Annotated in this window: 54 protein-coding genes, 2 tRNA genes, 1 pseudogene and 1 riboswitch (2 of these 58 cut by a window edge); of the genes and pseudogenes, 31 read left to right on the top strand and 26 right to left on the bottom strand. The window is 72.3% G+C overall.

From position 1 onward, the window contains the following. Positions 1-387, bottom strand: the start of a protein-coding gene (locus CD790_RS12710; protein WP_144383269.1) for a SpoIIE family protein phosphatase/ATP-binding protein. It extends 2,334 nt beyond the left edge of the window; only the first 387 of its 2,721 coding nucleotides appear in the window; its start codon is at positions 385-387; its stop codon lies off the left edge, out of view. A 994-nt stretch (positions 388-1,381) separates the two neighbouring features. On the opposite strand from CD790_RS12710, the gene CD790_RS12705 reads away from it, so the two are divergent. Then, positions 1,382-2,350: a Yip1 family protein gene (locus CD790_RS12705; protein WP_260867516.1), complete on the top strand. Its 969-nt coding sequence runs from the start codon at positions 1,382-1,384 to the stop codon at positions 2,348-2,350. A 156-nt stretch (positions 2,351-2,506) separates the two neighbouring features. Here CD790_RS12705 and CD790_RS12700 read toward each other — a convergent pair whose 3' ends face one another. Both CD790_RS12700 and dcd read right to left on the bottom strand, forming a co-directional pair. After that, a complete protein-coding gene (locus CD790_RS12700; RefSeq protein WP_144383268.1) occupies positions 2,507-3,004 on the bottom strand; it encodes a phosphoribosyltransferase in 498 nt (165 codons plus the stop codon). A 35-nt stretch (positions 3,005-3,039) separates the two neighbouring features. Beyond that, positions 3,040-3,615, bottom strand: coding sequence for a dCTP deaminase (dcd, locus tag CD790_RS12695; protein WP_144383267.1), 576 nt, complete (start codon positions 3,613-3,615; stop codon positions 3,040-3,042). 482 nt (positions 3,616-4,097) lie between these two features. On the opposite strand from dcd, the gene CD790_RS12685 reads away from it, so the two are divergent. Further along, positions 4,098-4,171 (top strand) — tRNA-Gly (locus CD790_RS12685). Positions 4,172-4,513: 342 nt separating this feature from the next. Then, positions 4,514-5,839 (top strand): Na+/H+ antiporter NhaA, encoded by a 1,326-nt coding sequence (gene nhaA / locus CD790_RS12680; protein WP_144383266.1) that lies wholly within the window; start codon positions 4,514-4,516, stop codon positions 5,837-5,839. 78 nt (positions 5,840-5,917) lie between these two features. Here nhaA and CD790_RS12675 read toward each other — a convergent pair whose 3' ends face one another. After that, positions 5,918-6,442 (bottom strand): DUF5994 family protein, encoded by a 525-nt coding sequence (locus CD790_RS12675; RefSeq protein ID WP_144383265.1) that lies wholly within the window; start codon positions 6,440-6,442, stop codon positions 5,918-5,920. Between the two features lie 302 nt (positions 6,443-6,744). Here CD790_RS12675 and CD790_RS12670 point away from each other — a divergent pair, with 302 nt between their 5' ends. The 9 genes from CD790_RS12670 to CD790_RS12625 all read left to right on the top strand — a co-directional run bounded on the left by CD790_RS12670 (position 6,745) and on the right by CD790_RS12625 (position 14,645). Then, positions 6,745-7,308: a DUF5994 family protein gene (locus CD790_RS12670; protein WP_144383264.1), complete on the top strand. Its 564-nt coding sequence runs from the start codon at positions 6,745-6,747 to the stop codon at positions 7,306-7,308. Positions 7,309-7,313: 5 nt separating this feature from the next. After that, positions 7,314-7,514, top strand: a complete 201-nt coding sequence (locus tag CD790_RS12665; RefSeq protein ID WP_186318987.1) for a hypothetical protein — start codon at positions 7,314-7,316, stop codon at positions 7,512-7,514. A 95-nt stretch (positions 7,515-7,609) separates the two neighbouring features. Beyond that, positions 7,610-7,873: a hypothetical protein gene (locus tag CD790_RS12660; RefSeq protein WP_144383263.1), complete on the top strand. Its 264-nt coding sequence runs from the start codon at positions 7,610-7,612 to the stop codon at positions 7,871-7,873. A gap of 106 nt (positions 7,874-7,979) precedes the next feature. Continuing rightward, positions 7,980-8,252, top strand: a complete 273-nt coding sequence (locus tag CD790_RS12655; RefSeq protein ID WP_144383262.1) for a hypothetical protein — start codon at positions 7,980-7,982, stop codon at positions 8,250-8,252. A 317-nt stretch (positions 8,253-8,569) separates the two neighbouring features. After that, entirely contained in the window at positions 8,570-9,811 is a 1,242-nt protein-coding gene (locus CD790_RS12650) for a PP2C family protein-serine/threonine phosphatase (protein WP_144383261.1), read from the top strand. A 1,092-nt stretch (positions 9,812-10,903) separates the two neighbouring features. Continuing rightward, entirely contained in the window at positions 10,904-11,107 is a 204-nt protein-coding gene (locus CD790_RS12645) for a cold-shock protein (RefSeq protein WP_030648194.1), read from the top strand. 231 nt (positions 11,108-11,338) lie between these two features. Then, the gene (locus CD790_RS12640) at positions 11,339-12,829 is read left to right on the top strand and encodes a DEAD/DEAH box helicase (RefSeq protein ID WP_144383260.1); all 1,491 of its coding nucleotides are present in this window, start codon (positions 11,339-11,341) and stop codon (positions 12,827-12,829) included. Positions 12,830-13,193: 364 nt separating this feature from the next. Next, complete coding sequence (locus CD790_RS12630; RefSeq protein WP_144383259.1) at positions 13,194-13,511, top strand: SCO5918 family protein; 318 nt, start codon at positions 13,194-13,196, stop codon at positions 13,509-13,511. Positions 13,512-14,294: 783 nt separating this feature from the next. Next, complete coding sequence (locus CD790_RS12625) at positions 14,295-14,645, top strand: helix-turn-helix domain-containing protein (protein ID WP_144383258.1); 351 nt, start codon at positions 14,295-14,297, stop codon at positions 14,643-14,645. 58 nt (positions 14,646-14,703) lie between these two features. Here the strand turns inward: CD790_RS12625 and CD790_RS12620 are convergent. Then, positions 14,704-15,036, bottom strand: a pseudogene (locus tag CD790_RS12620) (DUF5994 family protein); the annotation flags it as partial. A 315-nt stretch (positions 15,037-15,351) separates the two neighbouring features. After that, positions 15,352-15,427, bottom strand: a tRNA-Trp gene (locus CD790_RS12615). Positions 15,428-15,833: 406 nt separating this feature from the next. Between CD790_RS12615 and CD790_RS12610 the strand changes: the two genes are divergently transcribed. Beyond that, on the top strand, positions 15,834-17,063 hold the full coding sequence (locus CD790_RS12610; RefSeq protein ID WP_144383256.1) for a M6 family metalloprotease domain-containing protein: 1,230 nt from the start codon (positions 15,834-15,836) through the stop codon (positions 17,061-17,063). A gap of 262 nt (positions 17,064-17,325) precedes the next feature. Beyond that, a complete protein-coding gene (locus CD790_RS12605) occupies positions 17,326-17,703 on the top strand; it encodes a helix-turn-helix transcriptional regulator (RefSeq protein WP_144383255.1) in 378 nt (125 codons plus the stop codon). A gap of 12 nt (positions 17,704-17,715) precedes the next feature. Here CD790_RS12605 and CD790_RS12600 read toward each other — a convergent pair whose 3' ends face one another. After that, entirely contained in the window at positions 17,716-18,654 is a 939-nt protein-coding gene (locus CD790_RS12600; protein WP_144383254.1) for an NADP-dependent oxidoreductase, read from the bottom strand. Positions 18,655-18,782: 128 nt separating this feature from the next. On the opposite strand from CD790_RS12600, the gene CD790_RS12595 reads away from it, so the two are divergent. After that, positions 18,783-19,748 carry a GlxA family transcriptional regulator gene (locus tag CD790_RS12595; RefSeq protein ID WP_144383253.1) on the top strand — a complete coding sequence of 322 codons (966 nt, stop codon included), beginning with the start codon at positions 18,783-18,785 and terminating at the stop codon, positions 19,746-19,748. A 22-nt stretch (positions 19,749-19,770) separates the two neighbouring features. Here CD790_RS12595 and CD790_RS12590 read toward each other — a convergent pair whose 3' ends face one another. Continuing rightward, complete coding sequence (locus tag CD790_RS12590; protein ID WP_144383252.1) at positions 19,771-20,829, bottom strand: aldo/keto reductase; 1,059 nt, start codon at positions 20,827-20,829, stop codon at positions 19,771-19,773. Between the two features lie 96 nt (positions 20,830-20,925). On the opposite strand from CD790_RS12590, the gene CD790_RS12585 reads away from it, so the two are divergent. Both CD790_RS12585 and CD790_RS12580 read left to right on the top strand, forming a co-directional pair. Continuing rightward, positions 20,926-21,582 (top strand): TetR/AcrR family transcriptional regulator, encoded by a 657-nt coding sequence (locus tag CD790_RS12585; protein WP_144383251.1) that lies wholly within the window; start codon positions 20,926-20,928, stop codon positions 21,580-21,582. A gap of 78 nt (positions 21,583-21,660) precedes the next feature. Continuing rightward, entirely contained in the window at positions 21,661-22,026 is a 366-nt protein-coding gene (locus CD790_RS12580) for a PH domain-containing protein (RefSeq protein ID WP_144383250.1), read from the top strand. 50 nt (positions 22,027-22,076) lie between these two features. Here CD790_RS12580 and CD790_RS12575 read toward each other — a convergent pair whose 3' ends face one another. From CD790_RS12575 to CD790_RS34560, 3 genes are all read right to left on the bottom strand, one after another. Beyond that, positions 22,077-22,664, bottom strand: a complete 588-nt coding sequence (locus CD790_RS12575; RefSeq protein ID WP_399217396.1) for a hypothetical protein — start codon at positions 22,662-22,664, stop codon at positions 22,077-22,079. A 96-nt stretch (positions 22,665-22,760) separates the two neighbouring features. Next, entirely contained in the window at positions 22,761-23,492 is a 732-nt protein-coding gene (locus CD790_RS12570; protein WP_144383249.1) for a flavodoxin family protein, read from the bottom strand. A 128-nt stretch (positions 23,493-23,620) separates the two neighbouring features. Further along, positions 23,621-23,782, bottom strand: a complete 162-nt coding sequence (locus CD790_RS34560; RefSeq protein ID WP_186318986.1) for a hypothetical protein — start codon at positions 23,780-23,782, stop codon at positions 23,621-23,623. A gap of 118 nt (positions 23,783-23,900) precedes the next feature. Between CD790_RS34560 and CD790_RS12565 the strand changes: the two genes are divergently transcribed. Both CD790_RS12565 and CD790_RS12560 read left to right on the top strand, forming a co-directional pair. Continuing rightward, entirely contained in the window at positions 23,901-25,298 is a 1,398-nt protein-coding gene (locus CD790_RS12565) for a DUF2252 domain-containing protein (protein WP_144383391.1), read from the top strand. A 107-nt stretch (positions 25,299-25,405) separates the two neighbouring features. Next, positions 25,406-26,725 (top strand): hypothetical protein, encoded by a 1,320-nt coding sequence (locus CD790_RS12560; RefSeq protein ID WP_144383248.1) that lies wholly within the window; start codon positions 25,406-25,408, stop codon positions 26,723-26,725. A gap of 77 nt (positions 26,726-26,802) precedes the next feature. Here CD790_RS12560 and CD790_RS12555 read toward each other — a convergent pair whose 3' ends face one another. Next, positions 26,803-27,231 carry an SHOCT domain-containing protein gene (locus CD790_RS12555; RefSeq protein WP_144383247.1) on the bottom strand — a complete coding sequence of 143 codons (429 nt, stop codon included), beginning with the start codon at positions 27,229-27,231 and terminating at the stop codon, positions 26,803-26,805. 361 nt (positions 27,232-27,592) lie between these two features. Here CD790_RS12555 and CD790_RS12550 point away from each other — a divergent pair, with 361 nt between their 5' ends. The 4 genes from CD790_RS12550 to CD790_RS12535 are packed head-to-tail and all read left to right on the top strand — an operon-like array spanning position 27,593 to position 31,363. Beyond that, on the top strand, positions 27,593-27,943 hold the full coding sequence (locus CD790_RS12550) for an antibiotic biosynthesis monooxygenase (RefSeq protein WP_144383246.1): 351 nt from the start codon (positions 27,593-27,595) through the stop codon (positions 27,941-27,943). Further along, positions 27,940-28,965, top strand: a complete 1,026-nt coding sequence (locus tag CD790_RS12545) for an NAD(P)-dependent oxidoreductase (RefSeq protein ID WP_144383245.1) — start codon at positions 27,940-27,942, stop codon at positions 28,963-28,965. Before CD790_RS12550 ends, CD790_RS12545 begins: the two co-directional genes overlap by 4 nt. Further along, entirely contained in the window at positions 28,962-30,050 is a 1,089-nt protein-coding gene (locus CD790_RS12540; protein ID WP_144383244.1) for an amidohydrolase family protein, read from the top strand. The genes CD790_RS12545 and CD790_RS12540 overlap by 4 nt, the downstream gene beginning before the upstream one ends. Continuing rightward, positions 30,047-31,363: a cytochrome P450 gene (locus CD790_RS12535; protein WP_260867514.1), complete on the top strand. Its 1,317-nt coding sequence runs from the start codon at positions 30,047-30,049 to the stop codon at positions 31,361-31,363. Before CD790_RS12540 ends, CD790_RS12535 begins: the two co-directional genes overlap by 4 nt. A 144-nt stretch (positions 31,364-31,507) precedes the next feature. Here the strand turns inward: CD790_RS12535 and CD790_RS12530 are convergent, their stop codons facing one another. Next, positions 31,508-31,996: a potassium channel family protein gene (locus tag CD790_RS12530; RefSeq protein ID WP_260867513.1), complete on the bottom strand. Its 489-nt coding sequence runs from the start codon at positions 31,994-31,996 to the stop codon at positions 31,508-31,510. A gap of 200 nt (positions 31,997-32,196) precedes the next feature. Between CD790_RS12530 and CD790_RS12525 the strand changes: the two genes are divergently transcribed. Then, the gene (locus CD790_RS12525; RefSeq protein ID WP_144383243.1) at positions 32,197-32,592 is read left to right on the top strand and encodes a hypothetical protein; all 396 of its coding nucleotides are present in this window, start codon (positions 32,197-32,199) and stop codon (positions 32,590-32,592) included. A 64-nt stretch (positions 32,593-32,656) separates the two neighbouring features. Next, positions 32,657-32,818, top strand: a complete 162-nt coding sequence (locus tag CD790_RS34555) for a hypothetical protein (RefSeq protein WP_186318985.1) — start codon at positions 32,657-32,659, stop codon at positions 32,816-32,818. A gap of 75 nt (positions 32,819-32,893) precedes the next feature. On the opposite strand, the gene CD790_RS12520 is transcribed toward CD790_RS34555, so the two are convergent. From CD790_RS12520 to CD790_RS12510, 3 genes are all read right to left on the bottom strand, one after another. Next, the gene (locus tag CD790_RS12520; RefSeq protein ID WP_144383242.1) at positions 32,894-33,784 is read right to left on the bottom strand and encodes a hypothetical protein; all 891 of its coding nucleotides are present in this window, start codon (positions 33,782-33,784) and stop codon (positions 32,894-32,896) included. Between the two features lie 11 nt (positions 33,785-33,795). Continuing rightward, positions 33,796-34,206: a hypothetical protein gene (locus tag CD790_RS12515; protein ID WP_186318984.1), complete on the bottom strand. Its 411-nt coding sequence runs from the start codon at positions 34,204-34,206 to the stop codon at positions 33,796-33,798. Between the two features lie 133 nt (positions 34,207-34,339). Continuing rightward, positions 34,340-35,389 (bottom strand): sigma-70 family RNA polymerase sigma factor, encoded by a 1,050-nt coding sequence (locus tag CD790_RS12510; protein WP_144383241.1) that lies wholly within the window; start codon positions 35,387-35,389, stop codon positions 34,340-34,342. A 123-nt stretch (positions 35,390-35,512) separates the two neighbouring features. Here CD790_RS12510 and CD790_RS12505 point away from each other — a divergent pair, with 123 nt between their 5' ends. Together CD790_RS12505 and CD790_RS12500 are read left to right on the top strand one after the other, a co-directional pair. Next, positions 35,513-35,740: a DUF2277 domain-containing protein gene (locus tag CD790_RS12505; RefSeq protein WP_144383240.1), complete on the top strand. Its 228-nt coding sequence runs from the start codon at positions 35,513-35,515 to the stop codon at positions 35,738-35,740. Positions 35,741-35,825: 85 nt separating this feature from the next. Further along, positions 35,826-37,517: an ATP-dependent DNA ligase gene (locus CD790_RS12500; RefSeq protein ID WP_144383239.1), complete on the top strand. Its 1,692-nt coding sequence runs from the start codon at positions 35,826-35,828 to the stop codon at positions 37,515-37,517. On the opposite strand, the gene CD790_RS12495 is transcribed toward CD790_RS12500, so the two are convergent. Both CD790_RS12495 and ribB read right to left on the bottom strand, forming a co-directional pair. Next, positions 37,471-39,045 (bottom strand): MFS transporter, encoded by a 1,575-nt coding sequence (locus CD790_RS12495; RefSeq protein WP_399217391.1) that lies wholly within the window; start codon positions 39,043-39,045, stop codon positions 37,471-37,473. The genes CD790_RS12500 and CD790_RS12495 overlap by 47 nt on opposite strands. 293 nt (positions 39,046-39,338) lie before the next feature. Then, on the bottom strand, positions 39,339-40,016 hold the full coding sequence (ribB, locus tag CD790_RS12490; RefSeq protein ID WP_144383238.1) for a 3,4-dihydroxy-2-butanone-4-phosphate synthase: 678 nt from the start codon (positions 40,014-40,016) through the stop codon (positions 39,339-39,341). A gap of 202 nt (positions 40,017-40,218) precedes the next feature. After that, a riboswitch (FMN riboswitch) is annotated at positions 40,219-40,349 on the bottom strand. Between the two features lie 625 nt (positions 40,350-40,974). On the opposite strand from ribB, the gene CD790_RS12485 reads away from it, so the two are divergent. Then, positions 40,975-41,871: an endonuclease/exonuclease/phosphatase family protein gene (locus CD790_RS12485; RefSeq protein WP_144383237.1), complete on the top strand. Its 897-nt coding sequence runs from the start codon at positions 40,975-40,977 to the stop codon at positions 41,869-41,871. Here CD790_RS12485 and CD790_RS12480 read toward each other — a convergent pair. Further along, entirely contained in the window at positions 41,839-43,344 is a 1,506-nt protein-coding gene (locus tag CD790_RS12480) for an FAD/NAD(P)-binding protein (RefSeq protein ID WP_144383236.1), read from the bottom strand. The two genes, CD790_RS12485 and CD790_RS12480, sit on opposite strands and share 33 nt — an antisense overlap. 367 nt (positions 43,345-43,711) lie before the next feature. After that, a complete protein-coding gene (locus CD790_RS12475; protein WP_144383235.1) occupies positions 43,712-45,781 on the bottom strand; it encodes a PhoX family phosphatase in 2,070 nt (689 codons plus the stop codon). A gap of 283 nt (positions 45,782-46,064) precedes the next feature. On the opposite strand from CD790_RS12475, the gene CD790_RS12470 reads away from it, so the two are divergent. Both CD790_RS12470 and metG read left to right on the top strand, forming a co-directional pair. Continuing rightward, positions 46,065-47,867 (top strand): VWA domain-containing protein, encoded by a 1,803-nt coding sequence (locus tag CD790_RS12470; RefSeq protein ID WP_144383234.1) that lies wholly within the window; start codon positions 46,065-46,067, stop codon positions 47,865-47,867. 147 nt (positions 47,868-48,014) lie between these two features. Beyond that, entirely contained in the window at positions 48,015-49,736 is a 1,722-nt protein-coding gene (metG, locus tag CD790_RS12465) for a methionine--tRNA ligase (protein ID WP_144383233.1), read from the top strand. Between the two features lie 101 nt (positions 49,737-49,837). On the opposite strand, the gene CD790_RS12460 is transcribed toward metG, so the two are convergent. The 3 genes from CD790_RS12460 to CD790_RS12450 form a co-directional block, all read right to left on the bottom strand. Then, positions 49,838-50,653 carry a L,D-transpeptidase family protein gene (locus tag CD790_RS12460; protein WP_260867512.1) on the bottom strand — a complete coding sequence of 272 codons (816 nt, stop codon included), beginning with the start codon at positions 50,651-50,653 and terminating at the stop codon, positions 49,838-49,840. A 68-nt stretch (positions 50,654-50,721) separates the two neighbouring features. Then, the gene (locus tag CD790_RS12455) at positions 50,722-51,501 is read right to left on the bottom strand and encodes a hypothetical protein (protein WP_144383232.1); all 780 of its coding nucleotides are present in this window, start codon (positions 51,499-51,501) and stop codon (positions 50,722-50,724) included. Continuing rightward, entirely contained in the window at positions 51,494-52,021 is a 528-nt protein-coding gene (locus CD790_RS12450; RefSeq protein WP_144383231.1) for a SigE family RNA polymerase sigma factor, read from the bottom strand. Before CD790_RS12450 ends, CD790_RS12455 begins: the two co-directional genes overlap by 8 nt. A gap of 206 nt (positions 52,022-52,227) precedes the next feature. Here CD790_RS12450 and CD790_RS12445 point away from each other — a divergent pair, with 206 nt between their 5' ends. After that, positions 52,228-52,659, top strand: a complete 432-nt coding sequence (locus CD790_RS12445) for a DNA-binding response regulator (RefSeq protein ID WP_260867511.1) — start codon at positions 52,228-52,230, stop codon at positions 52,657-52,659. A gap of 61 nt (positions 52,660-52,720) precedes the next feature. On the opposite strand, the gene CD790_RS12440 is transcribed toward CD790_RS12445, so the two are convergent. The 3 genes from CD790_RS12440 to aspS form a co-directional block, all read right to left on the bottom strand. Further along, the gene (locus tag CD790_RS12440; RefSeq protein ID WP_144383230.1) at positions 52,721-53,917 is read right to left on the bottom strand and encodes a globin domain-containing protein; all 1,197 of its coding nucleotides are present in this window, start codon (positions 53,915-53,917) and stop codon (positions 52,721-52,723) included. An 86-nt stretch (positions 53,918-54,003) separates the two neighbouring features. Then, positions 54,004-54,468, bottom strand: coding sequence for an Rrf2 family transcriptional regulator (locus tag CD790_RS12435; protein ID WP_144383229.1), 465 nt, complete (start codon positions 54,466-54,468; stop codon positions 54,004-54,006). Between the two features lie 154 nt (positions 54,469-54,622). Beyond that, on the bottom strand, positions 54,623-55,555 hold the 3' portion of the coding sequence (gene aspS / locus CD790_RS12430) for an aspartate--tRNA ligase (RefSeq protein ID WP_144383228.1). It continues 861 nt past the right edge of the window; only the last 933 of its 1,794 coding nucleotides appear in the window; its start codon lies off the right edge, out of view; its stop codon occupies positions 54,623-54,625.

Raw genomic sequence — 55,555 nt, 5'->3', positions numbered from 1 at the left:
GTGGGTGTAGCGGATCCCCTCGGTCGACATGACCACGACGAAGTCGACCCCGGACTCCTTCTGGACCTGCTCGGCGCGGGGCTGGAGGACCGCGCTGGGATCGGGCGAGCGCAGCGCGGCGACCATGCCGGGGGAGTTGGCGAAGGACTCGGCGACGGCGATGGAGCGGTTGCGGGCCTCGCGCGTGCTGTCGTGCCGCGCCTGGAGCAGCAGCGCCGTCGACGCCGCGACGACGATCAGCAGCACCACCGCGACCTGGAGCACGAACACCTGGCCGGCGACCGTGCGCATACCTGTGAGCGAGCGCAGGCGCCGACTGCGTGGACGCCGCCAGCCGGCCAGCGACCGGACGGAGGGCACCCCAGATCGGCCGAAGAGTCCGGCCATATCGTCATTTCTAGCACCCTGAGCGGAAGCGGGGCGAGCGGTCCGCGCCAGTCGGGGGTCACCCGTCCGCCACGAGGCGGAGTCGCCACGGCGCACGCGGCGCGGGGACGGGGGTGGGGGTGCGGGTGGGGACGGGGCGGCCGCCTCGCTCCGACGGCCAGCGGCGGGCTCGGACCGACGGCCGGCGGCTGCGGGCTCAGGCGGGCAGCTGGTAGCTGCTGGCTCGGACGGGCGGCCGGCGGCGGGCTCGGGCGCGGAACCGGACGCGGGCTCGGGCGCGGGGCCAGACATGGGGCCGGACGCCGGGCCGGTCATGGGGCCGGACCTGCCACCAGGCACGCCACCGGGCATGCCATCGGGCTCGCGGTCGGACACGCCGCCAGGCGTGGCGCCGGACACGCGATCAGGCAGACGGCCAGGCAGGCGATCGGGCATGCGATCGGGCATACGATCCGGCATGCGATCCGGCATGCGATCGGGCATCGGACTACCCCGCACCCCACCCCCACCCCCACGCCCACGCCCCGTTCCGGTCGAGCGCCCGCTTACCCTCACCCCGCGACGCGAACATGGCAGTTGTCCCCCGTTCCATGCCTGTGAACAGTGCCCTCCCGGGCCGTGCCGATGGATCTGGTGCGCCGATCCTTGCCGTGAACCGGCCCGCACCACAACACCGTTGACCATCTCGACAGCTTCATGTCTGACTTCTCGACAGGTACGAGACGATTAACCCTTTTGCACGAAACATCGTCGCCTCGACCGGGATAGTCTCGGACGGACTGTGCGCCACACTCCAAAGGCTGCACCTCGGAAGCCGTACGTCGGCCCGGGGCGGCGAGCCGGGTGGGGCGGGGGCGACGGGGCGTCGCTCCCGAGGCACAACCCCCCTGCCGGGGTGGGGAATCCCCCTAGGGGATGTCACAGCTAGGCCGCAATGCCCGTCCTGTTCCCACAGGTCGGCATGGCGCCCTCGCCGACCAGGTACGTTCGATTCGTGGCTGGATTCAGGATCGGACGTGGACGGGACCCGCAGCGGGACCCCCGCTCCGCGCAACAGGGACCGCACGGCCGGCAGGGGCCGTACCCGGGGCAGCAACCACCGCGGCAGCCGTACGGGCAGCAGCCCCGGCACGGCGGGCAGCAGCAGTGGCAGCAGCCCTCGCAGCAGGGTGAGCCGGAGTACTTCGACGGCCAGCAGGGTTACGGGGGCGGCGGCTACGGCAACGGCGGCCCGTCGGGCTACGGCAACGGCGGGGGTGGCGGCTACGGCGGCGGCCCGTCGTACGGGGCTCCGGGCGGCGACCTGGGTCACACGCAGCAGTTCAGCGTGGGCGAGGCGCCGGACTACGACCCGTACGGCGAGGGCGACGACTACCACGACAACGGCTATCGCACGGGCCAGCCCCCCGCCCCGCCGGTAGGCCCCCGCCTTCCGTGGAAGGCGCTGCTGAGCGGCATCGTGCTGCGCCCCGCGGACACCTTCTGGCAGATGCGGGACCACGCGATGTGGGTCCCCGCCCTCATCGTGACGTTCAGCTACGGACTGCTCGCCGTCTTCGGCTTCGACAAGGCACGTGAGGACGTGCTGAACGCGCCGATGTCCCAGAGCGTCCCGTGGATACTCAGCACCGGCGTCGCCGTGGTGATCAGTGGACTGATCCTGGGCGCCGTGACCCACACGCTCGCCCGCCAGCTGGGCGGCGACGGCACCTGGGCGCCGACGATCGGCCTGTCGATGCTGATCATGTCGATCACGGACGCGCCGCGGCTGGTGTTCGCGATGTTCCTGGGCGGCGACAGCACGTTCGTGCAGGTGCTGGGCTGGGCGACCTGGCTGATGGCGGGGGCCCTGTTCACCTCGATGGTGAGCAAGTCGCACGATCTGCCGTGGCCGAAGGCGCTGGGCGCCTCGGCGATCCAGTTGATAGCGCTGCTGAGCCTGATCAAGCTGGGGATGCTGTAGCGGACGGTGCCCGGCGGCCGCGGCCGCGGGGCACCGAGAGGACGGAGAGACATGAGGGCCTCGGGGTGGGAAAACCCCGAGGCCCTCGTCCGTGTGGTGCGGCCGCGTGGTGCGACCGTGTGCTCCGGCCGTGTGGTGCGGCGAACGCCGGCGACGTCAGGCGTCGAGCACCTGGCCCTCGCGGCGGACGACGGGCGGCTCGACACTCCACGGGAAGTTGATCCAGTCGTCGGTGCGCTTCCAGACGTACTCGCACTTCACGAGGGACTGCGGCTTCTCGTAGATGACGGCGCTGCGGACCTCGGCGACCGTACCGACGCAGAAGTCGTGGACGAGCTTGAGCGTCTTCCCGGTGTCGGCCACGTCGTCGGCGATCAGGACCTTCTTGTCGGAGAAGTCGATCGCGTTCGGGACGGGGGCGAGCATGACCGGCATTTCCAGCGTGGTGCCGACCCCGGTGTAGAACTCGACATTCACCAGGTGAATGTTCTTGCAGTCGAGCGCATAGGCGAGACCGCCGGCGACGAAGACCCCGCCACGGGCGATGGAGAGCACGATGTCGGGCTCGTAGCCGTCATCGGCGATCGTCTGCGCCAGCTCGCGAATGGCGAGACCGAAGCGCTCGTAGGTGAGGTTCTCCCGGGGCGTACTCATGGGGAATTCAGACACTCTCTATAGGCTCTTGCGGCTCAGACCTGGGTCCGATGGAAATTCATGTAGGAACGAGACGGCGTCGGCCCGCGCTGCCCCTGGTAACGGGAGCCGTACCGCGAGGAGCCGTAGGGGTGCTCGGCCGGCGAGGTGAGCCGGAACATGCACAGCTGCCCGATCTTCATGCCGGGCCACAGCTTGATCGGCAGCGTGGCGACGTTGCTGAGCTCCAGGGTCACATGCCCGGAGAAACCGGGGTCGATGAACCCGGCCGTGGAGTGCGTCAGCAGCCCCAGCCGCCCGAGCGAGGACTTCCCCTCCAGCCGGGAGGCGATGTCGTCGGGAAGCGAAATGACCTCGTACGTCGAGGCCAGCACGAATTCGCCGGGGTGCAGGATGAACGCCTCGTCCCCCTCCGGCTCCACCAGCCGCGTCAGGTCGGCCTGCTCGACGGCGGGGTCGATATGCGGATAACGGTGGTTCTCGAACACCCGGAAAAAGCGGTCCAGGCGCACGTCGATACTGGACGGCTGCACCATGCCGGGGTCGTAAGGATCGATCCGCACCCGTCCGGCGTCGATCTCGGTTCGGATGTCCTTGTCTGAGAGAAGCACGGGACGAGGATACGCAAACAACCCGCACGGCGCGGGCCCGCCCCAACCGGACCACCCCGCGCCGTGCTCCCCTCACGTACCGCTACCGCTTGTCCGGCACCACCGGCACCGCGTGCCGAAGCCGCGCGCACCGCGGGCAGCGCAACAGCCGCCCGGGGCCGAGCCGCGTGGCCGTGAGATTCCGCATCGGGAACGAAGAGGTGCTGAACATGTGCCCTTCGGCACAACGGACGATGGTGCGCTCCATCGAGTCCCTTCCCCAAGACGTGAACGACAAAAGCCACATTAGGGGATGAACCACCCGCCACTCCAAGCGGCACTCCGCCGCCCGCGAGACACCCCACCGTACGCCCCAACTCCCCCCGCCCACAGTCGCGTCCCGACCCTCCACGCAACAGAAAGACCCCGAGACAAGTGCGCCCGGGGTCAGGAATGAGGTACAGTGTGCGACGAATGAAGCGCTGAGCGAATCAGCGTCTTACGCGGGTGTAGTTTAATGGTAGAACATGAGCTTCCCAAGCTCAGAGCGCGAGTTCGATTCTCGTCACCCGCTCCATAGCGAAGGCCCAGGTCGGAGACCTGGGCCTTGCTTGTTGTCTAAACCTCTCGGGGGTCGGCGTGCCCTCCGCGTGCTCCATATCGGGCAAGCGCCTTGCCCGGAGAGGCATTTAGCGGGCCATTCACGCCCGCCGGGGGGCACTCATCCTCGGCCTCCCGCTGCCGCTCGTCGCCGGCACGCTGACGCGCCGGGCGGCTTGGTCAGCGGGTGCACAGGCGTGGAAGGTGCGGCGGATAGCGTGGGGGGAACGCGTCGAGAGGTGCGGGTGTGGTGGGAAAGGTCTGGTCGGCATCGAAGGGGCCCTGTGCCCGCCCGGCGATGCCCCGGAGGTGCCTCTTCATGTGTGCTGCTCCGCGTGAGCGTTCGGTCTTCCTCGGGCTGCTGCCCTGGCCGGAGCGCGTGCAGGTGGCCCGAGCCCTGCGGACGGAGACGGTCGGCGGGCTGGTGCTGCTGGGCGCCGCCGCGGTGGCGCTGGTGTGGGCGAACACCCCGTGGAGCGGAAGTTACGAGGCACTGCGCGATCTCCACTTCGGCGTACCCGCGCTCGGGCTGGACCTGTCGGTGGAGCACTGGAGTGCCGACGGGCTGCTGACCGTCTTCTTCCTGGTCGCCGGGATCGAGCTCAAGCGCGAACTGGTGGCCGGCGGGCTGAGCACCCCGGCCACGGCGGTCCTGCCGGTGGTCGCCGCGGTGTGCGGCATGGTGGTGCCCGCGGCGATCTACCTGGCCACGGTCACGGTCGGCGGCGGGCGTGCCGGAGGTTGGGCGGTGCCGATGGCCACCGACATCGCCTTCGCGCTGGCGGTGCTGGCCGTGCTCAGCACCCACATGCCCACCGCTCTGCGGGCCTTCCTGCTGACCCTTGCGGTCGTCGACGACCTGGGCGCGATCCTGGTCGTGGCGGTGTTCTTCTCCAGCGGTCTGAAGCCGGCCGCCCTCGGGGGAGCCTTCGTCGGGCTGGTGGTGTTCTACGTGTTGCAGCGGTTCCGGGTGCGCGGCTGGGGGTGGTACGTGCCGCTGGGCGTGGCCATCTGGGCGCTGACGTACAACGCCGGGGTGCACGCCACCGTGTCCGGGGTGGCAATGGGCCTGATCCTGCGCTGCGCCCGCGACGAGGAGACGGGGGAGGACGCCTCGCCCGGGGAGCGCACCGAGTACCTGCTGCGACCGGTATCCGCCGGTGTCGCCGTGCCGCTGTTCGCCCTCTTCGCCGCCGGGGTGAGCATCTCGGCACCCGTGCTGGGCGAGGTGCTCACCCGCCCGGAGGCGCTCGGCGTGGTGCTGGGCCTGGTCATCGGCAAGACCGTGGGGATCTTCGCCGGAACCTACCTCGCCGCCCGGTTCACCCGAGCCCGGCTCAACCCTGACCTGGCCTGGGCCGATGTCTTCGCACTCGCGGTGCTGGCCGGTATCGGTTTCACGGTCGCCCTGCTGATCGGCGAGGTGGCCTTCCCCAATCCAGCCGATGCCGGGCGCGTCAAGGCCGCCGTCCTTGTCGGCTCGCTGCTCGCCGCGGGAATGGCAGCGCTGCTGGTCAAACGCCGTAACCGCATCTACCGCAGACTGTGGGAGGCGGAGAACCGTGACGAGGACGCCGACGGCGTCCCCGACATCTACAAGCGCGGCACGGACGGACCCGCGCCCAGCGCCGCGGGTGAGAACTGAGCGCCGGGCGACCGTCGGCGCGAGAGCCATGTGCGAGCGCTCGTTACCGGCCGAAGGGGGGACACCGCGGGCGGAGCGTCAGGTCGAATCACGGTGTTGCTCTGTCTGTCCTGGTTCCGCGGGACCCAGGTGTGCGGGATGGGTGCCGGTGTCGATGAGGATTTGCTCGGCTGACGTGATGTTGTCGGCTCGTACGGCCTGGGCCATCGCGGCGCGTGCCGCGTCCGGCGTCGCCTGCGGAGGGACGACCAGCAGGGAGAAGAGATCCTTGTCGCCCCGGGTGATGAGGACGGTGCCGTCACCGACCGGGAAGGAGTCGAGGCGGACGACCCGGTCGTCGATGATCAGTCGCGTCGGCAACTCCTCCCAGGCACTCGCGTCCAGTCCGACGCGGGTGATCGGGCCGAGATGCCGGCTCAACGCGGTGATCAGGTTGGGTAGTTCAGCGGCGATGTCACGGGATCGCGGCCACCACGCGCCATCGAGGATTCCCTCGCGCAGCCGTGTCGTCTCCAGTCGCAGCAGCGCTGTCCCGGGCTTCACTGCCTCGTGGATCCCATCCGGCAGGAGCCTGGGGGGACGCGGGGTGTCGGAGTCGGTCATGGTGAGCCCCCTCGACGGGGATCGGCATCTTCACTGGATAGCCCGTGGCAAAACCGCCGTGGTCTCCGCAGCGAAGGGTTCCAGGGCTTCACGGTACTCCGCGTGCCGGCCCGCAGGCTTGTCCGCGAATCCAGGTACGGCTCGCGCCTGAGAAAGCGCTGGTCACGGGGGCATGAGGGTCGCGGGCCGGAGTAGTGTGAAGACACCGGGAGTACTTCGCACACCGGCTCCCGTACCGGTGCCGTTCCCGGCGAGCAACAACACCGGGCAGTCGAAGACGGGCCCGGAGGCGGGTTCGCGCCATGACCATGACCACTGAACGAACGATGACGGATGAGCGCGTCTCCTCGCCACCGGCCCGCTTGGCTCTGACGCCCGCGGGCGCGCCTCCAGGGCTTCTGGACGGCGCTTGGTGGCCCCGGTCCCGCGACCTCTTCCGCGAGTTGCCCGCTCTGACAGACAGGCTGGAAAGGTGCTGGGGCCGGATCACCCGCGTCACGGTGAACCTGACCCACTGGCCGGTGATCCCCCCTAAGGTGCCCGTCGCCGGGCACACGGTGCACGTGGGCTGGTTCACGGACGAGCAGGACCCGCACAAGCTGATTGCGCTCTCCTACAGCGCCGGACGCTGGGACCTGCTGGTGATCCCGCCGGAAACCAGCGCGGCCTCCGCCGCCCGGCTGATGTCCGCCGCAACCACCCCGGGGAGCCTCCTCACCGCCAGCATGCTGATGGACGACGAGGACGCGATCCGCGAGGCGGGGGAGGACCGCGGCCGGGAATCGGAGTGGGACACCGAGGGCGGGGCCGCGCCCCCGCCGCTCAGGCACCCGATCAGACCCCCGACCCCCGCCCCAGAGGGGTGAGGACAGTGGAGACCGTCATCACCACCGCGGTGATCCTCGCCATGATCGCCCTGTGGGTTCTGCTGATCCACCTGCTCAACGCCCAGCACGACCAAAGGATCGCGGCCTTCCGCTACAGCGACGTCCTGCCGGTGCGCGGCGGCCGGAGACGGAAGCTCCGACGGCCGGTCGACGGGGCCGCCGGACACCACGGGGACCGCGAATGACACCGACTCTTCTCCGACCGGGGGCGGTGGGTGCGACGCCAAGGCGGCGCGCCCACCGGCACGTCACCTCATGTCACCCGAGGAACGAGGACACCATGAAACCAGCGGAACCCGTGCCCTCGGCCGGACACGCCGAGGTTCGTATCGTCGCCGCGTCCCCGGAGACGGCACGCCAGGTCGCGGAGGTTCTCCGGCGCTGCTTCGCCTCCACCGAACAACGCAGCTACCCCGAAGGCCACGACGGCGGAACCCGTCTCCACCTCACCGTGGACACCACCCACGCCGCCGAGCCCGCCCGCTCCTGGCTCCTGGCCAGCAAGTCATCGGACGACGACCGAACGCAGTCAGACGAGGTCTGAGGCACCGGCCGCAAACCCGCGCGGCGGCGTGCCAGACGGCCGGGCAGGGCGCCCGCCCCGGCTCCACTTCCCGCGCGCAGACACCAAGCATGAGAGGGCGGCAGCGATGGCAACACTGCGCGAACGCAAGACGTACCGTGCGCAGGTCCTTCAGGCTCTGTACGAGGCCACCGAAGGCAACCGCCTACTGGGCGTCGCCGGGTCCCGACTGCGCGATGACCTCGGTATCCACGAGGAGGACCTGGCCGCGGCCTGCACGTATCTGGTGGGCGAGGGCCTGATCGCGGTCGACTGGGCAACCGGCAATACACCCGCGATGGTCACTCTGACACACCAGGGAATCCGGCTTATGGAGGCCGAGGAGGAGGAGCGCGGCTGACGTGGCACGGGCTCTTGCCGATCAAGGGCAGAAATGCCCCGAAAGAGCATTCTGCCGGATAAGCAACACAGGCATAACATGGTCAGTGGACCGGTGCACTCTCACGTGCAACCGGCCCGGAAGGGCGGCCCCGGTGTGTATATGCCGGGGCCGTTGCGCACCGTCGGCGGACGGCAGGGAACCAGCGGGTCCTGGCGGGTGTGGCGGCCGAGCAGCACCGAAGCCCAGCACGAGGCTGCCCAGTGACCCATTCTTTGGAGACCACCGGCTCGGGACGTGCAGGCGAAACCAGGCCGGTGAGCTGAAAGGGCACGGCGATGGCGGAGGGTGATCGGCAGCCTGGCAGGGACACGGTGGACCGGTCGGAAGGGTTCGGTGAACGGCTGCTGGGGGTGCTGCTGGACCGGGCACACGAGATGCCGCCTCAGCTCGTCGCTCCGCTGATCGCGGAAGAGGTGGCCAGGGTCGGTGGCCGGGACATCTCGATCCTCCTGCAGGACTACGCACAGCTGCTGCTGGTGCCGCTGCCGGGCAGACGGCTGACCGTAGGCGAGCCCGAGCCGATCGCTGATTCCCCCGCCGGCACTGCCTTCCTGGAGGCGACCACTGTCGAAGTACCGCAGGCCGACGGTGTCCGCATGTATCTACCGTTGTTGGACGGCAGTGACCAGGTGGGTGTGCTGGCCCTCACTCTGGATACCGTCGATGACGACGACCGGCGCTTGCTGCGCAGGCTCGCCGGTTTGATCGCCGACATGCTGGTCACCAAGCACAGCTATACCGACCAGTTCTTCCTCGCCCGGCGCCGAGAACCCATGAGTGTGGCTGCGGAAATCCAGTGGTCCTTGCTCCCGCCGCTGGCGATGTCCGTGCCGCAGGTCTCAGTGGCCGGGATCCTGGAGCCCGCCTACAGCGTCGCCGGGGACAGCTTCGACTACGCACTCAACGACGACATCCTTCACATGGCCGTGGTTGATGCCATGGGCCACGGCCTCGACGCCGCCACGATGGCCACGGTCGCCATCGGCGCCTACCGGCACTCCAGGCGTGCCCGCATCGATCTGTCCGAGATCTACGCGTTCATGGATCGGGCCATCGCCGAGCAGTTCGGCCCCGAACACTTCGTGACCGCGCAGATGATGCGCCTGAACGTCGCAACGGGTCACCTGCAGTGGGTCAACGCGGGTCACCCCCCACCGATGCTGATCCGCAACCGCCGGGTCCTCCGGCGGCTGGAGGGCCCGACCACCTTGCCGGTCGGCTTCGGAGGTGAGGAACCCCGGGTCAGCGAGCAGACACTCCATCGTGGCGATCGGGTCCTGTGCTTCACCGACGGCCTCATCGAGGAGCACGAAGCCGGCCAAGAACAGTTCGGCGAGGAACAGCTCATCCACTGGGTCAACCGCATCGAGCAGAAAGAAAGGGGGGTGCGGGCAGTGGTGCGCTCGCTCTCCCACACGCTGAAGGAGGAACGGGGCGGGAGTACCAGTGACGACGCGACCCTCTTCCTGATCGAGTGGCACGAGGGCGCCGCCGACCACCTCGCCATCCTGGAGTGAGCCGACAGCCGGCCCATTGTTGACGGAGCCCAGGCGGGCAGGCTCGCGGCTCCCGATTCCAATGCCGGAGTGGCTCACTCACCCTGTCGAAGAAGACCGCGTCATCGTCTCCCCCGCCGGCCAACGCAGAAAGCCACCGGCGTGCTCCGGACGACAGGGGTGCCGCGGTTGCGTGAGCAATCCCGGCGCCGTGACGACTTCTGATCGCGGGCTCAGCGCCCACATCTTCACACGCTGCCGCGCTTCCCGGGCCGCCCATCGGCGGCGTGCCCCAACCGTGCCCTCCAGCACGGTAAACACTGGTCAACAAGGGCGTCAAGAAGCCCACCAGAATGGTCGCCGTACCGCCGTTCTCGCAGGTCAGGTGGCTTTCCTACACAGCAGGAGCCGTTGATTCCCAAGCTTAGAGCGCGAGTTCGATTCTCGTCACCCGCTCCATAGCGAAGGCCCAGGTCAGCGACCTGGGCCTTGTTGCTTCTGCAGACCTCTGCGGGCTCGCACTCCACTTGCGCACCACTTGGCAACGAAATCGACCCGCAGGCGCCCCACCCGCCCAGCGGGCTCGCTTGCTTGTTCGACTCCATCCCGCAACTTGAGACGCCCTCACTGTGATCCGTGCTCCTCAACCCGGGGGCTCTCTCGTCGACATCCGAGACACGACGAAGCATCTCCCCGCTGTGCAATGCTCCCAACTCCCTTGTCAGCCAAGGCGTTCGGGTACCCCGATGGCCGTACAGATCTCGCCGTCGGGCGAGGGGATGCCCACTCGCCTGACGACAGGGGCAGCGGCACGTCTCCCGTCGACAGAGGCCACGGGGCTGCGGGCGGAAGTGCACGACAGAAAAGGCCACGCCCACGGAGACCAATATCTGTTCCCGTGGAATGAGAAAATAGGTGCGGGGCTCGGCGAGCATTCTTCGACCGTCGACCGGAACAGAATTATCGCCGTGCAGAGCCGGTCTCACCGTGCTACTGTCGATGTCAGTTGCAGGTGTGGTTGCCAGAAGATTCATTTCCACGGGTGATCATCACGGCGACACGGAATTCGCACAGAGTGAATTCCTGACACCGTCTATCCCAAGGAGAAATGACATGGCTACTGGCACCGTGAAGTGGTTCAACGCGGAAAAGGGCTTCGGCTTCATCGAGCAGGACGGCGGCGGCCCCGACGTCTTCGCCCACTACTCGAACATCGCCACCCAGGGCTTCCGCGAGCTGCTGGAAGGCCAGAAGGTGTCGTTCGACATCGCGCAGGGCCAGAAGGGCCCGACGGCAGAGAACATCGTTCCCGCCTGACACCGGCGCTGACGCTTACTTCGTAGATGGGGCCCGCACCTCTGGGGTGCGGGCCCCATCTCGCTGCTTTTCAGGGCGCGCGACGGAAAGGCTCCCCGCATCTCCGACCGGTGACACATTCCCCGTCGGTCCGACTCAGCCCGCTTCTCATTTGGCCCGTCTCGAGATTCTCTGCGCCGCTCATCTGCTGCGGGAATTCCTTGCTACGTGCCTCGTCAAGGAAGGTTCCGCATGAAGCGTGCCCGCACAATTCACACGGATGACCGCTTCGGAGGAGGCGCCGGCACCCACCGCTCCGGTGGTCCGCGCCGTTCAAAGGGCTACGGAAATCGACAGGCCGGACGGGCCGTACGGGGCGAGTTCGCGCCGCCGAAGACGATCACGCCCGCGCTGCCCGCCGTCGGGTCGTTCGCCGATCTCGCCATGCCTGCGCGGCTGTTGGCCACGCTCGGCCGCGAAGGCGTGACCGCGCCGTTCCCGATCCAGGCGGCGACCCTGCCGAACTCCCTGGCCGGTCGTGACGTACTCGGCCGTGGCCGCACCGGCTCGGGCAAGACCCTCGCTTTCGGCCTCGCCGTACTGGCCCGTACAGCGGGGCGGCGTGCCGAGCCACGGCAGCCGCTCGCCCTCGTCCTCGTCCCCACCCGCGAGCTCGCCCAGCAGGTCGCCGACGCGCTCACTCCGTACGCCCGCTCCGTGGGCCTGCGGCTGGCCACCGTCGTCGGTGGGATGTCCATCGGCAGGCAGGCCGGTGCGCTGCGCGCCGGGGCCGAGGTGGTCGTCGCGACGCCCGGGCGGCTCAAGGACCTCATCGACCGGGGCGACTGCCGACTGGACGATGTCGGCAGTACGGTGCTCGACGAGGCCGACCAAATGGCCGACATGGGCTTCATGCCCCAGGTCACCGCCCTGCTCGACCAGGTGCGTCCCGACGGGCAGCGGATGCTCTTCTCGGCCACTCTGGACCGCAACGTCGACCTGCTGGTCCGCCGCTACCTGACGGACCCGGTGGTCCACTCCGTCGACCCGTCGGCGGGCGCGGTCACCACGATGGAGCACCACGTACTCCACGTGCACGACGCGGACAAGCATCGGACGACCACCGAGATCGCGGCGCGAGACGGTCGAGTGATCATGTTCCTCGATACCAAGCACGCGGTGGACCGGCTGACCAAGCACCTGCTGAGCAACGGTGTCCGCGCCGCAGCCCTGCACGGTGGCAAGTCCCAGCCGCAGCGCACGCGGACCCTGGCCCAGTTCAAGAGCGGGCATGTGACGGTACTGGTGGCGACCAACGTCGCGGCGCGCGGGATCCACGTCGACAACCTCGACCTGGTCGTCAATGTAGATCCGCCCAGTGACCACAAGGACTACCTGCACCGCGGCGGCCGTACGGCCCGCGCCGGCGAGTACGGCAGCGTCGTCACCCTGGTGACCCCTGACCAGCGGCGCGGTATGAGCCGACTGATGGCTTCGGCAGGCATCACCCCCCGAGTCGCCCAGGTGCGTTCGGGCGAGGCGGAGCTGAGCCGCATCACAGGCGCCCAGGCTCCTTCCGGTGTCCCGGTCGTCATCACCGCGCCGGACGTGAAACGTCCCCGCGGCACGTCTTCTCCATCTCAGGCCCGGGGTCGCCGGGGCCACGCCGGCCAGGGCCGGCCCGTCGGCGAAGCAGCGCACCGCGGGGCACAGCGGCGGACCGGCTTCGGCTCGGCTGCGTAGAGCCGCTGTGATCACGAGCCCACCCCCTCACGCACCAGGAGGCACGTATGACGCCGACTCAGACGCAGCACCAGGTAGTGGCTCCCTCCCCCAACGCCGTGGTCGACGACAGGGACGCGTCCGGACCTCGGGTCTGTGACGACATGACGGTCGAGGTGGCTCTGTCCCTCATGGCCGGTGCCCGCGTCGATCACCTCGTCCTCTGCGACGGGGACGACCAGAGCACCGGCCTGATCACCCTGGCACGGCTCGCCGTTCTCCGCGACAGCCCCACCTACACGGACCGCGTCCGTCTACGGGACGTCCTCCCCGGACCGTCCACCTCGCCCGGTCAGTCCGTTCTCTTTCTCCTCTGTGAGGCGTCATGCGCTGTGTCATCGCCCGGTATCCGTTCGAGCTGACCAAGAGCGGGGTGCTGGCCTCGATGAAGGGCGTCAGGCCCGAGCTCGTCACGGGTGAGTCCGTGACCATCGGCCGCCGCCGCTACCCGGTCGAGCAAGTGGGCCAGGTCATCACCCGACAGGACCGCCGCGACTTCACCAGCGGTGAAGTCGTCCGGGCCATGACCCGCCTCGGCTTCACCTGCCACGACCGACTCGAGACCGCGCCGATGGGTGTCCCCACGTCGCCTCGAACCACATCGGCGCCTCTCGGGGACGCCGCTTCCCCAGAGGTGTGGTGACAGGCGGAAACCGCCACCAGAGACCCGGTGAGGGCCCTGCCGACGCGCGTCGGCAGGGCCCTCACCGCCGTTTCGCCGCCTCGCCGTCCGTGCGAAGGCTCCTGGCCGGGCGGGGGAAAGCAGCGTCTCGCTGCCCGCGGTGGCCGAGACGGAAGCAGTCCTTCGGGACCGCTGGCACACGCATCCGTTGCCGCCGCCCACGACGACTTGTTCCACCGTTATCGCAGGCCACAGGATACCTGTGGCCTGCCGGCGCCAAAATCTACTTTTGCCAGAGTAGACATTGAGCCCCGGCGCGGTTAACCTTTTTCTCGTTGACACGGTCAAGTGAGACCCGGCAGACACGAACTGGCGGGTAGCAGTACCTGAAGTTCGCAGGTCAGTGCGGCTCTGGAGCTCCGAAGCCAAGGTGTTCGCAGAACGGTGACGGGACTGAGAGCCGCACTGGGCAGCCCGCAGGTCGAGGGGCTGCCATCAGCATCACCGACGCAGTACCGCAGTACCCGTTCACCCAGTGGTTGGTTCAGAGGAAGGACGGAGGAGCAGACGCCATCAGGATCGCCCGGCCCGGGAAGCTCTCGGTCCGGGTACCGCAAGACCCCGGATTGGATGGTGGTCCCCGGTCACGCAGCCGCGATCCCCGCACCCCTCGCCTCACGGGCCGGGTAGCGGAAACAGAAGGTCGGCACAGCATTAGGGCCGACAGATGGTGTTGAATTTCCTTCGGGGCCCTGGTGCCGTACGGCGCCAGGGCCCCTCGACGCGTTTGCACAGCGAGGTGACATGGCAGCAGACACTCCACTCAGCGATCGTCTGGACGACGACGACTACCCGGCGTACACCATGGGCCGGGCCGCCGAAATGCTCGGCACGACCCCCGCCTTCCTCCGAGCCATCGGTGAGGCCCGTCTGATCACTCCGCTGCGCTCGGAAGGCGGACATCGCCGGTACTCCCGCTACCAACTGCGGATCGCAGCCCGCGCCCGCGAACTCGTCGACAGGGGAACCCCGATCGAGGCCGCTTGCCGCATCGTCATCCTCGAGGACCAGCTTGAGGAAGCTCAGCGCATCAACGCCGAGTACCGCCGTGCCGCGAAGGAAGCGTCCGACAGTTCCGGTCCCGGTTCGAGCTGATCGCGTGGGCGCGGACGGTCGGCTCGAGCCCCGGACGGACACGTGTGAAAGCGGGTGGCTACGGCCAGGACCCCTTGAGGCCAGGTGTGCCGGGATTGGTCCCGGGGTCGATGAGGATGTGCTCGACTGAGGTGATGTTGTCGGCTCGTACGGCCTGGGCCATCGCGGCGCGTGCGGCGTCCGGCGCCGCCTGCGGGGGGACGACCAGCAGGGAGAAATGATCCTGGTCGCCCCGGGTGATGAGGACGGTGTCGTCACCGACCGGGAAGGAGTCGAGGTGGACGACCCGATCGTCGATGACCAGTCGCGTCGGCAGTTCCTCCCAGGCACTCGCGTCCAGTCCGACGCGGGTGATCGGGCCGAGATGCCGGCTCAACGCGGTGATGAGACTGCGCCCCCACGATCAGAGGCTCTGCCCGCGCGCGGACTCCCCGTGCCACTTCCGTGCCACATCGGGCGGTAAGCGGCGGTCACAACAGGGCAGTGATCAGGCTTGCCACCATGCGCCCATAACCGAGTTTTCGCAGGTCAGGACGGCAGAGTTCGCCCGGTCGGGCCTCGGGATTCCCAAGCTCAGAGCGCGAGTTCGATTCTCGTCACCCGCTCCACAACGAAGGCCCAGGTCAGCGACCTGGGCCTTGTTGTTCGTCTGGACCTCGCCCCCACGAACTCTCCCGGCGGATTCGACGCCCGGTTGTGGAGGCTGTGGCAGGGGTGGCAGGAGTCGAACCTGCGACATCCGGTTTTGGAGACCGGCGCTCTGGCCTCTGAGCTACACCCCTTGGACGCCGCCCAGCCTGACACAGCCGAGCACGTGGTTCCACGGGTTTTCGTGGCGGACGCTGCCGCCGCCCCGCGCCGCCGGCGGGCCAGGTGGCCGCTGATCACAGTGGATCACCGTGGTGGACAGGGCACAGGGCACGTACGGGGAGGCCCGGACCGGCGTCTCGTTTCGCTTCCGAGCACGGATTCCCGATAACCGCTGGTGATCGCGGCGACACGATTCCCGCCCCATAGCACCCTGTTGTGGAGATCCACTAGCTTTCGACACCGCCGCCGCATCGGCATCCTGTCCCCAACACATCGGCAGGCAACAGAACGTCATGCCCGCATGGCAGAGAGCGGGCTCCCCCCACGGAGGCACACCTCTCCCCCACAGAGGCGTACCTCTCCCCACGGAGGCACACCATGAGATCCCCACTCGCGTCGTGGCGCCCGCGCGTCGCGGCGCCCGTCCTTGTCCTGTCCGCCGCCCTGGTCGCCTTGCTCGCCCTGGTCATCGCCCCCGCCGACACCGCCCAGGGGTCCAACGGAAGCACCTCGGACTGTGCGCTCCAGGGAACGACCGGCTACACCGACGAGGGCCAGCAAACCGGCTACAACAGGTTCCAGAAGCCGGAGGGCACCAAGCGCGTGGGCGTGATCTACGTGGACTTCCCCGACGCCGTCGGGACCACCACGCCCCTCGATCGCTACTACAACCAGATATCCGGCGCCGCCGACTGGATGTGGAAGGCGTCCAACGGCAAGGTCTGGCTGGACATGCGCGCCCCGTACGGCAACTGGGTGCGCATGCCGAAGAACTCCACCGGCTACAACTGGGCGCGCGGGTTCTCCTGGGACACGCACCGGGTCTATGTGAAGGACGCGCTCGCCGGCGCCGCCGACGCGGGCGTCAACCTCGCCGACTACGACATGTTCTACATCGTGCCGACCAGTACCGCGGCCGCGATCACGCACACCCCCACCTGGGTCCAGGACCCCGCCAACCCGACCTGGGTCTGGAACAAGGCGACGAACGCCTGGGTGGCGATCAAGTGGGCGGTGACCTTCGGACAGGACATGTGGCACTGGGGCTACAAGGTCGCCGACCACGAGACCGGACACACCTTCGGCCTGCCCGACCTCTACGCCTTCAACGGCGAACAGCACCGGTACGTCGGCGGCTGGGACCTCATGGGCAAGGTGAGCGGCCCGGCCCCGCAGTTCCTCGGCTGGCACGCGTGGAAGCTCGGATGGATCACCGACGGCCAGGTCTCCTGCCTGTCCACGTCGGGCACGTACGCCACCAAGCTGAACGGCGTGGAACACGGGGGCGACGGCTACAAGGTGGCGGTGATCAAGACCAGCGGCACCACGGCCTACGTCGCCGAGTCCCGCAAGGCCGCCGGCAACGACTCCAAAGCCTGCGCCACCGGCGTACTGATCTACAAGATCGACACCTCGGTCGCCAGCGGCGACGGACCGGTCCGCGTGGTGACCAACCCCAAAGCCGCCGCACCCGCCGGGAACTGCGCCACGCTCGACATGCAGACGTGGAAACCCGGCCAGACGTTCCAGGACGACACCGCCCGCATCCGGATCCACGTCAACAGCTCCGGCGCGTACGACGACACGGTCTGGACCTACAAATGGTGACCACATAGCGCGGAATGGCTCTGGGGCCGCCCGCCGGGAGTCGGCGGGCGGCCCCGGGAACGTCTCGCGCCTCCCTCCACGGCGGCGCCGTCGCGTACCTCTGCCCTCCGGTGCGAGTCCCTCAGCCGCGCTCCCCGCGTACGCCGTGCGTCATGCGCCCCGGCCGACCGCGGTCGGCACCCTCACCGGTAAACATGTGCGCATGCCACACACAGGAGCGTCCACAGTGAGACCAGGGGGCCGGGTTCGCGAGCCGGCACCGATGGCGCGCGAACCGTTGGACGAGGCGGCGGCCGTCGATCTGGCGAAGGTGTTCAAGGCGCTCGCGGACCCCGTGCGGCTGCGGCTGTTGTCGCTGATCGCCTCGCATGAGGGTGGCAAGGCCGGGGTGGGCGACCTCATCGACCGGTTCGACGTCACCCAGCCGACGATCTCGCACCACCTCAAGGTGCTGCGTGAGGCCGGGCTCGTGGCCTCCGAGCGGCGGGGCACCTGGGTGTACTACCGGGCGCTGCCCGCGGCGTTGGCGCGGCTCTCCTCACTTCTGGAGGCTCCGGCCGCGGCGGCTTCGGCGCAGGGGCCGGCCCCGGCCGGGGTGGCTCCGCGGGGTGCGGGGCGCACGGAGCCCCGGCCCGTGTAGTGGGCCGCGGGCTCAGTCGGCGACGGTGAGGACGATCTTCCCGGTGGTGCGGCCGGTCTCCCCGATCTCGTGTGCCCTGGCGGCCAGTTCGAGCGACAGGGTGGTGGCGATCTCGGCGCGGAGCGTTCCGGACTCGGCCAGGGCGGCGATCTCCCGCATGCCCGCCTGGTCCGCCTCGACGACCAGGAAGGTGGAGCGCAGCCCCAGCTCGCGGGCTTCGACGGCGAGTGCGGCCTCGGCCGGGGAGGCGAGGGAGACGACGAGACCACCGGGGCGCAGGGTGCGCAGGGAGCGAGGGCCGTAGTCGCCGCCGATGGTGTCGAGGACGACGTCGATGTCGCCGACGGCGGTGGCGAAGTCGGTCTCGGTGTAGTCCACGACCTCGTCGGCGCCGAGGCCGCGCAGGAAGTCGTGCTTGGCCGCACGGGCGGTGCCGATGACATACGCGCCGCGGGACTTGGCGATCTGGACGGCGAGGTGGCCCACGCCGCCGGCGGCGGCGTGGATGAGGACGCGCTGGCCGGGGCGGACGTCGGCGGTGTCGACGAGGGCCTGCCAGGCGGTGAGGGCGGCCAGCGGCAGGGCGGCCGCCTGGACATGGGTGAGGGACGCGGGCTTGCGCACCAGGTGGCGGGCGGGCGAGGTGACGTACTCGGCGTAGGTGCCGGCCGGGAGCGGGTGGCGGGGCATGCCGAACACCTCGTCGCCGGGCTGGAAGAGGGTGACCCCCGGGCCGACCGCCTCGACCACGCCGGAGACGTCCCAGCCGAGCCGGACCGGGGCGGCGTCGCCGGCCAGGCCGCCGGTGCCGCGGTGCCACGAGTCGGTCGGGTTGACGCCGGCGGCGTGCACCCGCACGAGCACCTCGGCCGGACCGGGCTCCGGACGCTCCACCTCGACCACCTTCAGCACCTCGGGCCCGCCGAACGTGTCCTGTCCGATCGCACGCATCGTCAACTCTCCTTCTCCGCTGTCCGGATGGCCGTTCTCCCTGGTGGGCGACCTCGTGCGGACAAGATTGCCAAGTCCGGCCACCCGCAACGATTGGCCAGATGGCCATAATCTGAAAGGATCTGGCCATGGCCGTCCATCGCGTCGTCGTCCTCGCGCTCGACGGGGTCTACCCCTTCGAACTGAGCATCCCGGTGCGGATCTTCGGCACCGCGTCCGGACCGGACGGCGAGCCGCTCTACGAGGTGCTCACCTGCAGCCTGGACGGCCGACCGGTACGCACCAGCGCCGACTTCGCGGTGGCGGTGGAGCACGGGAGCACGGTCGTCCCGACGGCGGACACGCTGGTGATCCCGCCCTTCACCTGCGGCCCGCAGGACGACCGGGTCTGGCTCCCCGAACCGGTCGCGGCGGCCCTGGCCGGGCTGCGGCCGGGCACCCGCACCGTCTCGATCTGCACCGCCTCGTACGTCCTGGCGGCGGCCGGTCTGCTCGACGGCCGCCCCGCGACCACGCACTGGAACGAGGCCGCGCACTTCCAACGGGCCTTCCCGAACGTCAAGGTCGACCCGGAGGTGCTGTTCGTGGACGACGGGGAGGTGCTCACGGCGGCGGGCGTCGCCGCCGGCGTGGACCTCTGTCTGCACCTCGTCCGCCGCGACCACGGCAGCGAGGTCGCCAACCGCGTCGCGCGGCTGTGTGTGGTGCCGCCCTGGCGGGAGGGCGGGCAGGCGCAGTTCATCGAGCGGCCGATGCCCGAACCCGCCGCGGCGACCACCTCGGCGACGCGCTCCTGGGCGCTCACCCAGCTCCACCGGCCCGTCTCGCTGGCCGAGATGGCCGGGCACGCCCGGATGAGCGTCCGCACGTTCTCCCGGCGGTTCCGGGACGAGGTGGGGGTGGCACCCGGCCAGTGGCTGACCCGACAGCGCGTCGAGCGCGCTCGCCGCCTGCTGGAGACCACCGACCTGCCCGTGGACCGGGTCGCCGCGGAGGCGGGCTTCGGCACCGGCGCCTCGCTCCGGCAGCACCTGACCGCGACGATCGGGGTGTCGCCCACGGCGTATCGACACACGTTCCGCACCGGAGCCTGAACCGGCGCCCCGCGCCTCGACGTCAGGAGGCCGGCCGCGGAGCGGGGGCGATGACCGGCGGGTTGAGCCGGGCGAACCCCTCCTGCCGCTCGTACGGGAAGTACGGGTACGGGGCCGGCTTGTGGCTGGCCGCGTCGAGCCTGGCCACCTGCTCGGGCGAGAGCGACCAGCCGACGGCGCCGATGTTCTGCCGCAGCTGGGCCTCGTTGCGGGCGCCGATGATGACGGAGGACACGGTGGGCCGCTGGAGCAGCCAGTTGATGGCGATCTGCGGGATCGTCCGGCCCGTCTCCTCCGCGATCTCGTCGAGGACGTCGACCACGCGGAACAGGTGCTCGTCCTCGACGGGCGGCCCGTAGTCGGCGGTCTGGTGCAGCCGGCTCTCCGCCGGCAGCGGGCGGCCGCGGCGCAGCTTGCCGGTGAGCCGCCCCCAGCCGAGCGGGCTCCAGACCATGGCGCCGACGCCCTGGTCGAGGCCGAGCGGCATGAGCTCCCACTCGTAGTCACGGCCGACGAGCGAGTAGTAGACCTGGTGCGCCACATAGCGCGGGTAGCCGTGCTTCTCGGCGGCGGCGAGGGACTTCATCAGCTGCCAGCCGGCGAAGTTGGAGACCCCGACGTAACGGATCTTCCCGGCCCGCACCAGCAGGTCGAGCGTGGACAGCACCTCCTCGACGGGGGTGCTCGCGTCGAAGGCGTGCAGCTGGAACAGGTCGATGTGGTCGGTGTCGAGCCGACGCAGCGCGTCCTCGGTGGCCCTGATCAGCCGGGACCGGGAGGAGCCGGCGTCGCCCGGCCCGTCCCCCATCGGCAGGCTGGTCTTGGTCGACAGCAGCACCTGGTCCCGTCGGCCCTTGATCGCCGCCCCGAGCACCTCCTCCGAGGCGCCCGCCGAGTAGACGTCCGCGGTGTCGAACATGGTGATGCCGGCCTCCAGGCAGATGTCGACCAGTCGACGTGCCTCCTCGGCATCCGTGGTGCCCCAGGCGCCGAAGAGCGGCCCCTGGCCGCCGAAGGTGCCGGCACCGAAGCTCAGAGCGGGAACCTTGAGTCCGGACGCGCCCAACTGCCGGTATTCCATGGTCGATCCCTCCAAGGAGAGTTAATGGGACTGGAGCCCCCTTAAGATGGCTTCACCGTAACAGAGATCAGCAACTAATGGAACTGGAGACCCGTTATGGCTCATGAGGGCGATGCGCACGGGCAAGGCGCCGGGGAAGGCCACGAGGGCGCGGAGGCCGCCGGCCCCGGCACCGTCCGCCCCGGCGGACGCACGGCACGGGTGCGGGCGGCGGTGCTCCAGGCGGCCGGGGACGCGCTCGCCGAACACGGCTTCGCCCAGTTGGACCTCGCCGACATCGCGCGCCGCGCGGAGGTGGGGAAGACCACCGTCTACCGCCGCTGGGGGACCGTGGCCGGCCTGGTCGCGGACCTGCTGGCGGACATGGCCGAGCAGTCGCTGCCGCGCACCGATACGGGGTCGCTGCTCGGCGACCTGAAGGCCAACGCCTCCCTCGTGCGGCGCACCCTCACCGACCCGCGCCAGGGCGCGCTGTTCAAGGCGGTCATCGCCGCGGCCACGACCGACGCGAGGACGGCAGAGGCCCTGCACCGCTTCTACGAGATCCGCGTCGCGGAGTGGGCGCCCTGCGTCCGAGCGGCCGTCGACCGGGGCGAGCTGCCCGAGGGCACCGACGCCCACGAGGTGATCCGCGCCGTCTCGGCCCCCCTCTACTACCGCCTGCTGGCCGGCGGCGGCCCCCTCGACGAGGCCGCGGCGGACCGCGCGGCGGAGGCGGCCGCGGCCGCGGCACGGGCGGGCGCCTACATCTGACGGGACACCGGCGACACCGCGCCCCGGCCGGTATACAGTGCGGAAACTCGTTGCGTCTTCACCTAATGGGGGATCTTCATGGGGCTGTTCGGAAACGCGCACACGGTCGACGTGGGGGCGGCGCAGCGGGACTTCGCGCGGCTGCTGGGCCACGGTGAGCAGGTGCACGCCGCCTTCCAACTGGTCCGCGACACCATCCTCTTCACCGACCGGCGGCTCATCCTCGTCGACAAGCAGGGGATCACCGGCAAGAAGGTGGAGTACCACTCCATCCCGTACCGGAGCATCACGCACTTCGCGGTGGAGACCGCCGGCACCTTCGACCTCGACGCGGAGCTGAAGATCTGGATCTCCGGCAGCCCCGTCCCGGTCGAGAAGACGTTCACCAAGGGCGTCGACATCTACGAGGTGCAGGCGATCCTGACGCAGTTCGTCGCCCGGTAGGACGCCGCCGCAGAAACGCCGGTCCGCGCGGCGCGGACCGGCGCTCCGGCTCAGTGCTGGAGCACCGCCTTGAGCACCACGATCGTCAGCCCCAGCACCAGGTTCACCGCCGCCGCCACCGCCATCATGCGGGCGGAGGCCCCCGCCCGGCGCAGCGCCACGACCCCCCACCCGATCTGCTGCGTCACGGCGACGGCGAGCGACAGATAGGCCGCGCCCACCAGCCCGAGACCCAGCAGCGGGCTGACCGCCACCGCGACGGCGGGCGGCACCGACGCCTCCACCGTCGGCCTCTCCGCGGCGCCCACCCGGCGGACCTCGCGCCAGCTCAGCGCCTGGTGCAGGATGCGCTCCCCGGCCAGCCGGGCGTAGACGTGCGCCGCCCAGAAGACCACCCCGGTGGCGAGCAGCAGCACGATGAGCTCCACCCGCGAGTAGTGGCCGCTGGCCGCGGTGCCGGCGACCACCGAGGCGGCCAGCAGCGAGCCGTAGACCGCGCCGCCGTAGTCGGTACGGATCGTGCCCGTGGCGGCGTCGGCGACGATGCCCTCCATGTCCTCACCGGCGTCCCCGACCGCCCCACGACCGTCGGGCGGGCGGTCGTCGTCCGGTCCCCGCGCGGGCCTCCGACCTGTCATCCCTCCAGGGTCGCCGCTCCCTCCAGGTCCCGCACGGCCGCGGCCGCCGCCCGGGTCCCGGTACGGACCCGGGTCCCGGTACGGCCCCGCCGTCGATCAGCGGTGCTCGGGGTTGGGGAAGTCGGCGCGGCAGCCGGCGTCCCAGGCGGAGCGCTGGTTGCCGTGGGCCGGGATGCCCCCGGACCGCTTGAGCAGCGCGGCGAGGTGCATCAGGTTCCACGTCATGAACGAGGTGTTGCGGTTGGTGAAGTCGTTCTGCGGTCCGCCGGAGCCGGCGTCCAGGTAGGAGGGGCCGGGGCCGGCCTCGCCGATCCAGCCGGCGTCCGCCTGGGGCGGGACGGTGTAGCCGAGGTGCTGGAGGCTGTAGAGGACGTTCATGGCGCAGTGCTTGACGCCGTCCTCGTTGCCGGTGATCAGACAGCCGCCGACGCGGCCGTAGTAGGCGTACTGACCGCGGTCGTTCAGGAGGCTGGAGCAGGAGTAGAGCCGCTCGATGACCTGCTTCATCACCGAGCTGTTGTCGCCCAGCCAGATCGGTCCGCAGAGCACCAGGATGTCGGCGGCCATGACCTGGGAGTACAGCACCGGCCAGTGGTCGCTCTCCCACCCGTGCTCGGTCATGTCGGGCCAGACGCCGGTGGCGATGTCCAGGTCGACCGCGCGGACCAGCTCCGTGACGACGCCGTGCGCCTCCATCAGCGCGCGGCTCCGGTCGATCAGGCCCTGGGTGTTGCTGACCTCGGGGGAGCGCTTGAGGGTGCAGTTGACGAAGAGCGCGTGCAGGTCGTCGAAGCGGTAGGGGCCGGGGGTGTCGGCCGGTGGGGTCATCTCGGGCTCCTTACCCGTTCCTGGTGCGCCCGCGCACGGGCGCCCGCCGCTCCCCCGCCGGTCACCGGTCTACCGGACCGCGGAGTCCGGGCCGCCGTGGCGCGCCGGTGCGCCGGTGCGCCGGGCGCTCACACCGCCCGCAGCGCCACGCTCCCCGCCCGGCCGGGCCGCGGCTGGAGCGGCGCCGCCTCCGGCGACGCCGACGGGTCGACGGACAGGTCCAGCGGGGCGGCCGGCGCCCCCGCACCAAGCCGGCGCCCCCGCATCGAGCCGTCGCCCCTGAGCCTCACCCGGCCTGGGTGATGTCCCATCACGAACGGCTCCGCAGCATCGAGGCCGAGGGGTCGGAGAGGAGGCGTCGTGGAGGGTGACCGCAGGGCCGCCGACCGCGGCCGCGTCACGCCGCCGATGCGCGCCACGCCCAGCGAGCGGGCCGCGTGGGGCAGGTCCGTGCGGGCGATGGTGCCCCGCTCGGCCATGGGGGAGTTCATCCCGAGCGCCCGGCGGGAGGACCCGGTGGCCGTGGTGGAGCGACAGTCGGCGCTCCGGGTGCCGGAGCTGGTGCCGATCCGGTACGCGCGGATGCTGGAATCGCCGTTCCGCTTCTATCGGGGCGCGGCCGCGATCATGGCGGGGGACCTGGGCGCGGCCCCGCACACCGAGATCACGGTGCAGCTGTGCGGCGACGCCCACATGCTGAACTTCCGGCTGTTGGGCTCGGCCGAGCGGCGCCTGGTCTTCGACATCAACGACTTCGACGAGACCCTGCCCGGCCCGTGGGAGTGGGACGTCAAGCGGCTGGCCACCAGCCTGGTGATCGCCGGTCGCGGCAACGGCTTCACGGACGCGGAGCGCGCCGAGATCGTGCGGGCCTGCGGGCACGCCTACCGCACCTGGATGCGCCGCTTCGCCACCATGGGGAACCTGGCCGTCTGGTACACCCAGGCCGAAGCCGAACGGCTCGACGGGCTGTTGACCCAGCCGGGGACGGGGCTGGACAAGCGGGGGCGGCGACAGCTCGCCCGTACGGTGGAGGCGGCCCGCCGCAACGACAACGTCCACGCGTACCACCGGCTCACCGGGGTCGTGGACGGCGCCCGGCGGATCCTGGCCGACCCGCCGCTGATCACCCCGCTGAGCGAGCTGCTGCCCGATCTGGAGCGGGAGGCGCTGGAGGAGCGGCTGCACCGGCTGCTGACGGACTACCGGCTCACCCTCCCCTCCCACCGGCGGCACCTGCTCGACCAGTTCCAGCTGGTCGACATGGCCCGCAAGGTGGTCGGGGTCGGCAGCGTCGGCACCCGCTGCTGGATCCTGCTGCTGCTCGGGCGGGACGACGAGGATCCGCTGCTGCTCCAGGCCAAGGAGGCGGACGCCTCGGTGCTGGCGCCGTACGCCGGCCCGAGCGCTCATGAGAACCAGGGACAGCGGGTCGTCGCGGGGCAGCGGCTGATGCAGGCCGCCGGCGACATCTTCCTCGGCTGGGACCGGGTCGAGGGCATCGACGGCAGGCGACGCGACTTCTACGTGCGCCAGCTGCGCGACTGGAAGGCCATCGCCCAGCCCGAGGCGATGCGCCCGGCCGGCATGGGGTTCTTCGGTCAGCTGTGCGGCGCCACGCTCGCCCGCGCGCACGCGCGCTCCGGGGACCGGATCGCCATCGCCGCCTACCTGGGCTCCGGCGACGTCTTCGACCGGGCGCTGCCGGACTTCGCCGAGGCGTACGCGGACCAGAACGAGCGGGACCACGCCGCCCTGGCCGCCGCCGCCCGCGCGGGGCGCGTCCCGCACGCCGCCCCCGAGTGACGCGGGGCCCACCCGGCCATCTCCCCCGCGGCGGGCGATGTGGGCGCCGTGACCAGCGGCCGACGCTGGGTCGAGAACAGCCGCACCCGGAGGCAGGGGATCTCCCCATGAACGCACAGCCCGCAGACGACCGGCCGCTCACCTCCCACGAGCGGGAGGAGTACGAACGGCTCCGCGCCCACGCCGCCGTGCGGCACCGGCGGCTGCGCACCCTCGGGGCGTCCGTCCTGCTGCTGCTGGTCTTCGTGCTCGCGCCGGTCGGGGTGCTCGCCCGCTGGGTGAACTCCCAGGTCACCGACACGGACCGGTATGTGGCGACGGTGGCCCCGCTCGCCTCCGAGCCGGCCGTCCAGAACGCGGTGACCGATCGGCTGACCAACCGGGTGATGGACCAGATCGACGTCAAGAAGATCACCGACGAGCTGGCCAACACGCTCGCCGCCAACAACGCTCCGCCGGCCGCCGTCCAGGGGGCGCGTCTGCTGACCGACCCGCTGAAGGGCGCGATCAACGGGTTCGTGCACGACGTGGTGCACCGGGTGGTGACCAGCGACCAGTTCAAGACCGTCTGGGTGGACGCCAACGAACAGGCGCACGCGGCCGTCGTCAAGGTCCTCACCGGGCAGGGCGGCAGCGCGGTGCAGGCCAAGGGCGACGACATCGTGCTCGACATCGGCACGGTCGTGGAGAACGTGCAGAAGCGACTGGTCGACGCCGGCTTCCAGCAGGCCGCGGCGATCCCGCAGGTCGACAAGTCGGTGGTGCTGGTGCACACCGACAAGCTGAACGACGCCCAGGAGGGCATGCGGCTGCTGGACATCGTCGGCACCTGGCTGCCCGTCGCGATCGTGGTGCTCGCCGGGGCCGCCATCTGGCTGGCGCCCGCGCACCGGGTGGCGCTGATGGCCGCCGGCATCGGGGTGGCGGTGATGATGGTCGTGCTCTTCGTCGGCTTGGCGGTGGCGCGCCAGATCTATCTGGATTCCGTGCCGCTCGGCACCCAGTCCCCGGCCGCCGCCGCCGAGATCTACGACACCCTTGTGCGGTATCTGCGGCAGTCCACCGGCACGGTGCTGGTCATCGCCGTGATCGCCGCCGTCGCCGGCTATCTCTACGGGCCGGGGCGCGGCGCCCGCGCCCTGCGCTCCGGGGCCCGGCGGACCGTCGGCGCCCTCGGCCGGGGTGCCGCCCGCGAGGGGCTGCGCACCGGCCAGGCGGGGCGCTGGCTCGACACCCACCGGCGCTGGACCACCGGCATCGTCATCGGCGCCGGGGCGCTGGCCCTGGTGATCTGGAACTACCCGACCGCCGGTGCCGTGGCCCTGGTCTTCGGGCTGGTCCTCCTGGTGCTGCTGATCCTCGGGGTGCTGGCGGCGGCCGGCGGAAACGGACCCCCGAGACGGGAGCACCCGGGCGCCGGCCACTGAGCACAGCGCCCAGGCGTCGAACACGGCACGCGTCCCGCGCCCTGAGGCGCGGGACGCGTGGTGCCGCCCGGCAGGGGTCAGCGCAGGAGTTTCTCCTTGGCGCGCTGGAACTCCTCCTCGGTGAGGTCGCCCCGCGCCTTGAGCTCCGAGAGCCTGCTCAGCTCGTCCGCACTGCCGACCGTTCCCGTCCCCGCGGCCTGGCGGATGTACTCGTCGAACGCCCGCTGCTGCTCGCGCGCGTGCTGGATCTCGCGCCGGCCCATGTCCCGGCCCCGCGCGATCACGTACACCAACACGCCGAGGAACGGCACGACGATCACGAAGAGCAGCCACCCGGCCTTCCCCCAGCCGCTCATCTCGTGGTCACGGAAGACGTCGACGAACACCCGGAACAGGAGCACCAGCCAGAAGACCCAGAGGAAGATCCACATCACGGTCCAGAAGGCGCCCAGTACGGGGTAGTCGTACGCCAAGGTCTGCGCGGCCAGGAACTGATAGCCGTCCATCGCTTCTCCTCCTGCTCGTCGGCGGTCATCGGCGGCGCCGTCGTCCGCCGATCACGTCGCCATCAGCGTCCGCCCGGACACGGAGGCCGCCCTCACCCGGCGAGGGTGAATCCAGGGCCCCGCCGCCACCCCCGCCCCCCGGGGAGGCCATCCCCGAGCCCCCGGGGGCCACCCCCGAAACCCCCTCGGGCGCCGGTCACACAGCGTGAGAAGCGCTCACTCGATCGGCCCAGTCACTCGGCGCACACCCCCGCCCTGACGGGCTTTCCGGCCCCAGGGCTTCGGACAGAGTTGCGACCGGTTGACCGCCATGAGTCCGTAGACATCGTGCTCTGCCCGACTTCACCCCTTTGGAGGAGACATGAGCACGATCCACACGACCCCCGAACGCGAACGCATCGGCCAGAAGCTGCGCGTGGTGTTCTTCGTCGACGTCGTCGAAGGCGGCGAACGCGGGTTCCGCGAGGCGTACCGGCAGATCCGCGAATCCGTCGTCGGCACCCCCGGACACCTGCTGGACCAGCTCGGCGAGCCCGTCGACGGCTCCCGTCGCTGGGTGATCACCAGCGAGTGGGAGACCCCGGAGCACTTCTTCACCTGGCAGCAGAGCGAGGAGCACCAGGCACTGGTGGCCCCGCTGCGCGCCTGGGTGGAACGGACGGAATCGCTACGGTTCCGGATCGTCGAGGAGACCGGTGGGGGGCTGTCATGAGGCCCACCCACGCCACCACGAGGAACGCCGCCACGGAGAACGCCACCGCGGAGAACCCCACCGCGGGAAGGCGGCCGGCCTCCGGCACCACGCCGGAGGCCGGCCCCGAGGCCCGCCGCGACACCCGCGACACCCCCGAATTCCGCCCCGACGGCCCCGTGGCCGTGCTCGGCGTCGGCACCATGGGCGGCGGGCTCGCCGCCCGACTGCTCGACCGAGGTGTGCCGGTCCGGGTGTGGAACCGCACCACGCGGCGCACCGCGCCGCTCACCGGTGCGGGCGCCGTCGCCGCGGCGCACCCGGCCGAGGCCGTCGCCGGCTCCACCGCCGCGATCTGCGCCGTCGCCGACGGCGACGCGTTGGACGCCGTTCTGCACGGCCCCGACGGGGTGCTGACCGAGGGCCCCTACCCGGGCACCCTCTACTGCGCCAGCACCGTCTCCCCCGAGGAGGTCGCCCGCATCGCCGCCCGCACTTCGTCCGTGCTGGACGTGGGGATGCTGGGCAACCGCAAGCACGCCCGGGACGGCGAGCTACGGCTCTTCGTCGGCGGCCCACGGGACGACTTCGCCGCCGGCCGGCCGCTGCTGGAACTGCTCGGCAAGGAGGTCGTGCACGTCGGCGAGCTCGGCGCCGGCATGCGCGTCAAACTGCTCCTCAACCTGCTCATGGGCATCGAGGTGCAGGCGCTGGCCGAGGCCGTGGAGCTGGGGGCGGCGGTCGGGCTGGACCGTGAGCTGGTGCTGCGCACCATCTCCGGCAGCGGCTTCGCCTCCCCGGTGATGTCCTTCAAGGCCCGCCGACTGGCGGCCCGGCACTGGGACGAGCCGGACTTCCGGCTCCGGCTGATGGCCAAGGACCTGGCGCTGGCGGTCGAGCAGTCCACGGCGGCCGGGCTGCGGCTGCCGCTGGTGGACGCCGCCGCCCACACCCACCGGGACGCCACCGACCGGGGCCACGGCGACGAGGACTGTGTGGCGGTCGTCCACGCGATCGCCCCCGACCTGGGGAAGGTCGCATGATCATCGACATCCACGGCCACCTGTCGCCGCCCGAGGCGGCCGAGCGGTTCCCCATGCCGCCCAGCCTCACCGACGTCGACGGCATGCTCGCCGCCCGGGCCCAGGCCGGGATCGACCTCACCATCATCGGCAGCCCCGTCGGGGCCGGCGCGATGGCCCGGGTCCCCGGCGTCGACAACTACACCCAACCACGCGACCGGCTGCGCGCCTTCCACTCCTGGATGTCCGGCCTGATCGCCGCCCACCCGGACCAGTTGCGCGGCTATGTGTACGCCAACCCGTTCGGCGACGACGACCATCTGGAGGGGGTCCGGGAGACCCTGGCCGATCCGGCCTTCGTCGGCCTGATCACCAACTCCAGCGTCCACGGCGAGCAGCTCGGCTCGCCCCGCGCGGACTCCTTCTTCGCGCTGGCGGCCGAGCTGGGGGTGCCCGTGATGGTGCACCCGCCGGCCGAACCGGCCGGCACCGAACAGGTCGAGGACCCGCGCTTCGTCGAGCTCATCGGCCGCTTCGGCGACATCACCACCGGCCTCGCGATGATCGCTTTCGCGGGCTGGTTGGAGAAGTACCCCGAGCTGCGGCTGATCGGCGCCACCGGCGGCGGCGCGCTGGCGCTGCTGCCGGAGCGGCTGGCCGCGGCGGCGCGGCCCCGGGAGTCGCACGGCCGGGGCGGCACCCCGGTGGCCGGGGGCCGCGCGGCGGGCGGGAGCGGCCCGCCGCGCGGGACCGGCCGGGCGGCACCCGACCGCCCGGCCCGCGAGGGCTCTCCGACACCTCGCACTCCGGCACCCGGGGGCGGCCGGCCCGCGGCTCCCCCACCGGCCGCCGCCGCCACCGACCCGGTCGCCGCGCTGCGCCGCATGTACGTGGACACCAGCACCTTCAGCGCCGCCCATCTGCGGCTCAACGCGGAGGTCCTGGGCCCCGAGCGGATGCTGTTCGGCACCGACTCCCCGCCGCTGACCGCGCCGCTGGAGGACCTGCTGCGCACGATCGAGAAGCTTCCGATCGACGCGGCGGCCCAGCAGCTCGTCCTCGGCGGCAACGCCGAGGCCCTCTTCGACCTGAGGAGCAGACCGTGACCACACTCGACCGCCCCGGCCCCGTCGACGAACCGGTCGACGGGGCCGGGGCCCCGGCCGACGGCCCCACGGCCGCCGCCGCGGCCCAGGCCGCCAGCGGGGCCCCGGAGTTCCGGCGCGACCCGCACCCCGTCTACGCCCGGCTGCGGGAGTCGGCCCCGGTGTGCCCGATGCGCCCGCCGCACGGCGTCGACACCTACCTGGTCACCGGGTACGAGGACGCCCGGACCGCGCTGGCCGACCCCCGGCTGAGCAAGGACATGTACGGGGCGATGGACGTCTACCAGCGCATCTTCGGGGAGACGTCGGTCGCGCTCGACGACCACATGCTCAACTGCGACCCGCCCAAGCACACCCGGCTGCGCAAGCTGGTCACCTCGGCCTTCACGCTCCGTCGGGTGGAGGCGCTGCGCCCCGGGATCCAGCAGATCACCGACCGGCTGCTGGACGCGTGCCCCGCGCACCAGCCGGTCGACCTGCTGACCGCGTTCGCCTTCCCGCTGCCGGTGGTGGTGATCTGCGAACTGCTCGGCGTGCCCGAGGGCGACCGTCGGGACGTGCGGACGTGGTCGACCACCATCGCCCACACCGGCTTCAGCCCGGAGTCCAAGCGGGCCGGGGCGGAGGCGGAGCGGCAGCTCCTCGGCTACCTCACCGAGCTCATCGAGGACAAGCGGGACCGGCCGGGCGAGGACCTGCTCAGCGCGCTGGCCGCGGTGCGGGACGAGGACGCGGAGGACGGCCGCGGCCGACTCACCGACCACGAGCTGGTGTCCACCGCGTTCCTGCTGCTCTTCGCGGGGCACAAGAGCACCGCGTACATGATCGGCAACTCGGTCTTCCACCTGCTGCGGGAGCCGGAGCAACTGCGCGCGCTGCGCGAGCGGCCGGAGCTGATGGAGCACGCGGTCGAGGAGCTGATGCGGTACGACGGCTCGGTGGAGAGCTCGACCTTCCGCTACGCCGCCGAGGATCTGGAGCTCGGCGGGGTGCCCATCCCCAAGGGCGCCCTGGTGCAGATCTCGCTGACCTCGGCCAACCGCGACCCGCGGCGGTTCGCCGACCCCGACCGGCTCGATGTGACGCGTCAGGAGAACATCCAGACCGGGCATCTGGCACTGGGTCACGGCGTGCACCACTGCCTGGGCGCCCCGCTGGCCCGGATGGAGCTGCGGACCGCCCTGACCACGCTGTTCACCCGCTTCCCCGAGCTGGCGCTGGCCGTCCCGGCGGACGAGGTGCCCTGGCTGGAGGTGCCGTTCCCGGCCTTCCGGGGGCTGGCCGAGCTGCCGGTGGTGCTCGCCCCGGCGTGACCACCGGGGCCGCGGTCCGGCATCTCCGGGCCGCGGTCCCGTACGCCGCTCCGCCAGAGCCCGTACGCCCCTCGGTCAGGGTCCGTGCGGCGCCGGCCGAGGAGGGGCGCGAGGGGATCCTCCGGGTGGGCCCGGCGGATCCCCTCAGCGCTGCTGCCGGTCGCGCAGCAGCCGCTCGATGTGGTCGAACCGGTCGTGCACGGCGCGCATCTCCCGGGCCAGCGCCTGCTCTCGCTCCTGGGTGAAGTCGTGCAGTGTCGCGCCCAGATGGTGGATGTCGTGCGCCGCCCTGCCCACGAACCAGGTGGCGACGGCGGCCGTCACCACGCTGAAGGTGGTGATCCCGGCCAGCATCACCACGGCGGCGATGACCCGCCCCAGCGCGGTCACCGGATACAGGTCCCCGTAGCCGACGGTGGTGGCGGTCTCGATCGCCCACCACACCGCCCGCGGGAACGAGGTGATGCTGGCGTCCGGCGCGTTCTCCTCGACCGGCACGATCAGCGCCGAGCCTCCCAGGAGCACCAGCACGGTGACCGCCGTGCCCCACAGCGCGGCCCGCACATGGAACCTGCGCCACCAGCCGCTGCCCAGCAGCCGGCTCATCAGCAGCCCGAAGAACGACGACACCACGGCCGGCACGCTACCCACCCGGCGGGCGTGAGGAGCGCGCCTTCACCGCGGGGCGCACGAGGGACACCCATCGAGCGCCATGAAATACCCCCAATAGGGTGTTTCTTCCGGGTAGGTGGAGCGAATCGGTCGGCCCTGTGAGACAGATGAGCTGTCCAGGAACCGGGAGGTCTGCGAGGTCCGTCGGTGCCATGAATGCCGTGCCCACCGCAGCGAACACCGTGCGCAGCGCCGTCGTGGGGGCCGCGCACGACGCGGCTCGCGCCCTGCGCGGGCGTGCGGCCATGACGCTGTTGGTGCTGGTCACGGTGGTCAGCACGGCACTCGTACCTGGTCTGGCAGCGGCCGGGCAGCCCGTGGAGCCGCGCACCGTCTCCGCCTCAAGCGAGCCGGGCGGCGAGGGCTACGCGGACGGGGCGGCGGATGGGGCCGCGGTCCGGCTGCACGGCGGGCGGCGGTGCCCGGGCGGCGCTCCCCCGCCACGGCCCGCGCCCGCCGCCTTGGCGGAGCCGCACGCGGACCGCCTCACCACGGCGGGCATCGAGTCGCCGGCGGTCGCCGCGCACGCGGCGCGCCGTGTGGTCCTGCGCTGCTGAGCCCGCGCGTTCGACGCGCCCTCACCAGCCCACGACCACCCCTGCGCACCGTGAGGACACCGCCATGCCCATCGATCCCTACGCAGTCCTGAACGCCCTGGTCCGGGCCGAAGTCATGCGCGCGCTCAACGAGCGGCCGCGACAGCGGAAGAACGACCGCCTCGACGACGACGGTGCCGCCGACGACACCGGGGAGGCCGACGCCCCGGATCCGGACCGGCCCTAGCGCCCCGGCCCGCCACCCGGTCGCCGGTCACGACCCGCCCTCGGTTCGCCGGCCCGGCCACGGGCACCGGCCCGATCACCCCCGGTCGGGGAGGTAGTACGGGCGGTGGTTCGCGGCGACCGGGGGCGACTGGCAGGTCCAGACGCCCGCGACGGGAGCGTCCCCGATCAGCTCGGTGAGCAGGCGACCGACGGCGGAGGACGGATCCTCCACGGTCAGCCGCACGCGGTCGGGCCCCCCGCCCGCCTCGGGCCGTGGGGCGCCCCCGAGCGCGTAGCGCTGGTACGGGTGGTGCACGAGGAGCGCGCCGGCCAGCAGCCGGCCGTCGGACTCGGTGCCGTAGCCGGTGACGGGGGTGGCGGCGACGGGCTCCCGGGCCAGTCCGGTCAGGTCGGCGTGGAGCCGGAACAGCTCCCCGCCCCGGCCGGCGATCGTCCGCCCGTCCCCGCTCAGCTCGGCCGCGCCGCAGGTCACCGACCAGACGTCCGCGGGCGGACCGTTGAGCGAGGGCATGGTGGCCGCGAACCAGGCCGCCTCCTTCGGCTCCGCGTAGAGCGTGCGGCCCGCGTCGATGGCCACCGGGTTGTCGCACAGCACCTTCAGCCGGGCGATGCCCCGCAGCCCGGTCTGGTCGAAGCCCCGGGCGTACTCCTCGTAGCCGACCCGGGGCAGCCGGCCGGCCGCGGCGGTCGGATAGGCGATGACGTTGAGCTCCACCTCCTGGGTGACCCCGAACCCGTCGGGGAACTGCGCGAAGTAGAGCTGGTAGTTGAGCGAGACGCAGGCCCGGCCGTCGAACTCGGCCACCCGCAGCGCGGAGTGGTGCTCGGCCAGCAGTTCGACGGCCGGGCCGGGATCGGTGGCGAAGTCCAGCCCGAGGTTGTGCCACGCCCCGTAGAAGAACGGGAGGAAGTACGGCTCGGAGACCGGCGGCAGCGGCAGCGGATCGGGGTGGTCGTCGGTCATCCGCACTCCGGTCAGCGGCGGTTGACCGGCCGGTACACGCACAGCGCCCAGATCACGAAGATCGCGATGGCGATCAGGATGATCGACCACACGGGCGTGTACGGCAGCCACATGAAGTTCGCGATGATGCTCAGCCCGGCGAAGATGATGCCGGCGATGAAGGACCAGCCCTGGCCGCTCAGCAGGGCGAAGCCGGTGAGCAGCACCAGGACGCCGAGGATCAGATGGAGCCAGCCCCATCCGGTGAGGTCGAACTCGAAGACGTAGTCGCCGATGCGGGCGTACACGTCGTCCTCGGCGATGGCGCCGATGCCCTGCAGGATCGCCAGGACACCTGCCACGATCATCAGAACCGCGGCGAAGATCACCCCGCCGTGGACGGTGTCGCTTCCCGCCCGCGCGTGCTGGGTCTGCTGGCTCATGGGGATCTCCCTTCCGAGAGCCTGTGCCGTGCGCCTGTGCGGCCCTCGCGCGGGCACACGCCGTGCATCAAGAGCGTCCGGCCGCGCCGGCACGGCGGCGCCATTTGTTAGCCCATTCGGGTGAGGGCGCGGGTCATTCGCCCAGGTGGGGCGGGAGACCGAAGAGCGGGAAGAGCCGGTCGGCGTCGAGGAAGGCGCTCAGCCCGCCGATCCGGCCGTCGGTGATCTCGATGACCTGGAGCGCCCAGGGCCGGTGACCGCCGCCCGAGGGGTCGCGGCGGTACTGCGCGAAGGCGGGCGTGCCGTTGGCCGTCACCGGCAGCAGCCGGGAGCCGCGACAGTCGATGCCCCGGCCCAGCAGCCAGCCGCGGATGTCGGCCTGGCCGCGCAGCCACAGCCCGTACGGCGGCATGGAGAGCGTGGCGTCCTCGTGCAGCAGGGCGGTCAGCGCGTCCATGTCGTACGCCTCGAAGGCGTCCACATAGCGCGCCAGCAGGGCGGCGAGCTCCGCGTCCAGGGACGTCACGGTGACGGTGTCGGCCACCTCGCGGGCGGCGAGGGTGGCGCGGGCCCGCTGGAGGGCGCTGTTGACCGAGGCGACGGTGGTGCCCAGCAGCTCGGCGACCTCGCTGGCGCGCCAGGCGAGCACCTCGCGCAGGATGAGCACCGCGCGCTGGCGCGGCGGGAGGTGCTGGAGCGCGGCGACGAACGCCAGCCGGACGCTCTCCCGGGCCACCGCCACCTCCGCGGGGTCGCCGCCCTCGGGCACCACCCGACCGTCGGGCACCGGCGAGATCCAGGTGGCCTCGGGCAGCGTCTCGGGCAGCGGGACGCCGTGGCTCACCGGCGAGGACAGATCCATCGGGCGGGCCCGCCGCCGGCTGCCGCCGAGCATGTCCAGGCAGACGTTGGTCGCGATGCGGTACAGCCAGGACCGCAGCGCCGCGCGCCCCTCGAAGGTGCCGAAGCTCCGCCAGGCGCGCACCATGGTCTCCTGGACGGCGTCCTCGGCCTCGAAGGGGGAGCCCAGCATCCGGTAGCAGTACCCGGTCAGCTCGACGCGATGGCGCTCCAGGCGCGCCTCCACGCCCTCGGCGCCCTCAACACCTCTGACGCTCTCAGCACTCTCGGTGCTTTCGGTGCTTTCGGTGCTTTCGGGGTGTGTCGCCACGGCATCCGTCATGAACCAGCCCTCCGCCTCGTCCCTGAGCCTAGGACGGGCCACTGACAGCGCCACCGGGGTGCCGACCTGACCGGCGACGGCGACAGCGGCGGCGACGCGCCCGGGAAGGCGGACACTGGAGCCATGTGCCGAAGCATCAAGACGCTGCGACCGCCGATGACGCCCGAGGTCTCGGACGAGGACATCGCGGCCGCCGCGTTGCAGTACGTACGCAAGGTGTCCGGCTTCCACGCCCCGGCCGCGCACAACCGGCTGGTCTTCGACCAGGCGGTCACCGCCGTGGCGGAGGCGACGCGGGAGCTGCTGGACGGGCTGGAGGTGCGCGGCGCGGCACGGCCCCCGAGCCGCTGACGAGCGCCCTGCCGCAGACCGACGGGGCCCCGGTCGGGTCCGGTGACGACCTGCGCGGCCGCCCGGCGCGGGCGACGATGGACGCATGCTGCTGGCCGACGTAGCCCGGACCTCCGGGGAGGTCGCGGCCACCGCCGCCCGCTCGGCGAAGGTCGCGGCGCTGGCCCGGCTCTTCGCGCGCACGCCGCCGGACGAGGCCCCCGTGGTGATCACCTACCTCGCCGGCCGGCTGCCGCAACGCCGTACCGGGGTGGGCTGGAGCACGCTGCGCGAGCGACCGCCGCCGGCCGCCGAGGCGCGGCTGGAGGTGGCGGAGGTGCACGCGGCGCTCGACCGCATCGCGGCCGTGGCCGGGAAGGGCGCGACCACCGAGCGCAAGCGGCTGCTGGCCGCGCTGATGTCCGCCGCCACCGAGGAGGAACAGGGCTTTCTGCTCCGGCTGATCGGCGGGGAACCGCGCCAGGGCGCCCTGGACGCGCTCGCCGTCGAGGGGCTCGCCGCGGCCGCCGGCGCCCAGCCCGAGGAGGTACGCCGGGCGGTGATGCTGGGCGGCTCGCTCGGCGCGGTGGCGCGGGCGCTGCTGGCCGGCGGCCCGCCGGCGCTGGCGGCGTTCCGGCTGGAGCTGGGGCGGCCGGTGCAGCCCATGCTGGCGCACAGCGCCAAGGACGTGGACGAGGCGCTGGACCGGCTGGGCCCCTGCGCGGTCGAGGAGAAGCTGGACGGCATCCGGGTGCAGGTGCACCGCGACGGCGAGACGGTGCGGATCTACACCCGCACCCTGGACGAGATCACCGACCGGCTGCCGGACGTCGTCGCGGCCGCCCGCGAGCTGGCCGCCGACCGGGCCGTGCTCGACGGCGAGGTGATCGCCCTCGACGAGGACGGCCGGCCCCGCCCCTTCCAGGAGGTCTCCAGCCGGGTCGGCTCCACGCTCGACGTGGCCGGCGCGCGGGCCGCGCTGCCGCTGCACCCGGTCTTCTTCGACCTGCTCGCCGTCGACGACCGGGAGCTGCTCGGCCGACCGACCCGCGAGCGCCACGCGGAGCTGGCGCGCATCGCCCCGGCACGGCGCCGGGTGCGGCGGCTGGTGGCCGAGGACCCGACGGACCCCGACACCCGCCGCGCGGTGCGGGAGTTCGCCCGGGAGGTGCTGGAGCTCGGCCACGAGGGGGTGATGGCCAAGGCGCTGGACGCCCCGTACAGCGCGGGCCGGCGTGGCGCGGCCTGGTTGAAGGTGAAGCCGGTGCTCACCCTCGATCTGGTGGTGCTCGCCGCCGAGTGGGGCCACGGCCGCCGCACCGGCAGGCTCTCCAACCTGCATCTGGGCGCCCGTCTCCCGGACGGCGGCTTCGCGATGCTCGGCAAGACCTTCAAGGGGCTGACCGACGCCACCCTCGCCTGGCAGACCGAGGCGCTCCAGCGGATCGCGGTCAGCGACGACGGCTGGGTGGTGCGGGTCCGCCCCGAGCTGGTGGTGGAGATCGCCTTCGACGGCCTCCAGCGCTCCTCCCGCTACCCCGCCGGCGTCACCCTGCGCTTCGCCCGCGTCGTGCGCTACCGCGAGGACAAGTCGGCGGCGGAGGCGGACACGGTGGAGACGGTGCTGGCGCTGCGCGCGGGGGCCATGCCCACGCCGGACGACACGACCACACCGCCGAGCGCGACCACACCGGACGCCGCGACCACGCCGGACGTCACGACCACACCGCCGAACACGACCACACCCGATGTCAGGGCCGCGCCGGGGGACCCGCCGGAGGAGAACCCCGCCCCTTGAAGTTGTCCAGGTCGGACGCCCGCACCTGGATGGCCAGCAGCGCGATCAGCGCCCCGATCGCGGTGAACACGGCGGCTGCCGTGAAGGCCGTGCTGATGCCCGCCGTCAGGATCTCGTCGTTCCAGGGCGGCGGCAGCCGCCCCGTGGTCGCGAACGCGGCCCGCTCGCTCGCGGTGGCCTCGGCCAGGAAGCGCGGGACGACCTCCTCGGCCCGGTCGCGGCCGGCGGTGGAGAAGACGGTCACCAGGATGGACAACCCGAGCGAACCGCCCACCTGCTGGGTGGCGTTGAGCAGCCCCGACGCGGCCCCGGCCTCGCGTGGGGCGACGCGCGAGACGGCCATCAGGGTGAGGCAGATGAACTGGAGCCCCATGCCGAGCGCGAAGACCAGCATCGGGCCGAGGATGGACCCGGCGTAGCCGCTGTCCGGCTCGACCTGGGTCAGCCAGACCAGTCCGGCGGTGGTGAGCAGCGCGCCGGCCACCAGGTGCGGCTTCGGGCCGAAGCGCGGCAGCAGCTGGGAGGCGAGCCCCGCGCCGACCACGATGAGCGCGCTCACCGGCAGAAACGCCACGCCGGCCCGGAGCGGGCTGTAGTCCAGCACGTCCTGCACGAAGAGGGTCAGGAAGAAGAAGACGCCGAAGATGGCGGCGGCCAGGTTGAGCGCGATCCCGTAGGTGGCCGCGCGGTTGCGGTCGCCGAACATCCACAGGGGGGTGATGGGCTGCGGCGACCGCCGCTCGACCACGACGAACGCCGTCAACAGCACCACCGCCGTGCCGAACGCGGTCAGCGTCAGCGGGTCCCGCCAGCCGTCCTGCGCGGCCCGGATGAAGCCGTAGACCAGCGAGGCCATGCCGAGGGTGGAGGTGAGCGCGCCGGACAGGTCGAAGTGGCCCGGATGGCGCTCCGATTCGGCCAGTCGGCGCGGCGCGATGAACGCGATCGCCAGGCCGATCGGCACGTTCACGAAGAAGATCCAGCGCCAGTCGAGCCACTCGACCAACATCCCGCCCGCCAGCACCCCGATCGCCCCGCCGGCCGCCGAGACGGCGGAGAAGACGCCGAAGGCCCGGTTGCGCTCCGGGCCTTCGGTGAAGGTGGTGGTGATCAGCGCCAGCGCGGTCGGGGAGGCGATGGCGCCCCCGGCGCCCTGGAGCGCCCGGGCCGCCAGCAGCCAGCCGGAGGTCTGCGCCAACCCGCCGAGCAGCGAGGCGAACGCGAAGAGCAGCACCCCGTAGCTGAACACCCGTCTGCGGCCCAGGATGTCGCCGACCCGGCCGCCGAGCAGCAGCAGCCCGCCGAAGGCGAGGGTGTAGGCGTTGACCACCCAGGACAGCCCGGTCGTGGAGAAGTCCAACGCGCTCTGGATGTCCGGCAGCGCGATGTTCACGATGGTGATGTCCAGCACCACCATCAGCTGGCAGGCGGCGATGACGGCGAGTGCCATGCCCTTGCCGCCACCGCCGTCTCCGCGGCGCCCGGCGGTACCCGTCTGCGCCGGGCCCGCCGGGCGGGAGGTCGCCATGATCGTGCTCGGTCGGTCCTGCCGGGCCCACGCCGTCGCCCGGGCCCACGCCGTCGCCGCTCGGGGGGCACACGGCCCGTTCCCCGCGGCCTCCGCGCCTCTCGCCTGACTGTCGAGCCGGCCCTGAGGGGCTACGCCCCGACCGGGGTCCCGACTCCGACGAGGACCCCGAACCCGACCGGGCGCCGGCCCTGATGCGGGCTACGGCCCCGATGCGGGCGTCGGCGCGCGGCGGCGCTCGATACCCCGACCGTAGACCCGCCCCGGGACGGCCACCAGTCGATCTTCGGGGGTCAGAGCCTGCTGGCCGCCCGCGCCAGTCGATAGGCCGCCAGGTCGCGCACGGAGATCAGCGGCATCAACCGACTCGCCGCCAGCCGGCTCAGGTCCTCGTAGCGCGCCATGCTCCAGTCCGGCTTGACCACTTCGCACATGGTGGTGACGCCGGACAGCCCGGCCAGCAGGGAGAGGTCGACGGCGGCCTCGGTGTGGCCGTCGCGCTGGAGCACCCCGCCCGGCTGGGCCCGCACCGGAAAGACATGGCCGGGCCGGCACAGGTCGTCCGGGGCGGTGGTCGGGTCGGCCAAGGCCCGGATGGTGCGGGCGCGCTCCTGCACGGAGATGCCGGTGGTGCCGCCCTCCTTCAGGTCGACGGAGACGGTGAACGCGGTCTCGTGCAGCCCGGTGTTGTCCGTCACCATCTGCGGCAGCCGCAGCTCGGCGGCGCGCTCGTCGGGGAGCGCCACGCAGACCACCCCGGAGGTGTGGTCCAACAGCTGCTGGAGCGCCTGCTCGTCGGTGTGTTCGGCGGCGACCATCAGATCGCCCTCGTTCTCTCGGGATTCGGCGTCGAAGACGACGACGAAACCGCCCTCGGCGAACGCCTCGATCGCCTGCTCCACCGCGAGCAGACGCTCGGTCGTGGCCTCGGCCTGCTGCGTCGTGTGTGCGGTCTGATCCACCACTGCCATGGGAGTGGCCCTCCTGCCCTTCCATACGGGTCTGCCAGGAGCGGGCGGGGGCGTGGTGTGGGAATGTCGGAAGCCGGTGCCGCTCCCCGTCCGCCTGCGCAGTTCCGGGGATCGCGAGCACGGCCGACGCGATGGGCGGAGCCCCGGGCCCGGTTCTCGGTCGGACCGGCGCAGGACGAGCCATCGCACGAACCTCGTGCCGCCGCGTACTTCCTACCATCCGGACTTTGACCGTCGGTCCCGGAGTTCCACCGGGTCAACCGGCCGATGGGTTCGGCCGGGTCGCGGACTTTCACCGCCGGTTCGGAGTTTCACCGACCCCGGAGCACGCGAGTACTCTGCGAGCATTTTGACACAGAGCCGAGAGGTGACGAAGTGTCAAGTATCACATCTCCCCCTGCTGAGTGAAGATCAGCCTTCTTGTGTATCAGGGCAGTTGCCGCCCCTGACGACCGACGACTGGCGGCCGACGGCCGCGGAGCACCGGACCACGGCGTCCGCGGGCGCGCGGTGGCGTGGACGGGACCCGACGCCGCTCCGGCGGCCACCCGACATCGTCCGTGCGGCGGGACGTCGCCTCGCCGAACGGCCCATGGGGAAGGCTTGGCATGGGCCGGGCGGTGTCGCGCGGCGGCTCGGCCCGAGGGCCGACGCGACGGACGGGCAGGAGGCCCGTCCGCCGCTGGAAGGTCGGCGTCGCGCGGGCCGGCCGTCGTAGGCGAGCCTCCGCGCGTGCGGAACGGAACCGAGAGGCTGAAGCGTGGGCGTGGAGACACCGGTCACCGAGGAGCGGAGCCCGGACCGATCGGCACCGGGGTGGCGGTCGGCGGGCGGGTCGCGCGCCCTACGGCTCCTGGCGCCGTCCGGCGGGATCAGTCGGGCGCGTCGGGCGGCGGCCTGGGCGGCCGTGGCGCCGCTGACACCGGTCAGCGTGGTCGTGGGATGCCGGGCGGCGGATATGGACGGAGTCACTCCGGTGCCGCAGCTGCTGGCGTTCCTGCCCTGGCTGCTGGTCCCCGCCGCGCTGGGGCTGCTGCTGGCGATCGTCGGCCGCTGGCCCGCCGGGTGTGTGTGGGCCCTGGTGGCCGGGGTCGTCACCGGGTGGTTCATCCAGCCGTACGACGGGACCGCCGCCTCCGAACCGCCAGGGCGGGTGGTCGCCCGGCTACGGGTGTTGACGGCGAACCTGGAGTTCGGCGGGGCCACCGAGGGGCTGGTGGCGGCGCTGCGCGCGGAGCGGCCGGACCTGGTCTCCGTCCAGGAGTGCGACGTCCGCTGCGCGGCGGCGCTGGACACCCCCGCCGTGCGCCGGACCTATCCGCACCGGAACGTCGTCACCGGCGGACCGGCCGAGGGCTCGGCGATCCTCAGCCGCTATCCGCTGACGGACGAGGAGGGGGTGCCGGGCACGCTCTCCATGCCGGGCTCGGTGGCCACCGTCGCCGGGCACCGGGTGCGGGTGCAGGTCGCGCACCCCATGCCCCCGGTGCCCGGGGGAGTGGACCTGTGGCGCACCGAGTTGGGCCGGCTGCGCGACTACGCCGCCGGACGCGGCAGCCTGCCGACCCTGATCGCCGGCGACTTCAACGCCACCCAGGACCACGCCGCCTTCCGCGCCCTCCTGGACACCGGGCTGCGCGACAGCGCCCGGCTCACCGGCGCCGCCCGCACCCCGACCTGGCCCAGCCTCACCGCCCCGCCGCTCGGCGCCCAGATCGACCACGTCCTGGTCAGCGAGGCGCTGTGGCCGCGCGCCAGCCGCTTCGTGGACCTGGCGGACACCGACCACCGCGCGCTGCTGGTCGACCTCGACCTGCACGACCTACCCGCCGCCTCCGCCACCCCGGCCCGTTAGCTGGTCCACCACCCAGCTCGCCTGACGGGTCACGTTGCGCAGGTGGTTGGCGAACGGGATCCGCATATGGGTGCCCACCCCGCACACCCAGATCCGCTCCGGGAGCAGCCGCAGACTGGGGCCCAGCCACTCCACCGGCTCGGCCGCGGCCATCGGGGGGCGGGCCGCCAGGTGCAGCGTTCCGCCGCCGCGCTCGCGGTGGAGCACGGGCGGGTGGAAGCCGGTGCCGGAGACCACGTGGTCGAAGCGGTCCACGGTGCCGTCGGGCCACCCCACCCGCCAGCCGCCCCCGAGCCCGCCCGGCCCGGGGCCGGCCTCGTACGCCACCTCGTCCGGATAGCCCGGCGCGACGGTCAGCGCGCCGGACTCGAAGTGGTCGAGCAGCCGGCGGGCGTTGACGACGGTGAGCGCGGTGGCGTACCGACCGGTGAACCAGGGGTTCTCGTCCAGCAGCCGCTGGAGCCGGCCCGGCGGCAGCGCCGGGGCGAAGTCGATCAGGGTCTCGATCAGGCTCACCATCGCCCCCTCCCACTGGCAGGCGTCCGAGTCCACCAGCGCGATCTCCTCGCGCAGCCGCCGCTCGGGGTCGGTCTCCGTCGAGATCTGCTCGCGCAGGGGGCGCGGCCCCAGCGAGCGCACCGCCTCCACCGCGCGCCGCATCACCTTCCACTCCAGCAGCGGGTCGTCGGGGTCGATCCGCGGGATCCGCTCCAGCGGTGGGAAGCGGGCCCGGGCGGGCGGCCCGAGCGAGGTCCGTACGGCCGGCAGCCGCCCGGACGGCGAGGTCATCACGGTGCGGTGGCCGTCCCGGCACAGCAGCAGAGCGGCGTCCACGGCGGACTGCCGGGTGCCGACCACCAGCACCCGGGCCCCGGCCGGGTGCTCGTCGCGCAGCGCCCGGACACGCGAGGCCGGATAGGGGCTCTCCAGGAACCGCGGCACGCGCGTGTACCGGTCGAAGCCGGCCGGCACGCGCGGCGTGCGCACCCCCGTGCACACCACCACATCGGTGGCGGGCACCGGCCCGCCGCCCGCCGACACCACCGCGTACCGGCCCTCGCCCACCACCTCGACCGCCAGGGCCAGGTCGCGGACGTGCCGCACCTCGATGCCGTGCGCGACGGCCCGATCGCGGGCCCGCAGATAGCGGTGGTGGCAGTACTCGGCCATCCGGGACCGCTCCACGCAGTCCTCGCGCCGCCCCTGCCAGCCGGTGGACCGGAGATAGTCGGCGAAGTCGTCGGGGCGGTTCGGCAGCAGGGAGTTGATCCCCACCGCGGTGTCGCACAGCAGCAGCGGGTCGTCGTCGCCGAACGCCAGGCCCCAGCCGATCTGCCGGGGGTCCACCACCGTGATCGTCCGGACCTCCTCGCGCGCCTCCGCGCTGGTGGCCGCGGCCACCAGTTGGACGAACACACTCGCCCCGGCGGCCCCGCCGCCGATGACCACGACATCCCGGCCCATGCTGCGCATCCGCACCTCCACCGGACACGGTGCCCCGGCCGGGCCCCCGCGACGCGCGGCCGTCGGGGTGGTCCGCCGGCCATCAGCCGAGCGCGCGCCCCCTCGCACGCCTCTCACCCCACGACGCCGAGACACGCGCCGCACCCCGGTCAGAGTGCGGGCGCCGGCGCGGCCTGCCTAGGGGGCCCTGGCGCCGGCGCGGCGTACGGCATCTCGGTGCCGGCGCGGCGTGTGTGCCTTGGCGCCTGCGAGGCGTACGGAGCCTCGGTGCCTGCGCGGCGCACGACCGCCCAGGCGGTGACGACGGTGGTGGCCGGGCGGGTCCCCCCACTGCCCGGCCACCACCTCCCCCCCTGTGGGATCGGCGTCGACGGTGTCAGACGCCGATGTCGCGGCCGTCCCGGCGCCAGACGCTCACCACGGCCGGGCGGGTGATCCTGCCCGGGCCGTCGGGCCAGTGCGAGGCGGGCTTCTCGACGCTGGCGCCGTCCACCTCGCCCGGGTGCTGTACGGAGACCAGCACCCGGCGGCCCTGCACGATCGGGCCGCAGGTCTCGGCCCCGGTCGGCACGGTCAGGAACTGGCGCACCTCACCGCGCCGGCTGCCGGCGGTGGCCACGCCGAACAGGCCGTCGTGGCTGCCGAGCTGGTTGCCGTCGGTGGAGATCCACAGGTTGCCGTGCGGGTCGAAGGTGACGTTGTCCGGGCAGGAGATCGGGGAGACCTGGTCCTTGGGGAAGCCCGCGAAGTAGCTCGACGGGTCCTTGGGGTCGCCGGCGACGAGGAAGAGCCGCCACGCGAAGCGGTCGGAGGCCGGGTCGTCCCAGTGCTCGGCCAGCTCCAGGATCTGCCCGTGCTTGTTGAGGTTGCGCGGGTTGGCCTCGTCGGCGCCGGCCTTGCCCGGCTTGCCGCGGTCGCTGTTGTTGGTCAGCGCGACGTAGACCCGGCCGGTGCGCGGGCTGGGCTCGACGTCCTCGGGGCGGTCCATCTTGGTGGCGCCGACCTTGTCGGCGGCCATCCGCGTGAAGACGTAGACCTCCTCGGCGGTCATGCCCTCCACGAAGGACTTCTTGCCGCTGGCCAGCGGGATCCATTCGCCGCTGCCGTCGAACTGGCCGTCCGCCGGGAGCCGGCCGCTGCCGTCGATCTGCTCGGCCGGGCTGTCGCCGGTCAGCTTGGCGACGTACAGCGTGCCCTCGTCGAGCAGGGTGAGGTTGTGCTCGCGGGCGGCGCGCGAGTCGCCCTTCATCATCCGCTTCGAGGAGACGAACTTGTAGAAGTAGTCGAAGCGCTCGTCGTCGCCCATGTAGATCACCGGGCGGCCGCTGGCGGTCAGCCGCGGCTGAGCGGCCTCGTGCTTGAAACGGCCCAGCGCGGTGCGCTTGCGGGGCGTGGAGTGCGGGTCGTACGGGTCGAGCTCGACCACCCAGCCGAAGCGGTGCGGCTCGTTCGGCTCCTTGGTGACGTCGAAGCGCTTGTCGAAACGCTCCCACTTGCGCTCGGAGGCGCCGCCGGTGATGCCGTACCGCTTGAGGCGGGCGGCCTCGGTCGGGTCGATCACACCGCCGCCGTTGGCGAAGTACTGGTTGAAGTTCTCCTCGCCGTGCAGCGTGGTGCCCCACGGGGTGGTGCCGCCGGCGCAGTTGTTGAGCGTGCCGAGGACCTTGGTGCCGGTCGGGTCGGCGGAGGTGCGCAGCAGGGCGCTGCCGGCCGCCGGGCCGGTGACCTTGAAGGGGGTGGTGGCGGTGACGCGACGGTTGAGGTGGTGCCGGGGGACCGCGGTGAGCTTGCCGGTCTTCTGCTCCTCCTGGACGACGACCACGGAGAGGCCGTGCGCGGCCCAGGCGATCTCGACCTGCTCGCGGGTCGGGTTCTCCGGGTCGTACTTCTCGAACATCAGCACCTCGTCGGTGTACTCGTGGTTGGCCACGAGCACCTGGCGGTGCTTCTCGCCGCGGAGCGGGAGCAGGGAGAGGAAGTCGTTGTTGTAACCGAACTGGCCGGCCTGGGCCTTCGCGGTCTGCTTCGCGGGGTCGAAGGCGGGGGCGCCACGCAGAATCGGTTCGCCCCAGCGGATCACCACGTTCTGGCCGTACCCCTCGGGGACGGTCACGGCGTCCTTGGTGTTCGGCTTCACCGGCGCGAAGCGCAGGCCGCGCGCTGCGTCCTTCACCCCGCCGGGCATGGCGGCCGGGGACTGGCCGGCGGCCCGCGCCTGCGGGGCCTGGCCCAGCGCGGTCACCCCGGTGGCGGCGGCCACGGTCACCACGGCGCTGGCGCGCAGCACGTTGCGGCGCGAGAGGGCGTCCGCGATGACATCGCCGAGGTAGGCGTTGTCGCTGGTGTTGGGGACGTCCTGGAAGCATGCGTCGCCACAGCGGTAGCGACAGGTCATGGCGGAACGGCCGCCCGAGTGCGAGCCGATCAGCGGCAGGAACTTGCGCACGTCTTCCCTCCGTATGGGCATCACCGGCGCGTCCTGCGCCGACATGACGTCGGAATCGATCCGCCGCGAAGCTACGGGGCGTGGCCCGCGAGTCGACGACCACATCATGAACCGACAGTGAACGGCAGGTGACTTGAACGGCTGTGCGATCGCCTTTCGGTCATTCCGGCGCGGGCGGGCGCCGCCCGCCCGTACCGCTAGCCTTTCGGCACCACAGATGGCCATACGCTGTGCACCGCACTTCGCACACCGCACCGCGCTCGATAGTGAGGGGTTTTCTCCCATGGGCATACGGGACCTGCTGCGCACTGTTTTCGGCCGCTCCCGGACGAAGCGGGAGGAACCCGCCGCCCCAGCAGCGGACCCCACCCCGCCCACGACCCCGACGGAGGCCGCGCCCGCCGGTGAGGGCGCCGCCGCCGAGGCCGCTCCGCGGGGGAGCGAGGAGCAGACGCGCGAGGACGCCGCCGCCGAGACGGAGCAGACCGCTCCGCGCGCGGCCGCTCCCGGGGCGAGCGAGCACGAGACGCGCGAGAACACCGAGGGCGCTGAGGGCGCTGAGGGCGCCGCCGCTCCGGGCGACACGGAGACCTCCGCCCCGATCGCGGAGGCCCTCGCTCCGGCCGCCGAGTCCCCGGCCCTCGCTCCGGCGGCGGACACCCCGGCCCCCGAACCGCGGCCCGCCGCGACCGAGGAGCCGGCCGCCGCCCCGGCCACCCCGGCCGAGGAGCTCCCCGCCGCCGAGTCCACCCTCACCGACCCGGCCTTCACCACCCCGCTCAAGACCCTCGACGAGATCCTGACGTCCCCGGCCCAGGAGCCCCAGCCCGCCGCCCCCGCCGGGGCGGGCGAGGTGGAGCCGGTGGCCGCGGCGGCGGACCGGCCCGAGCCGGACGCCACCCCCACGGCGGACGTGACCGTCACCGCCGAGGAGACCGCGGCGGCCGACACCCCCGAGACCGGCCCGGCCCCCGAGGCCGAGGCCGAGCCGGCCGTCCCGGCCCAGGCCGAGCGCCCGGCCGAGGACACCGTGGCGGGCGCCGCCGGGCCCACGGCGCGGGGCACCGCCCCGGAGGACGTCGCCGCCGCGACGGAGCCGGCGGTCACGCCGGTGGCCGTGGTGGAGGCCGAGACCGAGACCGTGGCGGAGACCGAGACCGGGACCGAGGCCCCGGCGGAGCCGGCCTCCGTGCCGGAGCAGCGGCCCGAGTCGGCCGCCGAGACCGACGTACGGGAGCCCGCGGGCGAGACCCCCGAGCCGGCACCCGCGCCGGAGGCGGACCACGCGCCGGAGGCGGCCTCCGACGCGGAGGCGGCACCCGCCGCGGAGGCGGAGGAGGTCCCGAAGCCGACGGCCACGCTGGAGGCGAAGGTGGCCGCGCGGGCGCCCGGGCTCGTGTCGCTCGTCAAGGCGGCGGCCGACGCGCTGGACGCGCGGGGGCTGAGCGGGGAGCGGGCGGCCGTGTACCTGGTGCTGGACCGGTCGGGGTCGATGCGGCGGTACTACAAGGACGGGTCGGCGCAGCACCTGGCGGAGCGGGTGCTGGCGCTGTCGGCCAACCTCGACGACGACGGGACCGTACCCGTCGTGTTCTTCTCCACCGATGTGGACGGCACCGCCGAGATCGACCTGGGCGACTACGCGGGCCGGATCGAGGAGGCGCACTCCGCGCTCGGCCACATGGGCCGCACCAACTACCACTGGGCGATCGACGCCGTCGTGAAGCACCACGAGGAGTCGGGCGCCACGGCCCCCGCTCTCGTGATCTTCCAGACCGATGGCGCCCCCACCAGCAAGCCCGCCGCCGAGAAGGCGCTGTGCGAGGCGGCGCGGCTGCCGATCTTCTGGCAGTTCGTCGGGTTCGGCGACCCGGAGGCGCGGGGCTTCGACTTCCTGCGGAAGCTGGACGAGCTCGCGGTGCCGGAGCGGCGGGTGGTGGACAACGCCGGGTTCTTCCACGCCGGCCTGGAGCCGCGCGAGCTCTCCGACGGGGAGCTGTACGGGCAGTTGGTGCGGGGCTTCCCGCAGTGGCTGGCGGACGCCCGGGCCGCCGGGGTGCTCCCGGAAGCCGGCCGCGAGCGGTAGGCGACAGCCGCGTCGGACCGCCCGCGCTCCGGAAAAACGGGGCGCGGGCGGCCGCGGGTGGTCCAGTACGATACTGAGATTCTGTAGCCGCACAATGCAGCTACAAGGATTCAGTCACCCACGGTATCGACTCGGGAGCAGCCTGAAATGGCTCGACACCTCATCACCAGCGCCCTTCCCTACATCAACGGGATCAAGCACCTGGGCAACATGGTGGGGTCCATGCTCCCGGCCGACGTCTACGCCCGCTATATGCGCCAGCGCGGCGAGGACGTGCTCTACATCTGTGCCACCGACGAGCACGGCACCCCGGCCGAGCTGGCCGCCAAGGAGGCGGGGCTGCCGGTCGACGTCTTCTGCGCGCAGCAGCACGACGCCCAGAAGGCGATCTACGACGGCTTCGGGCTGTCCTTCGACTACTTCGGGCGCAGCTCCTCGCGGCAGAACGTGGAGATCACCCAGACCATCGCGCGCGAGCTGAAGGCCAACGGCTTCATCGAGGAGCGCTCGATCCGCCAGGTGTACTCCAACGCCGACGACCGCTTCCTGCCCGACCGTTACATCGAGGGCACCTGCCCGCACTGCGGCTACGACAAGGCGCGCGGCGACCAGTGCGAGAACTGCACCCGCGTGCTCGACCCGACCGACCTCATCGAGCCGCGCTCCGCGATCAGCGGCAGCAGCGACCTGGAGGTCCGCGAGACCAAGCACCTCTTCCTGCTCCAGTCCAAGCTGGCCGAGGAGGTCGCGGCCTGGGTCGACGAGCACGGCAAGGACTGGCCGACGCTGGCCTCCTCCATCGCCCGCAAGTGGCTGACCGAGGGGCTCCAGGACCGCGCCATCACCCGCGACCTGGACTGGGGTGTGCCGGTCCCGGCCGACACCTGGCCGGACCTGGCCGCCGAGGGCAAGGTCTTCTACGTCTGGTTCGACGCCCCGATCGAGTACATCGGCGCGACGAAGGAGTGGGCCGACCAGAACCCGGCCGAGCGCGACTGGAAGTCGTGGTGGTACGAGGCGGACGACACCGTCCGGTACACCGAGTTCATGGCCAAGGACAACGTCCCCTTCCACACGGTGATGTTCCCGGCCACGCTGCTGGGCACCCGTGACGCCTGGAAGAAGGTCGACTACGTCAAGGCGTTCAACTGGCTGACGTACTACGGCGGCAAGTTCTCCACCTCGCAGAAGCGCGGCGTCTTCACCGACGCGGCGCTGGAGGTGCTGCCCGCCGACTACTGGCGCTACTTCCTGATCGCCAACGCCCCGGAGTCCGACGACACCTCGTTCACCTGGGAGCACTTCACCGCCACGGTCAACAAGGACCTCGCCGACACCCTGGGCAACTTCGTCAACCGGGTGCTGTCCTTCTCCCGCAAGCGCTTCGGCGACGAGGTGCCGGCCGGCGCCGAGGCCGGCGAGGCGGAGACCAGGCTGGGCGAGCAGATCGCCGAGCTGCTGGCGGAGTACGAGGGCCACATGGACGCCCTCCAGTTCCGCAAGGCGGCCGCCGCGCTGCGCGCGCTGTGGAGCGCGGGCAACTCCTACCTGGAGGAGAAGGCGCCCTGGCTGGAGATCAAGACCGACCCGGAGGGCGCGGCGCTCACCCTGCGCACCGCGATGAACCTCATCCACCTCTACGCCGTGGTCTCCGAGCCCTTCATCCCGGCGTCGGCGGCCGCCATGCGCTCCGCCTTCTCGCTGGCCGACGACACGGCCGTCTGGGTGAGCCCCGACGAGGCCAGGGCGCTCGCCTCCGTCCCGGCCGGCACGCCCTTCACCGTCCCGCCGGTGCTCTTCGCGAAGATCACCGAGGACGACCTGGCGGGGTACCGCGAGCGGTTCGGCGGCCAGGACGCCGTCGCGTAGCGGACTTCCCGCGGACGTTCGTGCCGAAGGCGCCGGGTGGGCTGGACCTCCAGCCCACCCGGCGCCTTCGCGCTACCCGGCCGCGCCCGGCCGCCCTGGTGTCAGCGCGCCAGCGCCGCCGCGTCGCCCATCACCACCACCGGGTCCCGCGCCGGGTCGAGCGCCCGCAGCAGCGCCCGCATATGGGGCTTGATGAGGCTGACACAGCCCTGCGTGGGGCCCCCGTGGTCCACGTGGATCCAGATGCCGCCGCCCTTGGCCGCGCCCAGCGGGCGGCTCCAGTCCATCGGCGAGGTGCCGCGTACCCGGTTGTAGTCGATGGCCACGACGTAGTCGAAGGACCCGGCCAGCGGTTCGCCCCGGAAGCCGGTGCCGTTGACGACGAAGGCGGCGGAGCGGTGGTACGGGAGCCGGGCACCCGGGTCGGGCAGCCGACCGCCCGCGTCGGTCAGCGTGAAGACGCCCCGGGGTGAGCGCAGATCGCCCGCCCGGTGGTCGTCGGTCCAGCCGCGCAGGGCGTTGTGGGCGGGCCAGGTCGGGCCGGCGGCCCGCCAGCCGTCGGCGGTGCGCTCGTACAACACCACCGTGGAGTCGGAGGAGTCGGCGCCCTTTCCGGTGACCACCACGGCCTGCCGGGCCTCCTCCGGCACCTTCGCCAGCGTGTGCGGACCGAGGCCGGGCAGCCGGTCCGAGGTCCGCGCGGGGGCGGCGGCCCGGGTGGCGGAAGGGGTCTGCGAGGGGGCGGCCAGCACGCCGCCGGACCCGCCGGAGCCGGCACCCGAGCCACAGCCGGCCAGCCCTCCCGTGGACAGCAGCAGAGCGGCGGCGGCCGTGGCCGTGCGCAGCCGGGCCTGGGACGACACCGTACGCGGACGGGCCTTGCGCGGGGGCGCGGTCGGGGACTCGGGGAGGGGCATGGGCGGCACCTTCGGGAAGTGATGAGGGAAGAAAGGGTGAATGACAGGCCGTTTCGGGCAAGGCCGGATCAGCGGTCGGCGCCGGGCGCGGCCGGGGCGTCGTCGCCGAACCGGGCGGAGGCGTACAGGTCCCGGATCCGGCGGATGTCCTCGGCGCCGGGCCGGGTCAGGCAGACGGAGACCCGCACCGCACCGCCGCCCCGGCGTTCGGGGACGGCGAGCCGACCTTCCGCCTCCCAGGTGGCGCCGGCCTCCTCGCACGCCGCGCTCAGCGCCCGCTCCGCCAGCGCCCCGGGCACGGCCTCGCCCGTCGGGCTCTTGTCGGTCAGCGGGCGGAAGGCGACCAGCGCGTCGCCGGGCGACAGCAGGTCCAGCGGCACGCAGTCGCCCGCGGGGGACTTGTGGCAGGGCGGCGGGCCGTACGCCTCCCGCGGCCGGTTTCCGGCGAAGCCCAGCGCCTTTGCGCCCGGGGAGGCGGAGGCGCTGGTCTCCAGCGCGGTCCAGCCGGCCGGGAGGCGGACCGTCAGCCCGCCGAGGCGGGGGTAGCGGACCTCGGCGCCGGCCTGTCGCCCGGCGGTCCCGGAGGCGGCCGGCGGCACCGGGTCGACGGGCGGCCCCGGGTCGCCGGGCGCCGGGCCGCCGGCGCCGAACCGGGGCGCCACCAGCGTGGCCAGCGCCGCCAGCGCCACCACCCCGCCGGCGGCCCCGGCCGCGCGGCGGCGCCGGGCGCGGCGCCTGACCCGCTCCCGGATCTGCGGCATCCGCTCGGCGGGCGCGGCCAGCCGTGGCACCGCCCGGTCCAGCAGGACCCGCAGTTCCCGCTCGTAGGCGTTCTCGGCCTCATCCACGGCGGTCACCGCCCTCGACCAGCGTCGCGACGGGCAGCACGGCCCGCAGGCTGCGCAGCGCCTTGGCGGCCTGGCTCTTGACGGTGCCGGGGCCGCAGCCGAGCACCCGTGCGGTCTCCTCCACGCTCAGGTCCTCGAAGTAGCGCAGCACCACCACCGCCCGCTGTCGGGCGGGCAGCCCGCGCACCGCCGAGGCCAGCGAGCGCTCCAGGTCGACCTCCGCGAAGGGATCCGTCCCCGCGCCGGTGTCCGGCAGTTCGCCGTGCGGCACCTCGCCGCGCCAGCGCCGCCGCCACCACGAGGTGTGCGTGTTGACCAGGGCCCGGCGGACATACGCCTCCGGGTCGTCCGCCGCGATCGCCCGCCAGCGGGGCCACACCTTGGCGAGCACGGTCTGCAGCAGGTCCTCCGCCAGGTGCCGGTCGCCGGTCAGCAGCCAGGCCACGCGCAGCAGCCGGGGCCCGCGAGCCGCCACGAACTCCTCGAAGCCGAGGCCCGGTGTGGTGCCCGCACCCGTCACCGACCTGTCCTCGCCATCGCCGCTCTCCTGCTCTCACGGTGTACTCCACACCCAGGGAACGCGGTGGCCGGCGCATCGGGTTGCCCCGCGTCGAAAAGCCCACGCCCCAGGGGCCGTTGATCCGGCGGCAACCGATTGTTTAACCCCTTCGCTGACCCTGTGTCATCCGAGGACCGCAGGAAAGCCAGGGAAGTCGAGGAACCGCAGTGTCAGTGCCGGACAGCCCCGTCACGGTGACGGTCCACGGCCCCGACCCGCGCTTCCGGGCCGGCGTCGCCCGCCTGTTGCGGGACGAGCCCAGCGTGGAACTCCTGGACCGGCCGCACGAGCGCGACGAGCGGCCGCACGGCGCGGTCGCGGTGATGCTCGTCGAGCGGCTGGACGCGGGGGCCGGCGCGGAGCTGCGCCGACTGCTGTGCGGCGGGCGTCAGCGGGTGGTGCTGGTCGCCGGGGAGCTGCGGGAGGTGGAGCTGATGGCGGTGGTGGAGTACGGCGTACGGGCCGTGCTGTGGCGGCACCGCGCCACGCCACGGCGGCTGCTGCGCGCGGTGCACCGGGCGGCGCGCGGCGAGGGCGCGGCGCCGTGCGGCGTGGACCGACGGCTGGGGGACGCCCCGGGGCCGTGGTCCCGGCCCTGAGGCCGGGCCCCTGCCGCCGGCGCCCGCCGGGGTGCGGTGACACCGGCGGGCGGGCTTCCACTCAGCCGTCCAGGCCCAGGTCCGGGCCGAAGACCTCGTAGTGGATGGCGCGGGCCGGGACCCCCGCCGCCAGCAGCTGGGCGCGGGCGGCGCGCATGAACGGCACCGGTCCGCACAGGTAGGCGGTGGCTCCCGCGGGGACGTCGATCCGTCCGAGGTCCATCAGCCCGGTGCGGTCGGCGGGCCACTCGCCGTCGGGCCGCTCGTACCACAGGTGCGCCACGGCGTCCGGCAGCTTGGCGACCAGCTGCTCCAGCTCGGCGCGGAAGGCGTGGGCGGCGGGGGTGCGGTCGGCGTGGGCCACGACGACCGGGCGCGGGGAGCCGGTGCCCGCCAGGTGGTTCAGCATGCCGATCATCGGGGTGCCGCCGATGCCCGCCGAGACCAGCAGCAGCGGCCCGTCCCCCTCGTCGAGGACGACATCACCGGCCGGGGCGCTGATCCGCAGGGCGGCGCCGCGGTCCACCCGGTCGTGCAGATGGGCCGAGACCTCGCCCTCCGGGGCTCCGGAGGCGTCGGCGGCCACGCGTTTGACCGAGAACCGCAGGGCGCCCTCGGGGGCCCCGGACAGGCTGTACTGCCGGATCTGCCGGGCACCGTCGGGGAGTTCGACCTGGACGGAGACGTACTGGCCGGGTCGCGCGGGCGGCAGCGGGGCGCCGTCCAGCGGGGTGACGACGAAGCTGGTGACCTCGTCCGTCTCCGGGACCCGGTCCACCACCCGGTACTCGCGCCACACGTCTCCGGCGGCCACCCCCGCCTCGGCGTACAGCCGGGCCTCGATGGCGATCAGGGCGTTCGCCATCAGCCAGTACACCTCCTCCCAGGCGGCCACCACCTCCTCGGTGGCCGCGTCGCCGAGCACCTCGGCGATGGCCGCGAACAGGTGCCGGTGCACCACGGGGTACTGCTCGGCGGTGACCCCGAGCGACGCGTGCTTGTGGGCGATGCGCGCCAGCAGCGCGTCCGGGCGGGCCTCCGGACGCTGGAGCAGGACGGTGGCGAAGGTGGCGATGGAGCCGGCCAGGGCCTGCGGCTGGGTCCCCTGGGCCTGGTCGCCCCGGTTGAAGAGATCGCGGGCCAGCTCGGGGTGGGCGGCGAAGAGCTTCGCGTAGAAGAGCGGGGTGATCTCGCCGATGGAGGCGCCCACCACGGGCAGGGTGGCGCGCACGGTCTCGGCGGACTTCGCTGACAGCATCCTGGGGCTCCAAATATGAATGTGAGATTCGCATTTAAGGGCGTGCGTCATCACGCGTGGGGCTCGTCGAGCGGGGCTCGATGGCCTCAGCCCGCCGGGGGTCCTTCGACACGCGGGCCCGGACTCAGGGACAGCAGCACCGGACCGGTCGGGGGGCCGACCAGGTCGTCGATGGTGAGCGGGTCGAGGGAGGCGAAGAACGCCTCCTGCGCCGTGCGCAGCGCCGACCGCAGCCGGCAGGCGCTCCGCAGCGGACAGGGCGGCTCGTCCTCGCAGCCGACCACGTCCCCGACCCCCTCCAGCTCCCGCAGCAGCCGCCCGAGCGAGCCGGTGCGGCCCGCGTGGGTGAGGGTGAGGCCGCCGCCGCGGCCGCGCCGCGCCTCGACCACCCCGAGCCGCTGGAGCCTGCTGACCACCTTGGCCGCGTGGGTGTACGGGACCGCCACGGCCTCCGCCACCTCGCGGGTGGCCGGGGCCTCGGCCTCGTCGTCCAGCACCGCCAGGCGCATCGCGATCCGCAGCGCGATGTCGGTGCTCTTCGTCAGTCGCACACCAGCACGCTAGCTAATTGGCATCTCAGATACCAATTAGCTGCGGTGTGATGACAGCCACGACGTGCCGCCTCGGAGGCGCGGAGACGACTCGGCCCCGGTCGGGGCGCGGACGCGCCGCCGGCCGGGGCCGAGTCGAACGAACGATGCCGGATCAGCCCTTGTCGGCCTGCTTGACCTGGACCGGCTTGCGGATCGACAGGTGCAGCTCCTTCAGCCGCGCCTCGTCCACCTCGCTCGGCGCGCCCATCAGCAGGTCCTGCGCGTTGCCGTTGAGCGGGAAGGCGATGGTCTCGCGGATGTTCGGCTCGTCGGCCAGCAGCATCACGATGCGGTCGACGCCCGGGGCGATGCCACCGTGCGGCGGGGCGCCGAACTTGAAGGCGCGCAGCATGCCGCCGAACTCGCGCTCCACGTCGTCCTTGCTGTAGCCGGCGATCTCGAACGCCTTGTACATGATGTCCGGCTCGTGGTTCCGGATGGCGCCCGAGGACAGCTCGACACCGTTGCAGACGATGTCGTACTGCCAGGCCAGGATGTCCAGCGGGTCCTTGGTCTGCAGCGCCTCCAGGCCGCCCTGCGGCATGGAGAACGGGTTGTGGGAGAACTCGATCTGGCCGGTGTCCTCGTTCTTCTCGAACATCGGGAAGTCGACGATCCAGCAGAAGCGGAAGACGTTCTCCTCGAAGTGGCCGGCGCGCCGCGCGGCCTCGACCCGCACCGCGCCCATGATCTTCGAGACCTCGTCGAACTCGCCGGCGCCGAAGAAGACCGCGTGGCCGGGGGCGAGGCCGAGCCGCTCGGTGAGCGCCTTGACGTCGTCCTCGGTGAGGAACTTGGCGATCGGGCCGGTCAGCGCGGCCTTGTCGGGGAGTCCCTCGCCGACGCGCACCCAGGCCAGGCCCTTGGCGCCGTGCTCCACCGCGAACTCACCGAGCCCGTCGAAGAACTTGCGCGGCTGGTCGGCGGTGTCCGGCACGGCCAGTGCGCGCACGTGCTTGCCCGCGAAGGCCTTGAAGTCGGAGTCGGCGAAGACGTCGGTGACGTCGGTCAGCTCCAGCTTGGCGCGCAGGTCCGGCTTGTCGGA

Source organism: Streptomyces sp. SAJ15 (genome assembly GCF_007595705.1).
Classification (GTDB): domain Bacteria; phylum Actinomycetota; class Actinomycetes; order Streptomycetales; family Streptomycetaceae; genus Streptomyces.
Note: the sequence above shows the minus strand (reverse complement) of the source record. Positions and strands in the feature narration are given on the sequence as shown.

What these genes read in the sequence shown, in the direction of transcription:
- CD790_RS12645 (WP_030648194.1), top strand. Translation starts at nt 10,904, where the DNA reads ATGGCTACTGGCACCGTGAAGTGGTTCAACGCGGAAAAGGGCTTCGGC.
- CD790_RS12480 (WP_144383236.1), bottom strand. Translation starts at nt 43,344, where the DNA reads ATGCGCAGCATGGGCCGGGATGTCGTGGTCATCGGCGGCGGGGCCGCC.
- CD790_RS12630 (WP_144383259.1), top strand. Translation starts at nt 13,194, where the DNA reads ATGCGCTGTGTCATCGCCCGGTATCCGTTCGAGCTGACCAAGAGCGGG.
- CD790_RS12485 (WP_144383237.1), top strand. Translation starts at nt 40,975, where the DNA reads ATGGACGGAGTCACTCCGGTGCCGCAGCTGCTGGCGTTCCTGCCCTGG.
- CD790_RS34555 (WP_186318985.1), top strand. Translation starts at nt 32,657, where the DNA reads ATGCCCATCGATCCCTACGCAGTCCTGAACGCCCTGGTCCGGGCCGAA.
- CD790_RS12670 (WP_144383264.1), top strand. Translation starts at nt 6,745, where the DNA reads ATGACCATGACCACTGAACGAACGATGACGGATGAGCGCGTCTCCTCG.
- CD790_RS12585 (WP_144383251.1), top strand. Translation starts at nt 20,926, where the DNA reads ATGGCTCATGAGGGCGATGCGCACGGGCAAGGCGCCGGGGAAGGCCAC.
- CD790_RS12640 (WP_144383260.1), top strand. Translation starts at nt 11,339, where the DNA reads ATGAAGCGTGCCCGCACAATTCACACGGATGACCGCTTCGGAGGAGGC.
- CD790_RS12495 (WP_399217391.1), bottom strand. Translation starts at nt 39,045, where the DNA reads ATGGCGACCTCCCGCCCGGCGGGCCCGGCGCAGACGGGTACCGCCGGG.
- CD790_RS12565 (WP_144383391.1), top strand. Translation starts at nt 23,901, where the DNA reads ATGCGCGCCACGCCCAGCGAGCGGGCCGCGTGGGGCAGGTCCGTGCGG.
- CD790_RS12600 (WP_144383254.1), bottom strand. Translation starts at nt 18,654, where the DNA reads ATGCGTGCGATCGGACAGGACACGTTCGGCGGGCCCGAGGTGCTGAAG.
- CD790_RS12660 (WP_144383263.1), top strand. Translation starts at nt 7,610, where the DNA reads ATGAAACCAGCGGAACCCGTGCCCTCGGCCGGACACGCCGAGGTTCGT.
- CD790_RS12515 (WP_186318984.1), bottom strand. Translation starts at nt 34,206, where the DNA reads ATGAGCCAGCAGACCCAGCACGCGCGGGCGGGAAGCGACACCGTCCAC.
- CD790_RS12550 (WP_144383246.1), top strand. Translation starts at nt 27,593, where the DNA reads ATGAGCACGATCCACACGACCCCCGAACGCGAACGCATCGGCCAGAAG.
- CD790_RS12470 (WP_144383234.1), top strand. Translation starts at nt 46,065, where the DNA reads ATGGGCATACGGGACCTGCTGCGCACTGTTTTCGGCCGCTCCCGGACG.
- CD790_RS12575 (WP_399217396.1), bottom strand. Translation starts at nt 22,664, where the DNA reads ATGACAGGTCGGAGGCCCGCGCGGGGACCGGACGACGACCGCCCGCCC.
- metG (WP_144383233.1), top strand. Translation starts at nt 48,015, where the DNA reads ATGGCTCGACACCTCATCACCAGCGCCCTTCCCTACATCAACGGGATC.
- CD790_RS12700 (WP_144383268.1), bottom strand. Translation starts at nt 3,004, where the DNA reads ATGAGTACGCCCCGGGAGAACCTCACCTACGAGCGCTTCGGTCTCGCC.
- CD790_RS12595 (WP_144383253.1), top strand. Translation starts at nt 18,783, where the DNA reads ATGGCCGTCCATCGCGTCGTCGTCCTCGCGCTCGACGGGGTCTACCCC.
- CD790_RS12605 (WP_144383255.1), top strand. Translation starts at nt 17,326, where the DNA reads ATGGCGCGCGAACCGTTGGACGAGGCGGCGGCCGTCGATCTGGCGAAG.
- CD790_RS12555 (WP_144383247.1), bottom strand. Translation starts at nt 27,231, where the DNA reads ATGGACGGCTATCAGTTCCTGGCCGCGCAGACCTTGGCGTACGACTAC.
- ribB (WP_144383238.1), bottom strand. Translation starts at nt 40,016, where the DNA reads ATGGCAGTGGTGGATCAGACCGCACACACGACGCAGCAGGCCGAGGCC.
- CD790_RS12570 (WP_144383249.1), bottom strand. Translation starts at nt 23,492, where the DNA reads ATGACCCCACCGGCCGACACCCCCGGCCCCTACCGCTTCGACGACCTG.
- CD790_RS12460 (WP_260867512.1), bottom strand. Translation starts at nt 50,653, where the DNA reads ATGCCCCTCCCCGAGTCCCCGACCGCGCCCCCGCGCAAGGCCCGTCCG.
- CD790_RS12610 (WP_144383256.1), top strand. Translation starts at nt 15,834, where the DNA reads ATGAGATCCCCACTCGCGTCGTGGCGCCCGCGCGTCGCGGCGCCCGTC.
- CD790_RS12590 (WP_144383252.1), bottom strand. Translation starts at nt 20,829, where the DNA reads ATGGAATACCGGCAGTTGGGCGCGTCCGGACTCAAGGTTCCCGCTCTG.
- CD790_RS12545 (WP_144383245.1), top strand. Translation starts at nt 27,940, where the DNA reads ATGAGGCCCACCCACGCCACCACGAGGAACGCCGCCACGGAGAACGCC.
- CD790_RS12520 (WP_144383242.1), bottom strand. Translation starts at nt 33,784, where the DNA reads ATGACCGACGACCACCCCGATCCGCTGCCGCTGCCGCCGGTCTCCGAG.
- CD790_RS12655 (WP_144383262.1), top strand. Translation starts at nt 7,980, where the DNA reads ATGGCAACACTGCGCGAACGCAAGACGTACCGTGCGCAGGTCCTTCAG.
- CD790_RS12510 (WP_144383241.1), bottom strand. Translation starts at nt 35,389, where the DNA reads ATGACGGATGCCGTGGCGACACACCCCGAAAGCACCGAAAGCACCGAA.
- nhaA (WP_144383266.1), top strand. Translation starts at nt 4,514, where the DNA reads ATGTGTGCTGCTCCGCGTGAGCGTTCGGTCTTCCTCGGGCTGCTGCCC.
- CD790_RS12560 (WP_144383248.1), top strand. Translation starts at nt 25,406, where the DNA reads ATGAACGCACAGCCCGCAGACGACCGGCCGCTCACCTCCCACGAGCGG.
- CD790_RS12625 (WP_144383258.1), top strand. Translation starts at nt 14,295, where the DNA reads ATGGCAGCAGACACTCCACTCAGCGATCGTCTGGACGACGACGACTAC.
- CD790_RS12500 (WP_144383239.1), top strand. Translation starts at nt 35,826, where the DNA reads ATGCTGCTGGCCGACGTAGCCCGGACCTCCGGGGAGGTCGCGGCCACC.
- CD790_RS12505 (WP_144383240.1), top strand. Translation starts at nt 35,513, where the DNA reads ATGTGCCGAAGCATCAAGACGCTGCGACCGCCGATGACGCCCGAGGTC.
- CD790_RS12580 (WP_144383250.1), top strand. Translation starts at nt 21,661, where the DNA reads ATGGGGCTGTTCGGAAACGCGCACACGGTCGACGTGGGGGCGGCGCAG.
- CD790_RS12675 (WP_144383265.1), bottom strand. Translation starts at nt 6,442, where the DNA reads ATGACCGACTCCGACACCCCGCGTCCCCCCAGGCTCCTGCCGGATGGG.
- CD790_RS12540 (WP_144383244.1), top strand. Translation starts at nt 28,962, where the DNA reads ATGATCATCGACATCCACGGCCACCTGTCGCCGCCCGAGGCGGCCGAG.
- CD790_RS12440 (WP_144383230.1), bottom strand. Translation starts at nt 53,917, where the DNA reads ATGCTGTCAGCGAAGTCCGCCGAGACCGTGCGCGCCACCCTGCCCGTG.
- CD790_RS12650 (WP_144383261.1), top strand. Translation starts at nt 8,570, where the DNA reads ATGGCGGAGGGTGATCGGCAGCCTGGCAGGGACACGGTGGACCGGTCG.